The following is a 56,767-nucleotide window of genomic DNA, read 5'->3' on the forward strand; positions in this document are numbered from 1 at the left end:
AGCATCATTTGATTTGTACTACCCACCGGATTATCTTGACAGACAATCTCTATCCACAGTATTCTCCGAACAAGCAAAAGAAATTGGAATTGAAGTAAACCTCCAAGGTGCTGACTGGGATACCATTTACTTGAACATGTATTCCTCTGCTGCAGTAATGCAACAAACTTCACCAGACCCATATAAATCTATCTATCAACAATATCACAGTAAAGAGGTAGATGACTTCTACATGAACCCTAATTTATATAGCAATTCTGCTTCCGATGCTTTAATGGAGCAAGCAATGCATTCCAACAACTTTGATGCTGCTAATGCTTTATGGGCACAATCCGCTCTTGTAAATGGCGGAGGTTGGGGTCCTGCTGGAGACGCTCCATTTGCATGGCTTGTAAACTATGACTACAACTATTTCATTAAAGATGGAATTGACATTGGCGAACAACCTGATGGTTTAGGAAATGATATCTTAATTAATGTCTGTGATTGGACTAGAACTAATGCCACAGCTTAATTTCATTTCCTTTTTTTATTTTTTTTTTAAAAAATTTTAAGGGGGTTTATTTCATTGAATAAACAGAAAGTCATGAAATATTTTGGTTACAAAATTGTACGTTTTATTATTTTAATGATTGCAGTTGCGATATTTAGTTTTGTATTATTGGATTTATCCCCTATTGACCCAGTTAGTGCATATTTAAAGGGTGCTGCAGTATCAGAAGCACAACGCCAAATTTTAGAACAGTATTTTGGAACTAATGTTCCCTTGCCTACGAAAATCTACCATTGGCTTTTAGATTTAATTCAAGGTAATTTGGGAACTTCCCTGATATATCGTGCTCCTGTAATTGATGTCATCATTCAGAAATTTTCCGCATCTTTTGTATTAATGGCAATTTCATGGATATTTAGTGGTATCATAGGTTTTGCATTAGGTGTGGTGGCTGGAAAAAATAAAGGATCCTGGATTGATAAAGCAGTTAAAGTTTATTGTTATGCAATTCAATCTGCCCCATCTTTTTGGGTAGGAATGCTTGTTTTAATGGTATTTTCAGTTTATTTAGGATGGTTCCCAATCGGATTTGGTGTTCCAATTGGTGTTAAAAGTACAGATGCTACATTTATGGAATGGGTAGCACGGCTTGTTCTTCCTACACTGACATTAAGTATTGTTGGTGTAGCACCAATTGCGATGTACACACGTAATGAATTGACTCAGGTTTTATCCACTGATTATGTATTGTTTGCAAAATCTAGAGGTGAAAAAGGTTGGGATTTAGTAAAAAATCATGGAATAAGAAATATCTTGCTGCCTGCAATAACATTACAATTCTTGTCATTCAGTGAATTGTTTGGTGGTGCAGTAATGGTGGAGCAAGTATTTTCATATCCTGGAATCGGTCAAACGGCAGTAGCGGCGGGTCTTCAAAATGATGTGCCGTTATTTTTAGGTATTGTACTTATCAGTGCAATATTTGTATTTGTCGGTAACTTGCTGGCGGATATTTCATATTATTTCATAGACCCAAGAATTAAGGAGAATGAGTTCAATGATTAGGAAAAAGAAAACTGATGATAAAAGACAATGGTTTTTGTACTCTGCAAATCTCAGAACAAAGACTCTTGTAATTATTGCTCTTTCTGCTTTAGTTATTGTAAGCATATTTGTTTGCGGTTATTTCATAAGGGATATTCCATCTAATTTTGCTAGTGCCAATCAGATGCCTTCTCTAGAACATCTCTTCGGAACCGATTGGATGGGAAGGGATATGTTTCAGCGAACAATAGCAGGGCTTGGATTAAGTTTAATGGTAGGTTTTATTGCATCTGTGGTAAGTACAATTATTTCAATACTCTTAGGACTGTTTTCAAGTTTCAACAGACTTGCTGATGAATGTGTTGCGGGAATAATTGATTTATTTGGTTCAATTCCTCACATTCTTTTAATCATTTTGGTTTCAATAATGTTTGGTGGAGGAGTATTTGGAGTTATCATGGGTGTCGGTTTAACTCATTGGACTCCACTTGCAAGGGTTCTCAGATCTGAAGTTAAAGAAATCAAAACCAAAGAATACATTAGTTTGGCGGAAAATCTTGGAAGAAGCAGAGTTTGGATTGCACTTAAACATATTTTCCCTTTAATTATTTCTCAAATAATTGTTGGTGTAATTTTGATGTTCCCTCATGCTATCATGCACGAAGCTGCAATAACCTTTTTAGGATTCGGTTTGCCGCCTCATGATCCTGCAATTGGAGTAATCTTATCAGAATCAATGAACTATCTGTCCTCTGGATATTGGTGGTTAGCATTTTATCCTGGTATGTCTTTATTGATTGTGGTATTATTATTTGACTTCATTGGTGAAAATGTTGAAAAATTATTGAATCCTGAAACTGCACAAAAATAGAGAAATTTTAATAATTTCTCTTTATTTTTCTTTTTTTGATTGTTGTGATAAAATGAATTTTGAAATAAGGCAAATTAATAATGATGTCGATGAAATTAACAATGTAAAAGAGTTTTTGTTTAATCAAATCGAAAAGGAGTATCATATTGGCCCTACACCGAAATTTCACTATGATATTTTTGGATTGGATGAGTATTATATCCTTCCAAAAAAGAATAATCTCTTCGTTGCTTTTGATGGAGGCAAGATTGTTGCAACTGCAGGAATTAGAGCTTACGATAAAGATTATGAACTTTTTAAGGGTGTTTATTCTAAAGAGGATACTGCAAGCATTTGGAGACTGATGGTGGATGAGGATTATCGGCGTAATGGTCTTGCTCGCAAGTTAGTTAATATCCTAGAGGATTTTGCATTTAACGAAGGGTATTCAAGGATATATCTTCATACTCACAGATATCTTGATGCGGCTTTGCCGTTCTGGAAGTCTTTAGGTTATGTGATAACCATTGAGGAAGATGATTACGATGAGACCACTCATATGGTAAAAGACTTATTCTGAGCAATGAGTAGTATTATTTTTTAAAAAAGTATTACTATTTTTTTGTTGAAAATTTTTTCTTTATTTTTTGAGTATATCTTTCTAATTAAATATTTTTATATTTCAACAATTTTTTTAATTGCACTTTATTTTTTAGGGATTATTATATTATTTTTTTTAAATCAATCTTGTTTAAGCAAAATGGGTTATTATTACTCAATTTGCAATCTTCTTTTTAATTTTTTTACTGCTATTTTTGCTTAATAAAAATTGCTGATTTGCCATAATTCTGATTATAATGAGGTTATATGATATTTTGTAATGTTAGAGAAGACTAATACTAGGATAATCTTTATATGGTTATTACTATTAATTATTTATTAGATTGCTCAAACCTCTTGGGTAGTCAAGATAATTAAAATTAAACTCAATATAACTACTCTATCATAATTTTAATTATCTTTTTTTCATATCGGTCTTATAAAGCAATAGTACTGCTATAATTGGGTAAATAGCTATTCTCATAGCTATTTACACTCCTCCTATTTTTTTCCTAAAAATTTATTTTATATCATGTAAATAGTTATTAACAATGAAAAGAACTGCACTAAAAATCGGATATATCGGAACTAATTTCCATGGCTTTCAAAGACAGCCCAATCTCAGAACAGTTGAGGAGGAATTGATCTATCATTTGCGTAAACTGGACTATATTGATGATTTGAAAAAGTCCAGATTCAGAATTGCCGGGCGAACTGATGCGGGAGTCCATAGTTTGGGAAATGTTATCAGTTTTCAGTCTGAAAAGGAAGTCCGAGTGAACGAAATTAACAATTCCCTACCGGATGATATTCAGATTCTTGCAAGCGCTCCTGTAAGATATGCTTTCAAGCCAAGATATGCGCAAATGAGACAATATCGCTACATGCTATTTGATGATTTGGATATTGATAAACTGAAGGAGTGTGCTGAGGTCTTTAAGGGAACACACAATTTCACCAATTTCACAAAAAGATTTCAAAAGACAACTACTAGAACAATTGATGATATTAAGGTCACAAAGGTCGATTTGGATGACTATCACAAAAGGCAATTCCCAAATCTCCATGATACCATAACTCCAATCTTCATTGACATTTATGGGGAATCATTCCTATGGAATATGGTTCGTAAGATGATGAGGGTTTTTGTTGATGTTGCAATCGGAAAAATGACTTTGGATGAGGTTGAAAGGTTATTGGATCCTGAAGAGGATGAGCCAAGGGCATATATAAAAGTAATGGACGCCGAATACTTGATTTTAATGGATATTCAATATGACGGAATCAAATTCAGATATGATGATTATGCCTGTGAGAGGTTTAGAAGGGACCTTGTTGACTCTCTTGCGGATTTGCAGAAAAGATATGCAATTCGCGAGGCTATGGTAAAAAGTTTGTTTGATTTGCACAGTTTCTAGTAAAGGTGATTTTATGAGTGAGGATAAAATAGGATATGATGACGTTAGGGAGTATGAACATCTATTCAAGCTGGCCCCATCATTCCTGTTGGAAAGATTTGCTAAAAAGGAAAAGAATGTAGTTTCAAAATTCAAATCTCAGGTTGAATCTCATTTGAACAATTTGAGTGATGCTCAAAAGGAGAAGTTGAAAATCATTTTAAGCACTGATGTCGGGCAATTGCAGGAAGTTATGGCGGAAGCTTACAGAAAAACTGAAATCAAGCAGTATAAGATTTTGGCTAATCCGAAATATAGAGGTTTTGTTGAACTGAATCTCAAGGAAGTTAAAAAAATTTTCAGAGAGTAGTCTCATTGGACAAATATTTAAATGACTTAAACAAATATTAATTTGAGGGCACATATGGATAAGGTACAAGAAGTAAATGAGAAATTGTTGATAATTTCTATTTTCATCGGTTTCGCTTTCGGAATCTATTTGGGAATAGGGCATGACAATCCCGATTTATGGTGGACAGTTATCAAATGGGTATTGATAGTTTCTCTTATCATGACATTCATTCCAACAGTAGTTGGAGCATATGCAAATCTGAGATTCTATGATGAATTCAGTATATGGTCTCCTATAAGGATATTCATATTGAATGCTGCAGTAATTGGAATCTGCGTTTCATTTGGATTTATATTCTGCTCAATTCTGATTGGAAATTTCATCACGGCCAATTAGGATTATTCTTTCAATGCCTGTGGTGCATAAACTTTTATTTTTTCAATATTTTTTAAAATACATTATTCTTCTATCAAATAACTTTTTTTCAATATTTTCCCATTGTCAAAATAAGAAAAATTTTTTTAACTTAGGGGGCAAATATATAAATTAAGTGATATTATGAAAATAGCGACAATTTTAGGGACAAGGCCGGAAATTATTAAGATGGCTCCAATCATCGATGAAATCTCAAAGAGAGGCATTGACCAGATTGTGCTGCATACCGGTCAGCATTATGATAAGGAAATGTCAGACAACTTCTTTAGGGACTTGGAAATTCCAACACCGGATTATAATATTCATGTGGGATCAGGCACCCATGGAAAACAGACAGGTTTGATGATGAAAGGAATTGAAGAGGTGCTTTTGGAAGAAAAACCTGACATAGTCCTTGTTCAGGGAGATACAAATGCAGTGCTTGCAGGTGCTCTTGTTGCATCCAAGCTGCATATTGCCGTAGGCCATGTAGAGGCGGGTCTGCGTTCATTTGACATGACAATGCCTGAGGAGCTTAACCGTAGGGTGGCTGATGTTGCATCAGCAATGTATTTCATTCCAACAGAACAGTCAGCAATTAATTTGCTTGCAGAGGGATATACTCATGACAATCTGATTATCACAGGAAATACTGTGGTTGACGCATGTTTCAGGCACTTGGAAATAGCTAAAAAGAGAGGTTTTGAAGAGGAATCTTTAGCCAGCCTTGACATCGAGAATATGGATAATATTTTGACTTTAACAATGCACAGGGCAGAGAATGTGGATGTAAAGGAACGTGTCATTAGCATTATAGGTGCTTTAAAGGAATTGAGTGATATGAACATCATTTTCCCGATTCATCCAAGAACCAAACATACATTGGAAAACTTCGGACTGTTTGATGAGTTAAATGATTTGGAACATGTTCACATAGTTAAGCCGATAGGCTATTTGGATTTCCTGCTTTTAACATCAAAGTCCACCTTAATTTTAACGGATTCCGGAGGTCTTCAGGAAGAAGCAATAACCCTTGATGTGCCTGCATTGACATTGAGATACAATACAGAAAGGCCTGAAACAGTAACTGCAGGAGGAAATATTCTTGTAGGTTCAGATAAGGATGTAATTTTGGAAAATGCAAATAAAATACTCAATGATAAGGAATTTGCAGACAAAATGAAAAATGCTCCAAATCCTTATGGTTTGGGAGACGCTGCTGTAAAAACTGTTGATGCTATAGAAGATTATTACAGCAGGGGATTGCTTGATATTCGCTCTCCAGAAGAAATTATGGATTCATTCACTCGCGAAATGGCCTCAATCGATGAGGACATTACTGTCGCTGAATTTGAAAAAGATAATGACTCCATAATTCACATGGCTTTTGATGGAGATGAAATGCGTTTTCCTGCTTACGATTTAAATTTAAAAGGTATGATGATTACATATGATAGGCGAGAATGATTCGATATTGGTATTTGAGTATTTTACAGCTTCAGGAGAAAAGGACAAAAGCATAATTTCGGAAGCTGAAGAATTGGTATTTTCACTTTTAGATGATTTGGCTGAATTTAATGTTGATTTGGTCATTAACAGCTCATATGAAAATATTGCGGGAGAATATGAAAATGTCAATCCGATTTTTATTGATGTAAATATTATAGATTGGCTTAAGGATAATGCAGCAGACTTTAAAAATGCTATTTTCATAGCTGCAGAAAACGACAATAATCTATATGAAATAACTCGGATATTGGAAGAAAATAATGTCGCAACATACACTTCAACTTCAAATGCATGTTTCATATCTTCCGATAAATATGAAACTTATGAGGCGCTTCCGATTGATGTTCCTCAGCCAAGATCATTCAGATTCAAAATCGACCCAAAGGGATACTGGAAACGGGCAATTGACAATCTGCATGAAAAATGGCAGGCTGAAGACCCTTTGACTCCATTGAAATTAATCATCAAACCGTTGGTCGGGGTCGATTGTGAGGACATTGTTATTCTGGAGGATATTGATGATTTGTCCTATGACTTGGAAAAGATTTTTCCACCGGGCTCCAGAATTATTGTTCAGGAATATATCGAAGGGAGTGATATAAGCGTAAGCTTAATATCTGACGGTGATAAGGCCATTCCAATAAGCTTGAACGAACAGTATGTGGAACTTAAGGATAATAAGGGAATATATCTTGGTGGAAAATTGCCATATGAAAGCAAATATAAAGATGAAGCATTTGAAATAGCAACAAAGGCAGTTGAATCAATTGACGGTTTAAGGGGTTTTGTTGGTGTTGACTTAAAAATAAATGCTGATGAAAAGGACGTATACTCAGTTTATTTGCTGGAAATCAATTCAAGGTTTACAACACCTTATGTGGGATTAAGCAAGGTTGCCAATTTCAACATCGCTAAAAGCATTATAGAATTAATTGACGGCAAAATCACCGCTGATGATTTGGATGTTTCTTTAGATGGTGGTGTGGAATTTATAAAATCCGGGGATTCACTTGATATAAGGAGATTTTAACTATGAAGGTTGCAGGATTCGATATTGGAGGTGCAAACACAGACCTTGCAGTTATTGACTTTGAAGATGGCGAAATAAAAAACATTGAGGTTGACTTTGCATATCTTCCGATGTGGAGCAATAATGATGATTTGCAGAAGGTTTTGATTGATTTGATTGAAAATGTCTGTCCGATTGATGAAATTGATGCCGTTGGAATTTCAATGACTGCTGAACTTGTTGATGCATACGATACAAAAAAGGACGGAGTTTTGGATGTTGTTGAAAAGTGTGAGGATACCTTTGACTGCCCGACTGCCTATGTTGGCATTGATGGAATGCTGTCAAAAAGCGAAATTGAAAAGACTCCTCTTAAGGCGGCAGCGGCTAATTGGATAGCAACTGCCCAGATTGCGACATTGATTTCAGATAATTGCATATTCATTGATACCGGAAGTACAACAACTGACATAATACCGATCAAAGAAGGTAAGGAGTGTGCAATTGGAAAATCTGACTTTGACAGGTCTGCAACTGGTGAACTTGTTTATACAGGTACTTTAAGAACCAATCTCGCAAGCTTTCTTGACAAGGTCACCTTAAATGATAAGGAATACCGAGTGGCCAGCGAGTTATTTGCCCAGACCGCTGATGTTTATACAGTTTTGGGTTTGATTTCCCAAGAGGATTACGTTTGCGATACTTTTGATGGCGAAGGCAAATCCAAAATCGAATGCGCTAGAAGAATCGCACGGGTGGTCTGTGCGGATTTGGAAATGATTTCCATGGAAGATGTTGTTGAGTTGTCTAAAGACATTCATCAAAAGCAGGTCGAACAAATTGCAGACGGTTTAAAACAGGTTGTTGAAGCGCAGAACTTGGATTTGATTGTAACAACTGGCCTTGGAAAAGACATCCTGGATAGGCCTGCTGCCGAGTTATTGGGCCTTGAAGTCAAGTCAATGGGAGACATATTGACTGATGAGGAGTGCGTTGTTGCTCCGGCTGTTGGAACAGCTGTGATGATGGAAAAATACTTAATCTAATACCACACATCCTTTAATCCAAGTAAATAGGCTCCTCCATTGGCTATCAAATGAATAATTAATGTCAATGCAATTGCTATTGCGACGAATAGTATGTTAACTTCAACCACCGGTGAGACAAGAATTATAGCAACGATTATGAAATCTAACTGATCAAGAATTGGTGCAGGTTTTCCTCTTCCAATTCCAAGTCTTCTTTTTAAAAAACTGCCTATTGCATCACCTAATAGTGCTCCAAAACCAAGCAGAAATCCAATCAGGATTCCGCTATTTACGTCAGTGATTATTGGGGTTATTAAATAGGGTTTTAAAACAGGCAAAATCATTGGAGCGATATATCCTTGAACCGCTCCGGTTATAATACCTATGATGGTTCCGGCAAAAATGCCTCTCCAGGTAACGCCATCTCCAATCCAGCGGGCTCCGTTTTTATCACTTTTTCCAAAATCAACTGGGGTTCCTCCTCCAAACGCAAGAGCTCCTCCATTTGAGAAATATGCGGGAAGAATGAAATATAGTGTTGTTAGAAATGCTATTGCAATAATGTTAAGATTAATCTCCATTTAAATTTTTCTCCATTTTAAATTATACTGTTAACATATTTAAAATTAATAATATTTAAATATTAAATTGTTTTAAATATATTATATTATGTAATTTTATACTAATATTGCTTTAGTATTTTTTGAAGGTGATTTTTTTGAAAATTAAAGATACAAAAAGTTTGTGCCCGGAGTGTGGAAAACCTTTAGAGGCGGAAGTTTATGATGAAGACGGTAAAATCTTTATCAAAAAGACTTGTGATGAGCATGGGGAGTTTATAAACACTTACTGGAGCGATGAAGAGCTATATAATAGGGTTGAAGAGTTTGTTCCAACCGTTACTGGTGTTGACAATCCTTGCGTTGAAGATACGGCTTCTTGTCCTAGCAACTGCGGTTTATGTTCAAAACATGAGACTTCAACAGTGCTTGGATTGATTGATGTTACAAATAGGTGTAATTTGAAATGTCCTGTATGTTTTGCCAATGCTGCTGCTGCAGGATATGTTTATGAACCTACTCAGGATGAAATTAGGGAAATGCTTAGGAATTTGAGGAATCTGAAACCTCATCCATGTCCAGCTATTCAATATGCTGGTGGGGAGCCAACCGTCAGAAAGGATTTGGTTGATTTAATCAAAATGGCAAAGGAAGAAGGTTTTACTCATGTTCAAATAGCTACTAATGGTATAAGATTGGCCAAAAGGGAAAATCTTGCTCAGGAATTAAAGGATGCTGGATTGAATACAGTTTACCTTGCTTTTGATGGGGTAACTCCGGAACCTTACATCTACAACAGGGCCAGAGATCTGCTTCCAGACAAGATTCAGGCTATTGAAAACTGTAGAAAAGCTGGTTTGGGTGTTGTTCTTGTACCTACATTAGTTAAAGGCGTTAACGACCATCAAGTCGGTGAAATCATTAAATTTGCATTTGACCATAGCGAAAATATTTACGGGGTCAATTTCCAACCGGTTTCATTTGCTGGAAGAACTCCTTCAGACCATGTGGAAGAGCAAAGGATAACCATTCCTGACTTTGTCAAAATCATTGAAAATGAAACTGATGGTCAAGTACCTACTGGCTCCTTTTATCCACCTTCAAGTATAGAGCCAATTGCCGAGTTCATTTCCCTTTTGGATGGTGAAGATTCAGCAAAAGTAACCTTAAACTGTCATGAACATTGTGGTATAGCTACTTATGTATTTAGAGAAAAGACCGAAGGTGATGGCAAGGATAAACTAATTCCAATCACAGACTTTATTGATGTTGAAGATTTATTTGATAAACTGGCAGAATATAATGAAAAGCTTAAAAAGGGTAAATTCGGATCCCGTAAGAGGGTTTTGGCAGGGTTGACCAAAAACCTTCCAAAATTTATTCATCGCAGCAGGACTCCAAAGGATCTGGATATTTCAAAAATTTTATTAAATGTCTTTATCAAACGGGATTATGATGCTTTAGGAGACTTTTCTAAAGATTCAATGCTCATTTCATGCATGCACTTCATGGATCCGTTCAACTTCGACGAAGACAGGGTTAAAAAGTGTGTCATTCATTATGCAGTGCCTGACGGCAGAATTATTCCGTTCTGTACATATAATTCAATGTATCGTCAAGGTGTTGAAAAAGAATTTGCAAAACCTTTAAAACAAAGTAAAAAATAAACTTACAGAAATCACCTTTAATTTTGTATTTGGGATTTTTCCCGAATACTTCATTTTTTTTATGGATTAATTTTATAGTGATATTAATGGATATTATAAAAGGAAAAACATGGACTTTTGGAGAAAATATTGATACGGATGTCATTATCCCCGGAAGATATTTAAGAACATTCAATCCTCAGGATCTGGCTGATCATGTTCTTGAAGGGGAAAGGCCGGAGTTTACAAAAAACGTTAAGTCAGGTGACATCATTGTCGCTAGTGAAAACTTTGGTTGCGGTTCATCAAGAGAACAGGCTCCAGTAGCTATCAAAACAGCAGGCGTAAGCGCCATTGTTGCAAAATCATTTGCAAGGATATTCTATAGAAATGCAATAAATATCGGCTTGCCGGTAATAGTCAGCGACATTGAAGCTGAAGATGGGGACATTATCAGTATTGACCTGTCCAAAGGGACATTGGTTAATGAGACTACTGGGGAGTCAAGAACATTTGAACCCTTTAAGGAGTTCATGTTATCAATTTTGGAAGATGGTGGATTGGTAAACCATTATTTAAATGATTCTGATTAAGGAGGCATAAAAATGGATTGTCCCATTTGTGGTTCTGATGATATTGAGATAATAAATTCGAAACAAAAAACAACCAAAAAGAAATTAACCGAAGAATATTTGCTTAAATGTGAAGATTGTGGTCATGTATACAGAAATGTAATTTCCCTTAAAAAACCAAGACCTTATAGATTAATCATTTCAGAGCAGGACAAGTCTCATAAGACTACTATTGACTTATCTCCAAGTGATGAATTGGAAATTGGGGATGTTCTGCTTTCCGAATTAGGTCAAGTTGAAGTCACTGGCATTGAAATTGGGGATAGGCGAGTAAACAAATCAAAACTTGAGGATGTTGATACCATTTGGGCGTCTTCAGTTGAAATTCCCGCTCGTATAGGATTTTCAGTCGACCTTCATGGGGAAGTGGATTCCTACAAGCTTGATCTTGAAAGGGATTTTGAAATAGCTCCGGGGGATGTTATCAAAATCGATGACCATATCGTTAAAGTTCATGTAATCAAAACCCAGGAAAGGAAACTTACTTCTGGATTTGCAAAGGCAGGAGTTATAAAAAGGGTTTATTCAAAGCCGGTCAAATTCAATAACTATGATTATGACTTGACTAAAAACATTTTTAAAAAGACAAAATAGAGTGATTTGATGAAAGTATTTATTGAATCTTATGGATGTACATTTAATCAGGCTGATGGACAGATTATTGCCGGCAATTTACTTGAAAATGACATTGAATTGGTCGACAGCATTGATGAAGCGGATGTGGTTATTGTAAACACTTGCTATGTTAAATTGCCTACAGAAGATAAAATGACCTATAGGATTCAAAGGCTTCAGAAAGACTATCCCGATAAGAAAATCATTGTCGGAGGGTGCATGGTTGAAATTGACCCTGTCAAATTGGATAAGATTGGACCGAATGTCTCATGGATCGGCCCTCATCAGCTGAATAAATCTGCAGATGTTGTTAGGGCAACCTACTGTGGCGAGGTTTTAAGGCAGACAGGGTTTTCAAAAGAATCCAAAGTGTGTGTTCCCAAAGTTGATAATGATGGTTTAATCCATATTCTTCAAATCTGTGAAGGCTGTCTGGGTGCATGTTCATTTTGTTGCACTAGATTCGCTCGTGGACCATTAAACAGTTATCCGATTGAAGATATTGTTGCTGAAGCCCAAAATGCTATTGAAAACGGTGCATGTGAAATACAGTTGACTGCTCAGGATACCGGCGCATTCGGCCATGACACTGGTGAAAAACTATCTGATTTAATCAAAGAAGTGGCTAATTTAAAAGGAGATTTTCGAGTACGTGTTGGAATGATGCATGCTAAAAACATTTTAAATGAAGTTGATGAAATAATCGATGCGATGAAACATCCGAAGGTATATGATTTCATTCATTTGCCTGTACAAAGTGGAAGTGACAAGGTACTCTCGGATATGAGAAGGGGTCATACCATATCACAGTACAAGGAAATTGTGTCAAAATTTAGAAATGGAATTCCAGGTATAACTTTGGCAGTTGACATCATTGTGGGTTATCCAACTGAAAGTGATGATGACTTTAATCAGACAGTGGAATTGCTTAGGGAAATTAAACCAAGTCTAATTCATTTATCAAAATATCAGCATAGGGTAGGTGCAATCTCATCTTCTTTAAAAGAAATTCCGCCCGAAATAATGAAGAAAAGATCAAAATTTTTATCCAATTTTAAACAAGAAATAACCGAAGAAGAAAACAAGGAATTGGTCAATTCCATTCAAAATGTATTGGTTGTTGAAAAAGGTTCTAAAGGAGGTTATATTGCAAAAACTAATTCTTATATTCCCGTCATTGTTGATAATGTTGAATTAGGAACTTTTGTTGATGTAAAGATTACTGAAGCAACCTCCACTTATCTTAAAAGCGAATTATTGTGAAATAATTTTTTTAATTTTCTTAATATTCTTATTTTGATATGATTGTTAATTTGTATCCTTTAAAGTTAGGTAATGCCGATATTTTTTTTTAATATTGCAAATGTATATGCAGATAGTTATTAGGTAAAATATGAGGGATAAATATTGAGTTTTACCGATACCTTTATATACTATTGTTTACTATCTTTTAATTGGAGGTGTAATTATGAGTGAATTACCAATCGCACCAGTCGGTCGTATCTTAAAAAATGCTGGCGCACAAAGAATTAGTGACGATGCAAAAATTGCATTAGCTGAAGCATTAGAAGAAAAAGGTGACGAAATCGCACAAAAAGCTGTTAATTTCGCACGCCACGCTGGTAGAAAAACTGTAAAAGCTGAAGATATCAAATTAGCAATCAAATAGATTTACTAATTGTTTATTTTCAAAAAAAAGCTTTGTATAATAAAATCTATTGGCCATTTTCTTGGTCAATTTTTTTTATTTTATCTAATTTTATTTTTTTTCACTACTTGTTCTATTCAACTAAGAAAACTTTATATATTAGTTTTATCTAACTATATTATGTTGTATAGGACCGGTGGTCTAGGGGTATGATTCCTCTTTGACGTGGAGGAGATCACGAGTTCGAATCTCGTTCGGTCCATATGCCATGGTAGTTCAGATGGGAGAACGCTAGACTGAAGATCTAGATGTCGCTGGTTCAAGTCCGGCCCATGGCATCATCTTTACTATTTTTGACTAAATTTTCTATTCAATTAATTTTTCACTAGATTTTTTAAAAAATAGATTAAAAGTGATGGTTTTTTTTTTTAATCTAATCTTTTTTGGTTAATGTGATAGGTTTTGGTTTTACTTGAGTGTTTTCCCTTAATTCCTTGTATCTTTTAACAATTTCGTAACCTTGGTCACTTGCGATTTTATCTGCTCCTCCGGTTAAAACCTGATTTGCAAACTTATACTCGTTTATGCCTCCGTACATTTCAATCTTGATTTTTGGAGCATATTTTTGAATGATATTTATGTCATTCACGTTTTCATAGATATGGTTTGGAGCTACAAAACCGGTTGAGTTTTTGACATAATCTGCCCCTCCCTTTTCAGCCACCTTTGCGGCATTTGCTTTTTCATAGTCTTCCAGGGCTTTAGTTTCAATAATTACCTTTAAAACTTTGTCTCCAATGGTTTTTTTGATTTGTCCTATTTCATTTTCAAGTAGGGAATATTTCTCATCTTTAAGATGGCTTAAATTCATCACCACTTCGATTTCATCCGCTCCCTTTTTGATTAATTCTTCGCTTGCTTTAACTTTACTTTCCGTATCTTCAAAACCTAATGGGAATCCAACAACGCTTCCTATTTTAATGTTGGTGTCGGATAAAATTTCCTTGGCTAATGGTACATATGTTGGTGAGATAACAACTGAATTGAAGTTTAATTCCTTTGCTTTTTCGAGAAAATCTTTCATTTCATTTTCTGATATCATATTGTTTAAATTAGTATAATTAATTAGACTTGCTAACTCTTTTGAATTTTTTATATTGTACATGATAACACTCTCTCTTAATTAGTTAGTATATATACGAACATCTTATTTAAATATTTTCATATTAATTTTTTCATCATGTATGGTCCGACTTTTTCATAACCGAATTTGAGATAGTAATTTCTGGACCCTATTCCGCTGATAATTGCCACATCCTCTTTGCCACTGTCGATGGCAATGTTTTCAGCTTCTTTTAAAAGTTTTTCGCCAAATCCGGTATGTTGTCCGATTTTAGGATTTTTACCTCCAATCTTAATCATATTTCCATAAACATGCAGTTCACGAATAAGGGCGGTTTTATCTGTGATTTCTGCGCGGAAATGATTTTTGGAAGGTAGGCGCAGTCTTAAAAATCCTGCAATGCTTTCTTCATTAATGTCTTCAATTGACAGGAAATGTTCTTCCCCGTCACATGCAATATATTTTTCTTTAAACAGCTCAAAGTCATCTAAACTATATTGCATGGATGTTTTCTTATGGCCTATTTCACGGCAGCGAATGCATTGGCAGTTTATATGTTCCTTTTCCAGGTTATTGTAGACAAGTTCACCAAGATTGGATTTTTGAACGCCTGCCTCGATGAGTGTTGAAGGAATGTCCCTTTGTATTCTCATGGTTCTGACCCATTTTGGAAGAATCGCTTTAACTTTGGTTATCAGCTCGACGGCTTCTTCATCATTATATGGTTCATAATCGCCCTTTTTCCATAAATCATATAATTCACTTCCTTTTGTAACAAGACAAGGATAAATCTTCAGCATATCTGGTTTAAAATTATCGTCACTGAATAATCGTTTAAACATTTTTAAATCCTGGTCGGGGTCTGAAAACAACCCTGGCATCATATGCATGGCCACTTTAACTGCAGAATCTCTTAAAAGCTGATTTGCTTCAATAACATCTGCTATGCTGTGTCCACGTTTGATCTTTTCATATAACTCATCGGATAATGTCTGAACACCAAGTTCGACTCTTGTAACTCCAAATTCAAGCATTCGATTGATATGGTCTTTTTTGCAATAATCTGGGCGTGTCTCAAAGGTCATTCCGACACATCTGACTTTGGAGCTTTCATTAACGCTTTGCACATCATCAATTAAAACATAATCATTAGGAGGATATGTTTTCAGGACTCCCTTCTCAAACATCCTTATTTCATCATAATCAAGATTATAGTCATAATTTGTTGGTTTATTTTCCATGATTAATCCGAAATCACACATTGCCTTTAGGCATTGTGAAACAAACCATTCCTGATATGACAGGTCCCTTGAAGGGAATGTCCCTCCCATTATTATCAGTTCGACCTTATCGATGGGATGGCCAATCTTTTTCAGCTGCTTTAGGCGGTTGAAGCATTGGACATAAGGATGGTATTCATACATCCTGCCTCTAAGGGCTGCAGGTTCCTCGCCCGTATAACTTGGAGGTGCGATATCGCTTTCAGGACAATAGAAACATCTTCCATGGGGGCATTTGTGCGGATGGCACATGACTGCCACTATTGCAACGCCGGACATGGTTCTTGTTGGCTTTTTCTTTAGGATTCCGGAAACGATCTCCTTTTCTTCGGGTTTTGCAAATTCTAAGATGTCTGCATTGCTCATGAATTTGGACAGTTTTAAATCACGACATAGTTGTCTTTTTTCAACTTCCAGTTCTTTTCGTGTTGTGATTTTTCCATCAAGGATATCATTGATTATTGTTCGGCATGCCTTTTCCATTTTTTTTCACCATTATTATAATAGTTAATTTTATATATTCGTTTTATTTAAATAGTTAATGAAATAAAAATATACTTATATAAATTTTAGAAGGTGAAATCATGAAAATTAAAGAATTTATCGGATCTACCGTATTAGATAAAAATGCAAATGTAGTGGGTAAAGTTGACAATGTCGATTTCGATACCGAAACTGGTAAAATTGAAACCGTTTTATTAACTTTACAAAAAAACATCTTCTCTAAAGATGAACTTGAAATCGATTTCGAAGACATTGCAACTATCGGTGCATACATTATTTTAAACAAAGAAATTACCCGTGAAGAAGAAGCCGAAACAGTTGAAATCGAAATTGAAGACGAAGAATAGATAGGTATTAAAATGGTTTTTGATGCAAGAGGATTGGAAATTACTCTTGATTCTCACGTCAGATATGTTGATACAGGAACCATAGGTATGGTTCTTGATTTAAAATCAAAAGATGGCGTAGATTGGGTAAAACTCGATAAAACCGAATTATGGTATCGTTCTAATTTAGTTGAACTGCTTGATGAAAAGGACATTAAGAAATCCACATTTTATGATAAAGAGGATGATGGAGAGATTGATGTCGAAGCAATGAAAGAAAAAGCAAGAAAATTAGAAGACATGGAAATGGATTCTAGTGTTGCTGAAGGTGGAGGTTAAATCCGCCTTTTTTTTAATTTTTTGTAAACAATACTATTTTTTCAGCTAATTTCGGACCAATGCCCTCAACTTTTTGCAGTTCATTTTCAGAAACACCACTCAAATCAGTTCCAAATATATTAACCAGGTTTCTGGCTCTTTTTCTTCCCAGTCTTTTGACACTGACAACCAATGGAATGATGTCTTCCTTTACACCGTAATATAATCTGGCGGATAATATGTCAAAGTCTTTCAAATTGGAATAGTTGCCTAACACTTCAGATGTGTCTTTTGCAAATTTAACGAGGCGTGACGCTTCATAAGCGGACCTTCTGGTTGATGCGGAATAAACATTGTATTTATTTTCAATTTCATATTCGTTTCTCTCGTCAACCCATTCCATTAGGGATACTGCAGTTGCTTCAGGGTTTCCTATATCCACTGCAAACAATCCTGCTTCAGACAACTTGTCACGAACAGGGTCTTTTGATTTTCTTCCCTTAAATGAAATCAATGGGACGTCGGGTGTTTCACATAGGGCATATATGAATTCGCCGACATTAATTTCGCTAATGTTTGAAATGTATTCTTTAATTTTAACGGCTGTTTCAACTGAATAATTTGATTTGGCAATTAAATTTCCAAAATCGGTGGTTTTAAGCCCTTCGGGGGTTGCCCGAATAATTCTGTTTTGAAGCAGAAACTCTATTGCATTTTCAAGTTCATACCTGATGCTGTCCTCGGCAAACAGCGCCATTGAAGGGTTGTTGCTCATCTGATACCCGTAAAGAGTCTTTGCGAAAAATTCGGTTAATTCTTCAAGGTTTTTTGAAAGCGACGATGCAATCTGGGCAATAATCTGTTTGAGTATTGCATCCTTATTGTCAACAAGTTTTGAGTTTGTCTGTTCGATTTCACCTTCCACATAATATTCCTGAAGGTTCTGGGCTTCATCCATTGTTTTTGCAATAAGATATGAGTATCCGACATCATCAAATTGCGGTCTTCCCGCCCTTCCTGACATCTGTTCATAGTCAAAAACTGGAATCGGCTGAGGCCCGTTTACGGTCCAGCGGGTGTGGTCTCTGATGACCACGGTTTTTGAAGGCAGGTTAACTCCATACATCAGGCTTGGAGTTGCTGTAATCATTAGAATATTTCCGTTCCGGAATTCATCTTCAATGATTTCTTTCTGTTCATTGAACAGGCCTGCATGGTGGAATGCGATACCGTGTTCAAGGCTTTCGGCCAACTTAAGGCAGGTGCTTGTAGGCAGTGAACCTTTCCTTTTCGGCACCTCGAGGATCTTTTGTGAAACTTCCTTAAACTGTTCCCGCTGTTTTAGATTGATCTTTTTGTTGATTTTTTTGGCCACAAAAGTTGCAAGGCTTTCTGTGAATCTTCTGGTTGAAACGAATGCCAATGCCTGCGAATCATCTTTTATTGATTTTTCAAGGATTTTCACAATCACGTCATTTTTATTTTTTGTATTGAACATTTCAGCATCCAATACTTCCTTGTGAAGTGGCACCGGACGGTAATCATGTTCTACACAGGTTCCTTCAAGCCATCCTTCAATCTCTTCAATGTTCTTCAATGTGGCGGACAGTGCAATTATTCTCATGGATGGATTTATTATTTTCGCCCTTGTTATTGCCGCTTCAAGAGTGGGGCCTCTTGTAAACTCGCCAATCATATGAAATTCATCGATAATTAAGGTATCGACATCTCTTAATGTATTCCAGGAAAATCTTGTAAGTGCGTCAAAGGATTCAAAAACCATAACCGACAAATCAGAGCTTGCGGGATGCTTTCCAACATTTATTCCATAATCTTCAAAGGATTTAAATTCTTTTACCTTTTCATTCTGTATTGAAAGAAGTGGTGCAGCATAAACAGCTTTTCCTCCATCAAGAATAGTTTTCAAAGCAGGCAGCACTCCCAAAACGGTTTTTCCGCTTGCTGTTGGAATGCAGATTATATAATTTGATTTATCTTCCAGATATCCGGATTCAATTACTGCCTTTTGGGCAGGATTAAACTCCTTAATATAAGGATACGCACCATTGATTATTGATTTGATATCGTCTCTTAAATTTTCCATTTTAATCATTAATTTCTATCTTTTTTATGTATATTAAAGATTTCCAGAGAGCATTTGAAAAGTAATGCTAACAATTATATATTAATAAATTATAAATATTTACAAATCAACTTAATTAAGGAGACATAAATTATGGCAATTAAAGTAGAAGTATTTTCAACTAGTACCTGTCCGCACTGCCCTGCAGCTATTGACGCTGCCCAAAAAGCAAAAGATAAATTGGGCGATGCAATTGATGTTGAATCAGTTAAAATCGATGACCCAAACAATCCGGAAAACAGGCAAAGAGCAATAGATTACCAGATTATGGCAGTTCCTACAGTTGTAATTGATGGTGACGTGACCTTTGTGGGAGCACCTACTGAAAATGAATTGATCGCTCATCTTGAATCTTTATTATAGATTCACTCTTTTTTTTATTTTTAAAATGACAAATGATAATTATACTGGCGTAACGACTGGAACAGTGGCTACAGCATGTTCTCTTGCAGCTTTGGATGCAATTTTGGATTCTTCTGATATTGCCTGCGTTAAAGTTGAAACCCCCAAAAAAATATTGGACATCATTATTGATGAATGCAAGAAAGTCGATTCTAATAGGGCTTATGCCATAGCACATAAAAATCCCTATAACGATCCCGACGTTACCGTTGATTTGGCTATTGTTTCAACTGTCGAGCTTTTTGATAAAACCGATGAGGAGGTTAATGTAATTATTACCGGTGGAGAGGGTGTCGGCATAATTACAAAGCCGGGACTTCAAATTCCGGTCGGGGATTATGCAATCAATCCGGGTCCCCGCAGCATGATTATTAACAACTTAAATGATAAAGTGCCGGAAGGCAAAATCGCTAAAGTCACTATTTCCATTCCCGAAGGCGAAAAGATTGCCAAAAAGACAATGAATCCCAAGTTGGGAATTGTCGGAGGAATATCAGTATTGGGAACAACAGGCATTGCAAGATCAATGTCCAGTGACGCCTATAAAAATTCCATTGTCACCCAGCTTGATGTTGCCCTTGCTTTGGAATTGGATAATCTGGTTTTTGTTCCGGGCAATATCGGTGAAAAATTGGCCTTAAAAAATATGGACATTACCAAACAGCAGGTTATCCAAACTGGAAATTATGTCGGTTTCATGTTTGAAGAGGCTGAAAAAAGGGGAATCACAAAATTCACTTTCTTTGGACATATGGGCAAACTGATTAAGGTTGCCGGAGGAATCTTCAATACCAAGCATGCCGTTGCTGACGGCAGGCGTGAGATAATGGTTTCACATGCGGCTTTGTGCGGTGCGCCTCAAAAGGACCTTCAAAGGTTATTCGATTCAAAGACAACTGATGACATGATGGATATATTGAATGAACTCAATATTTCTGTTGAGGTTTCAAACAGTATCGCCAAGGCAATTCATGACAGATGCTATCAGCGTTTTGATTTGGATTTGAATGTGATTTTGGTGGATATGGATGGCAATTATTTAAATGATAATTTCATGATATAAATATATAGTTAAATTTGGAGTTTATTTTTATGAAAATAGCTATGGTTGGTCAATTTCCGCCTCATGTCGGGGGAGTTGGGGTTCATATACATACCCTGTCTAAAAAATTGGTTGAACAGGGCCATGAAGTTTATGTAATCACTTATCCTCACAAGGAAATTAAAGATATTGACGGAATACATGTCATTGGAACAAAAGGATTGAATGTTCCTGGTGTTCGAGGTTTGATGTTTAAAAGGAATGCCAAAAAGGCATTGGAAAAGCTTTTGGAGAAAGTTGGCATTGACATTATCCATGGTCATTATCTCTTCCCTGCGGGAGCGGCTGCAGTTGAGGTTGGAAAAAAACATGGCATCAAGACCTATGTTACAGCACATGGTTCTGATATGTTTGAATTATATAAATCACAGCCATTGATGCGATCTACATTAAAAAACGTATTGAAAGATGCAGATGGAGTTTTTGCAGTAAGCAATGCATTAAAACATGAAATTATAGCAACAGGTGTTGCAGGTATAGCCGATAAAACCAGAATTTCATGGAATTCTGTCGATGTCAATAAATTTTCAACAAATGAAAACGATTCATTTAAAAATGAATACAAGCTCAATGACAAGCCTATCGTTCTTTTTGTAGGGAATCTGATTAAAAGGAAAAATGTCGATTCACTGCTTGAAGCTAAAAAAATTGCAAACAGCGATTATTACTTGGTGGTGGTCGGTGACGGGCCATTATTCAAAAAGCTCACCAAAAAAGTTGAAGAGGAAAACATTCGTGATGTGATATTTACCGGTTCAAGGGATGATGTGGAAAATATCATTCCAAGTTGTGATGTTTTGATACTGCCTTCCTTTTCGGAAAGTTTCGGTTTGGTTTTAATTGAGGCTTTGGCATGCGGAAAACCTGTAATAGGCAGTGATGTTGGAGGAATTTCCGAAATAATCAATGATAATGTGGGAATGCTTGTCAATCCGAATAAAATTTCATCAATAGCTAAAGCCGTAGACACCATTGTAAACGATGAGAATTTAAGAGGAATATTTTCTATGAATGCAAGAAACAGGGCTCTTGATTTTTCCGAAGTTGATATACCATATGATGAGGTTAGACAATGAAAAATACTGTCAGATCACCCGGTTCAGCAACAATAATCAATGCAATCGCAACGGGATTCGGTTCCGCATTCGGAATCGCATTGGATATTGAATGTGAAGCAAAGACAACCTCTTGTGATATTGAATGTTTCAATGATGTTGGAGCGGACACCACTTTAATGGAATTGTGTGTTTCAAGGGTTTTCAATCATTATAATATAGATAAAGATGAATTCGGTGTCAGCCTGAAAACAAAATCCAGTCTGCCTATGGCATCAGGCCTTTCCAGCAGCAGTGCGTCTTCAAATGCAATTGTTAAGGTTACTTCAGAAATTGTTGCAGAAGAATTTAATTTGAAACCATTAACCGATTTGGAAGTGGTCAACATGGCAATTGATGCGTCACTTGAAGCGGGAGTTACAATCACAGGATCATTTGATGATGCAACGGCCTCCTACTTTGGAGGGGTTGTAATCACTGACAACAAAAAGAGAGAATTCATCCTCAGACAAAAAATGAAAGACTATAAGATTCTGATTTACATGCCGAATTTCCATTCGCAGTCCGGCCAGTCTGATGTTGAGCGCATGAAAGTTTTGGCACCATTGGTTGAAACTGCATATGATTTCGCATGCAAAAAGGATTTTTTCAAGGCAATAAACTTGAATGGATTAATCTATTCTTCAACATTGGGTTTTAACTCATCAATAGCTGTCGATGCATTACAGGCAGGAGCTTTGGCATCTGGCTTATCCGGAACAGGGTCTGCATTTTTTGCGATTGTTGATGATAATTCTGTCGATGAGGTCCATGATTGCTGGATGAAATATGATGGACAGGTTATCTCAACACAGGTGGATAATCGTGGATGTCGCCTGTTGTAGAAGAATCTTTAATTTTTATTTTTAATAAGGTTCTTTAAAAAAGAGCCATATACTTTATATACTAGGATATTAATAAATTATATTATTATCAATTTGGTGATTTTTTGAAAAGTACTGATGAAATAAAATCTTTTAAAAGTAAGGAAGAAGCTGAAATACTTCTCAAAGAGTCCAGAAAACGTATTGATGAAATTGATAATGCGTTATTTGATTTAATTTCTCAGAGAACTTCTCTTGCTAATGACATTGTCCTTTCCAAACATTATCTTGGAATGCCAATCTATGATAAATCTCGGGAAGAGGCAGTTCATGAAAAAATCAAGAGAATGGCAGAGGAAAATGATCTTGATGTTGATATTATTGATCAAATCGTGAATATGTTAACAATTTTAAGTAAAAACGAGCAGAATAAAATTTTAAGGAGGAATGTTGATGGGCAATATTAGAACTTCATTTGTTAAACGTTTAGCAAAAGAGTTAATTGAAACTCATAAAGGTGTTTTCACTACTGATTTTGAAGAAAATAAAAAATTAGTACAAGAATATTCTACTGTAAGTACTAAACATTTAAGAAATAAAATTGCAGGATATGTAACAAGGCTTGTAAGGTTAGAACAAACCCAAGAATAAGCTTTTTTTCATATTTTTTACTCTTTTTTTATTAAACTATTTTTTGATTTTGAAATTTTAAAACTATTTTCATTGATATTTTTAATTAAAGTATATTAATATGATTTAATAAAAATATATATGTATATTTTGTTTAGTTAGAAAATTGAACAAAATTTCAATTTGAAATAGGTGAACTTATGGATTTGATAGTAGCAAAATTTGGTGGAACCTCGGTAGGTAACGGTTCCAGAATTAAAAAAGCGGCGCAGTCCGTGGTAAATGAGTATATGAAAGGAAATCAGGTGGTCGTTGTAGTGTCAGCTGTTAACAAGACAACTGATGAACTAATCGGATTATCTGATGAAGCAATTGGCGCTAGTTTAACCGATAAACAGAAGGCAGAAATCATGGCAATGGGTGAATTGACTAGTGTTAGATTATTTGCTGCAACTATTGAATCTTTAGGTGTGAAGTCTGAATATATTGATCCATATAGTGATTTATGGCCAATTATAACAGATTCCAATTCTCTTGAAGCAAAAATTGATTTTAACAATACCAATAAGAAAATGGAAGGCATTAAAAACCTTACCAATCAGGGAATAATACCTGTGATATGTGGATTTTTAGGCCAGGGTCCAAGCGGCGAGATCACCACCCTCGGAAGGGGCGGAAGTGACGTGACCGCATTTCTGCTTGGCCATTGCTTGGATGCAAATGAGGTTGTCATTGTCACCGACGTTGAGGGGGTAATGTCAACAGACCCGAATAAAATTGAGGAGGCACAGTTATTAGAACAGATTTCTGTTGAAGAAATGAGGGATTTGGCTACTCATGGAGCACAGGTTCTCCACCCTCATGCATTAAAATATAAGGATCCATCTATCACTGCAAAAATTATCAATTTCGCTCATGGAGATTTATCTGCAAAAGGAACCCGTATTGTAGGGCCCTATGAGGGGGATATGATGAAATGTGTAACTAAGTACAAGAACCCTATTTCTCTTATTGCTATTGTTGGTGAGGCAATGCTTAAAAGAACTGGTCTTATGGCCAGTATGACTGGAAAACTTGCTGAAGCGGATATCAATATTTTCGGCATTTCAGCTGGTCAAAACTCAATAACCGTATTTGTCGAAAAGACAGATTCAAATAAGGCTTATCATCTATTGCATCAGGTTGTAGTTGAAACCGATGTGTTAAGTTCTTTATCTTTGGGTAGGGATACAGCAATGATTACATTTGTAAGTCCGGATATTATTGACACTCCGGGAATAATTTCAGATATTACAGAACCGCTTAGAAAAAACGAAATCAACATTGTAGAAATTATTTCATCTCAAACAGCAGTTGTCTTATTTGTTAACTGGGATGATGGTGAAAAAGCACGCGAATTAATTAATGAGGTTTTAGAATGAATTTTGAAGGAACATATGTTGCAATGGTAACTCCATTCACACAGGATAGGGAAATTGATGAAGAGGGATTCAGGTCCAATATAAATTATCTCATCGATTTGGGAGTGAATGGTTTAGTTGGTGCAGGTACTACTGGAGAATCTGCAACCGTAACTCATGAGGAACATCAAAAGATAATTGATATTTTGGTGGATGAGGTTGATGGCAGAGTTGAAACCGTAGCCGGAACAGGAAGTAATGCTACTTCCGAAGCATTGTCCTTAACCAAATATGCTTATGATGCCGGAGCAGACTCTGCATTATTGATTACTCCTTATTACAACAAACCTCAACAGCATGCTGTTATTGAACATTACAGGACTATTGCCGAAACAGTCGATATTCCTCTTATAGCCTATAATGTGCCGTCCCGTACCGGACTCAATATGGATGTTGACACTATTGTGGAATTGGCCAAAATCGACGGTATCGATGCTGTAAAAGAGGCTAGTGGAAGTGTGGACAAAGTGTCTGATATTTACAGATCCCTTACTCATGAAGGACTTGAAGATGAATTTAACATATTGTCCGGTGAAGATTCATTGACTTTACCTCTTATGGCTGTTGGTGCAACAGGCGTAATTTCTGCATCCGCTAACATTGATGCAAGAAGAATGGTTTTAATGGTTGACAGTATCTTGAATGATGATTATACAAGGGCTATGGAACTTCACTATGAAATGCTTGAATTGATTAGGGCACTTTTCATTGAAACCAATCCGGTTCCTGTCAAAACTGCAATGAACCTTATGGGATTGCCTTCAGGACCTTTCAGACAGCCATTGGCTGAGATGAAAGAGGAAAACCTTGAAGTTCTTAAAAAAGCTTTAAAAGATTCAGAATTAATTTAAGTGAGGATTGACATGATTAAAGTAGCAGTAACTGGAGCAGCAGGAAGAATGGGCTCCGGTATTATTAGAAAAATTACAGAACAAGATGATATGGAAGTAGTTGCTGCAATTGAGATGCCTAATACTCCTTTAGCAGGAAAAGATGCAGGGCTTCAGGCAGGAATAGATGAACTTGGTGTTGAGATTACCGGTTCTGAAAAATTGGAAGAAACATTAAAGGCTTCAAAACCTGATGTTTTGGTTGATTTTACAATTGCTCATGCTGCAGTTGAAACAATTAAAACTGCAACCTCCTGTGGAGTAGGTGTTGTTGTTGGAACTACCGGATTTAGTGAAGAGCAAATGGAGTCAAACATTCAGAATGTTAAGGATAACAATGTTCCTGCAGTCATTTCTTCAAACATGGCCATTGGAGTCAACGTATTCTTCAACACTTTAAAGAAATTAGCTCCATTATTATATGATTTTGATATTGAAATTATTGAAGCTCACCACAACCAGAAAAAAGACGCTCCATCCGGAACAGCGGTTACAGCATTTGAAGTAATTGCTGAAGAGCTTGGCCGTAACACTGAAGAGGTGGGAGTTTATGGAAGACACGGTCTGGTTGGCAAAAGAACTCCTGAAGAAATTGGTGTTCATGCCATTCGTGGTGGAGACATTGTTGGTGACCATACCGTAATGTTTGTTGGTGATGGTGAAAGAATAGAGCTCAAGCATCAGGCACACACAAGGGAAGTATTTATCGCTGGTGTGATAAGAGCTATTAGATACATTCCAAATGCTGAAACTGGTATTGTCAGCAGTATGAATGATGTTTTAGGATTAGAATAGGTGTTAAATATGGTTAATGTAGGTGTACTTGGTGCAACTGGAATGGTTGGTCAAAGATTTATTCAGTTACTTGAGAATCACCCCGATTTTGAGGTTACAGCTCTAGCGGCTTCTTCCAGATCTGCAGGTAAAAGATATGAAGATGCTACAACCTGGTATATGGATAATGAAATGCCGGAGTCTGTAAAAGACATTGAGGTAATTGAGACTAATCCTGAAGCGATGGATGATGATGTGGACATTGTATTTTCATCCCTTCCGGCAGATTTTGCACTTACTGTTGAAAAGGAATATGCTAAAGATTATGTTGTTGCAAGTAATGCTAGTGCACATAGGATGAAGAAAAATATTCCATTAGTGATTCCTGAAGTCAATCCTGAATGCTTAGACATGATTGATGCTCAACAGAAGGAAAATGATTGGGATGGATTTATTGTAACAAATCCAAACTGTTCAACTATTGCTTTAGCTTTAACTTTGAAGCCAATTGTTGATAATTTTGATGTAAAATCAGTTAGAGTATCAACTATGCAGGCAGTATCTGGTGCAGGTTATAATGGCGTTCCATCAATGGCCATTGTCGATAATCTTGTTCCCTACATTGGTGGGGAAGAGGAAAAAATGGAAAGCGAATCATTATATCTGTTAGGTAAATATGATGGTAGCGATGTAGTTAATGCAGATTTCAAATTAAGTGCATCATGTCATAGGGTACCTGTTATTGATGGTCATACTGAAGCGGTATTTATTGAGTTGGCTGATGACTTTGACATTGCTGATGTGGGTGATAAAATGGCAAACTTCAAAGCTTTGCCACAAGAGTTAAATTTATTCTCAGCTCCTGAAAATCCAGTCATTGTCAAAGAAGAATCCGACAGACCACAACCAAGAATGGACAGAAATGCAAGTAATGGTATGGCTGTAACTGTTGGTAGGCTTAGAAAAGATACAGTATTTGATAATAGTTTTAAATATGTTTTAGTTGGACATAATACAATTCGTGGTGCAGCTGGAGCTTCTATTTTAAATGCTGAATTGATTAATGATAAAATACTCTAATTTTATCAATTTATTTTTTCTATTTTTTTTAATTTTTTCTAATTTTTCCATCTGTTTTCTATATGTTTTTTGTTTTATTTTTTAGTTAGTTTAAGGGTTTAATTTAAATAGTATAAAAGAAATAATTTATATCAAGGAATTATATTGTACAATATATCGGAGTTTTCAAATTCATAAAAAATTATTAATTTGAAATCGATATTGGGATAAAATTTTAACTAAGGGATAGAATGGAATTAGGAATTGATGCTGAAAAAGATACACTACAATCATTAATTCGATCTTGCCTATTAGAGCTCAATACATTGAAATACGAGTTAACAGAGCTTGAAGTGGAAAGGGCAAATGATAACACTCCACAAAGGATTAAAGAACTCGAAAAAGATATTGTAGATAAGGAAAAAGAAGTTTCTGTTATTAAATTCAAAGCAGAAGACGAAATCAATCTTTTGAAAAAACAACTTGAAGAAAAAGATATTCTCATCAAAAATCAAGAGGACAGGATCTATGAACTTGATTATGTAAACAATTCTCTTGATGAAATTAAGGAGTATTTTGCTGAGCAGCTTAGGGATTATAAGAAAAAAGAATTATCTGATGTCAATGAAAGATTAAACGAATCTTATAAAAGTATCGCTGAAAAGGAAGCTCAAATCAATACTCTTTCAAGAACTATTGACGATTACAAAATTAAAGTTATCAAGTTGGAAAATAATGTGGAATCACAGGCTCAGATATTGGAACTTGAAAAGGAAATTGAGCTTAAATCCAACGAAATTCTCATTAAGGAAAGCGAAATAGAAAGAATTCAAAATGAGATGGAAATTTTAAAGCAACAGACTATTCCTAAAGATGAGTACATTTCCCTTCAAACCCAATTCGAATCCGAAATCAATGCAATGAATAATGAAATCACTAATCTCAGACAAGATTCTATCCCTAAAAAAGATTATGATGAGTTACAATTCAGGTTTGATTCAGAAATTAAAACCCTTGACGATCAAATTGTGGGTTTAAAAGAAAATACAGTTCCTAAACAAGATTATATTAACCTTCAAAGCAGATTTGATAATGAAATTGATGCGAGAAACAGTGAAATTCAATATTTAAAAGAAAGGTCCGTGTCTAAAGATGATTACATGGCCCTTCAAAATCAACTGCAGACTGAAATTGTTGCAAAGGATAATGAACTTCGCTATTTGAGGGAAAGAACTGTTTCTCGTGAAGAGTACATTAAGCTTCAAAGTGAATTGCAAAGGAAAGAAGATAAAATTAGAAGATTAGAAGAAATTAATGAATTCTTCAATGATTTGCAAGAGGAACAAGAAGCTTATGAAACTCATGAAAGGACTCCGCCTTTCAGATTAGAAAAAAAACAAGGTAGATAACTCTACCTAACATATTTTTCTTTTTTTAGATAATTTTTATCTCCACATCTATCTTTATTCCAATCACTTTCATGATTTCTTATTGATGATTTATTTTAATTTAATTCCTTTCAATATTTTTAATGGTATGCGTATGTGTCATCATAATTATGGCATGAAAAACCAATATTTCAAGGGTCATTTTTTGTGAGGTTTTTCTCATTATTCTTTTTCTTACTTCAATTTACTTTATACCATAAAGTATTTATATAACCTCAAACTCATGTATTAAGTAGAAAGGTTTAGTCAACACTATAACTTATTTTCTCATGTTGATGATTAAACTGATCTAATTATTTATAAAATTAAAAAAAGGTGATTATTAATGGCACAAGGACAACCAATTTTTATTTTACCTGAAGGTACTAACAGGTCTGTCGGCAGAGATGCACAAAGAAACAACATTTTAGCTGGTAAAGTATTGGCTGAAACTGTAAGAACAACTTTAGGTCCAAAAGGAATGGACAAAATGTTAGTCGACGGACTCGGAGACATTGTTGTTACCAACGACGGTGTAACTATTTTAAAAGAAATGGATATTGAACATCCTGCAGCAAAAATGCTCGTGGAAGTTGCAAAAACCCAAGAAGACGAAGTTGGGGACGGAACCACCACTGCAGTTATCATTGCTGGAGAATTGTTAAAAAAATCCGAAAACTTACTTGATTCTGACATTCACCCAACTATCATAGCTATGGGATACAGAAAAGCAGCAGAAAAAGCACAAGAAATCTTGGATGAAATCGCAATCGACGATGTTGACTCTGAAATTTTACTCAAAGTTGCTATGACTGCTATGACTGGAAAAGGAACTGAAGCAGCACGTGAACCATTAGCAAAATTAATCGTAGACGCTGTTGAAGCAGTTGAAGAAGATGGTGTTGTTGACACCGATAACATCAAAATCGAGAAAAAAGATGGGGCTGTTGTTGAAGAATCCAACTTAGTTGAAGGTGTAATCGTAGACAAAGAAAGAGTACACCCAGGTATGCCATCCGAAATCAAAGATGCAAAAATCGCATTAGTCAACACTCCATTGGAAGTTAAAGAAACCGAAATGGATGCAGAAATCACTATCACTGACCCTGCTCAAATGCAAGCTTTCATCGAACAGGAAGAAAAAATGGTCAAAGATATGGTAGACAAAATCGTTGATGCAGGTGCAAACGTATTGTTCGCACAAAAAGGTATTGATGACTTAGCACAACACTACTTATCCAAAGCAGGCGTTTTAGCAGTAAGAAGAGTTAAAAAATCAGACATCGAAAAATTATCCAGAGCTACTGGTGCAAATGTCATCACAAACTTAGACGACTTAACTGCTGATGATTTAGGAATTGCTGGAACTGTTGAAGAAAGAAAAATCTCCGGCGATGAAATGATCTTTGTAGAAGAATGCTCAGGCGCTAAATCCGTAACCTTATTCGTAAGAGGAAGTACCAAACACATTGTTGACGAAATTGTAAGGGCAATTGAAGATGCAATTGGTGTTGTAGCAGCTACTGTAGAAGACGACAAAGTTGTTGCTGGTGGAGGAGCTCCTGAAATTGCAATGGCTAAAAAACTCAAAGATTACGCAGAATCTATTTCTGGAAGAGAACAATTAGCAGTAAATGCATTTGCAGAAGCCTTAGAAATCGTACCAAAAACCTTAGCAGAAAATGCAGGTTTAGACAGTATCGATTCCTTAGTGGATTTAAGAGCTGCACAAGAAGACTCTGCTTACATGGGATTAGACGTATTCACTGGTGAAGTAGCAGATATGAAAGAAGCTGGTGTAATTGAACCTAAACGTGTCAAAAAACAAGCTATCCAATCTGCATCTGAAGCAGCAGAAATGATTTTAAGAATCGATGATGTAATCGCATCAACCAAAGGCCCTGAAGATATGGGTATGGATCCTTCCGCTATGGGCGGAATGCCTCCAATGATGTAAATTTTTACATCACTTTTTTTCTTTTTTTATGTATTCAAATAGACTTATTTTTAAAACATCATCTGATGATGAAATATTTTACTTGAAAGACACTATTTTAATTAATTTTAATGCCAATCGTAATGGATTATCAACTTCTCAACTTAATGGGGGGACTAATGAGTTATATAAAGCTGTTTTTAACCAGCATTTGTCACAGGATAAAATTGATTATCTGGAAACTCATGACGTCTGCGAATATTTAATAAATGAATGCGGGCTGTTGGATATCGATTCTGAATATTCGACCGGATTGATAACGTTGGCACTGATGAAAAATCTAAGCATTGTTACAAAATCTTTTAGAAATACTGAAGTAACTGCCATTACAACTGCAGGCGTTAGAACAAATGCTTCTGCGGCAGGAGACCCTGCATCATACTGGCAGGAAAATGGCAGGTATCATTTCGGAACGATAAATATCATGTTGCTGACTAATGTCCGCTTAGAAAAATCCACGTTGGCGGAAGCTTTCATGACCATTTGTGAAGCAAAGACAGTTGCACTAAATAATCTAAGAATCCCATCACAATATTCGAACAGGTATGCAACAGGAACCGGAACTGATGGTGTTGCAGTATTTTCAAACTTGGATTCAAACAATACATTGACAAATGCAGGCAAACATTCAAAACTTGGTGAACTGATTGCAAATGCCGTTATTGAATCAGTAACAAAGGCTATTGGAAAACAGGTTTGGATTACAAATAAATCCCAATCAAATGCTCTGGTCAGATTAAACAGGTATACGTTGGACATTAATGAATTCTATGAGGGTCTGGATTGTGACAAATTGGAATTCATAAGACAGTTAAGAGTTGACGCTAAAATCCAAAGAAACGTTGCCATCACGACTTCCATCCTGAACCTGATTGATGAAGTGGATAATCATTTGATTAAAAAAGAGGATGCCTATAATCTGGCATGTGAAATAAAAGAAAAATGTAATAGTTACCCAATAAGAACTTTATTGGAGTATTGGATTAACTATTTCATTCGTTAGAGTTGAATTCAATTAATTCTCCATTGTCTTGGACAATTTTAGCAATTGATTGTTCGGCAACTTCTAATTTTTTATTACAAACCTTAACCAATTCCATGGCATTTTTAAATTCTTCAATTGCATCATCCAATGGCACATCTCCATTTTCTAATTTATTAACGATTTCTTCTAGTTTCTCTAAACTTTCTTCAAAACTCAATTCCTGTTCCATCATATCACCTTTGTATTTACAATTCCGTCATCAAATTCAATGTCAACTTCATCTCCAGTTTTAACATCTTTGGCTGAAGATATTACTTTATCGCCACTTTTGGCTATTGAATACCCTCTTTTCAATGTTAAAAGAGGATTTAAAACTTCCAGTTTGTTTATATTTTTTAAACATGCATCTCTTTTTTTCTCAGTTATCTGCTTTGGATTTCTTAAGATATGCGAGTTTTCCAGTTTGAATAATTTAGTTTTATTTTCCCGGATTATGTTTTGAGATGAAAAAGTTAGCCTATTGACTAAGTTGTCCAGGCTCATTCCTTTAATTTCATAAATGCTTTCCGGATTTTTAAAAATATTCTTTTGAGAAATGCTGTCCAATTTGGTTCTGTTTGCCGTAAGGGCATCTTTCATGTTTTTGGTCAGTCTTCTGTTTAGCTGATTAACATCATGTTTTAGCTTACTCAATTCCGGTACGGCAATGCCTGCGGCAGCAGTTGGTGTTGCCGCTCGTTTGTCTGCAACAAAGTCACTTATTGTAAAGTCAGTTTCATGGCCAACAGCACTGATGACAGGAATTTCACATTCATAGATTGCACGTGCAACTTCCTCTTCATTGAATGACCATAAATCTTCGATACTTCCTCCGCCACGACCTACGATTAAGCTGTCCAAATCAAAGTTTTGTGCATATCTGATTTGCCTAACAATTTGGGGAGGGGCCTGGTCGCCTTGAACCAATGTTGGAAATACTAGAATTTCGCAAATCGGATATCTTTTTTTAATTGTCGTGATGATATCTCTTATTGCCGCTCCGGTTCTTGCCGTAACGACTCCAATCCTTTTAGGATATTTAGGTATTTCTTTTTTATGAGCATCGTCGAATAATCCCTCTTTGGCAAGCTTTTTCTTCAACTGTTCAAAAGCAATGTGCAGATTGCCAATTCCATCTTCAGTAATTTTGGTGGCATATAGTTGATATCTGCCGGTTTTGTGATAGACTTCAATTTTACCTTTAATGATTACTTTCATGCCATCTTCTGGCTTGAATTTGAGGAATTTATCTTTCATGCCCTTGAACATTACTCCGTCAATTTGCGAATCCTCATCTTTTAGGGTAAAATAACTATGTCCGCTGTATGAATCCTTATAATTGGAAAGTTCTCCTTTTATAAGTATATTTTTCAAATTAGGATCCATGTTTAGCTTTTTTTTGATATAGGTATTAATCTCAGATACTGTGAATGTCTTCTCTTCCATATATTCACCTTGAAATCAATATTGTTATTATGTTGTTTGCATTTAATACACTTTGTGATTTTTGAGGTTGAATAATGTAAATCTATTTTAAAAGGAAGATACAATATTAAATTAGGTGTTTTAATATGAGAATTAAAGACGAACTATTCGGCAAAGAGGTTATTGATGCTGACATTCAAATTGTTGGAAGGGTGTCTGATGTTATTTTAGATAAGGATACCTATGAAATTACTGATTTGGTCCTTAAAAAAACAGGATTTTCAGAACAAATCAAATCCAGTGAAAATATGGTGCCAATGGAGCTTGTAAAAGTTATTGGCGATAAAATTTTACTTAAAGGCGAAGATGATTTATAATGGCTTCTAAAGAATATTTAATTGATTTATTAAAGGAAAACGAAGTATTTCTTGAAGGTGATTTTACTTTATCTTCCGGAAAGAAAAGTAATTATTATATCAACATGAAAAAGGCCATTACAGAGCCAAAAATCTTATCAACAATTTCAAAATTAATCACTGAAAAAATTGCCGATGAAGATATTGATAAAGTTGCGGGTCCTGCATTGGGTGCCGTTCCAATCGCTACGGCGGTTTCTCTTGAATCTGGCTTGCCATTGTTAATGATTCGTAAAGAAAAGAAGGGTTATGGTACTTCTAAACTTATTGAAGGCGAACTTAATCCCGAGGATAATGTGATTGTAGTTGAAGATGTTTCCACTACTGGAGGTTCACTTCTAAAAGCAATCAAGGCGATTCAGGACAATGGCGGAAATGTTGTCAGGGCATTTGTTGTCGTTGACAGGCAGGAAGGCGCCATTGAAGAGTTTGCAAAGCAAAATATAAAACTTGAACCTTTGATAATAGTCGATGAATTTTTCGATTAAAAAAATAATAATGATGAAAAATTAATTTCATCATTTTTTCACATGATGAACAAAATGTGGAAGTTCATCAATAATTAAATTTAATGCGGTTTTAACGGCATTCGGAGAACCGGGCATTGAGAAAATGATTGTTTTTTTATAAACCCCTGCGGTAGCCCTTGAAAGAAGGGCGGCTGAACCAATTTCCTCATATGATTTGGCCCTGAAAAGCTCTCCAAATCCTTCAATACGTTTTTCAAAAAGTGATTCTACGGTTTCAACAGTGATGTCCCGAGTATCTAGGCCGGTTCCACCAGTTGTTAAAATGACATCAATGTCATCCAGAACCATTTTGTCGATTTCATCAACAAGATCCTGTTTTTCATCTGGAATCAGACTCTTGGATTTTAAGGTGTATCTGGATTCGATTTCTTCTGCAATATACTTGCCGGACAAATCTAGTTTTTCAGATTTTCTGCTATCGCTAAGAGTAATTATTCCGCAGGAAATATCCTCAGATGATTTTTTTTGATGTTCTTTTGCAGTTTCACTTGTCATTTTATCACTCATCTAAATTATTGTTTAGTATAAATTCTCTAATAATATTATATTCCTCTATACTTTTAAATAATTTTTCGCTTGGCAGATAATAAAAAACGTTGTCTAATTTTTCTTCTGTAATATAGCGGTGGTTATGCATTATTTTAATGTGGTGTGTTATGGTGTTATAATCCACATTTAATATTTTTGCTAATTGATTTTTGTTATGAGGTTTCATAAGCAGTTTATCAATAATTTTAATGGTGGTTTTCCCACCTTTTCGTCCGACTATCAATGTTAACAATTCTTTATCCTCTAGATGTAATAAAGACCAATGCCTTAAAGTTTTTTGTACTGATGCCAAGTCATCACCTCTTTTTATACTCTCTTTCTAAACATTCTGCCCACCTTATTGCATTTTTGTCTTTTCCAATCAGTATCTGGGAATCATCATAATGGCCATCCTTAAAGAATAATGTCAGGGACATAAAATCCGGGCCATATGTTAAAAAGACTTTTACTTTCCTTTCAATACATCTGATTTTTACTTTTTCATTGTCGAGTAATTCTTTTTTAAACAATTCATTCTCTTCAATTGTTTTAAAGACCTCTTTGCTAATGATTAATTCTAATTTTTTTAGTTTATCATCTTTTAAAAGTTTAATCAAATGTTTAAAATGATTTTCAGAGTATATCGGAAGAATTATATTTAATTTTTTTGATTTTGATATTAATTTAATGTAGCTGTTAAATGCGTTTGATAAATCACTTGTTGTTGAAGTAATGTATCTGGCGCCCTTTAAAAGATGAATTTCTTTCAGCATGTCATCTGGTATGCCATCCAAATCATGGCTATTCCAGAATATTTTGTTTTTGTTGATTGCAAACCAATTTTCAATAAGTTTGATCATGTTTGCAGTTAATAGAAATCCATTTGATGTGAGTTCATATGATTTCTGAACTTTTCTAATTAAATTAATGTTCTCTAATTCTTTAAGACCATGCAATATTGTTGCTGAAGGTTTTTTTAAATCATTTCTAAGTTCATCTAAGTTTTTAGATTTATCATACATTGCAAGAAGCAATTTTGATCTCATTCCAGATGTTAAGATATACTTGATCCCACTAAACTCTTCGCTCAATTCCTTTTTTGTGTCAATATTAGTCATTGTCTACCTCTTTTTTCACATGTTCGAATAATTCACTTGCCCAATTGCGGGATTTTTTACTGTTTGAAATTAAAATTCTGTTCTGGTCAAAGCTTCCGTCATTTTTAAACAGACCTAAACTCATACTTCCGTCACATATTGTTAAGTATAGGTTTAGTTCTTTTTTAAAGATGTAAACCTTTAGGTTACCTTTCGCTGCAGCATCTTTTCTCAAATTTTCGTTTACGCGAAACATGAGTTCTTTAAAAATGCCTTGTGGAATAATCAATTCGACAGATCCATTTTTTTTCAAGAGTTTCTCTATCAAATCAGGGTAATCCGGATGCAGGTAGGGGAATATCGCCTTGACATTATTCGAATTTATGATTTGCTTTTTGATTGTGTTGTGTGTTTTATAAATGTCTATTGGTGTTGTTTCGATCAATTCTGAGTTTTTTAAATCGGTAATCCTTTTAACTGAGTTGATGCTCAACTGATTTAAGTCATGTTTGTTCCATAGGGAATCAAAGTCATTTACTAAATCGAGACTTCTTTTAAAATCCATCAGGGTTTTAAAATACACTTCAGTCATAGGATTGATATGGTACTTGCTTTCAATTTTTGTAATGTAGTTGTTTTTCTCTAATTTGCTTATGTTGCTTGATATAGAGCTATATGTAATTTCTGTTTTCTTTACGAGGCCTCTAACATTGTCAGGTTCTTTATTTAATTCACTTAGAATTTTTAATCTAATTTCAGATTTTGTCAGGAATTTTATATCGTTATTGATATTGTTATCCAGTTTCATTTTCAAATCCTCCAAGATTTTTATTAATATTTTTCCTAAATCTTTACGAATTTTCGGATAATGTTATTTAAATGTTCTAAATTTAAATAACTTTTTCAATAACTTATCAAAATTCCTTTAATAACCATTCAAAGAATTTTCAGAAGTTTTTCAAAATTTATTTGGTGGTTGTTCAATACTTATTCAGAATCTCTTCGGTACTTCTTCAGTACCTATTCGGTATCCATTCAATAATTGCCAAGTTTTATTAATTTATAAATTAAATATACAAACATGGAAATTTGTTATGTGCTGGATGCATCGGCTTTTATTAATGGGTTTAAAATTATTTCTAAAAATAATTTCACCGTTTCTGAAATAACAACTGAAATTAAAGATTTTAAATCTAAATTGGCTTTGGATATGGCACTTGAGGAGGGTACGGTAGTAATCAAAGATGTGCCTACGGAGTATACATCAAGTGTCAATGAGATTATATCTAAATCCGGTGATATTTTAAGGTTGTCATTGCCGGATAAAAAATTGATTTCACTTGCCTATATGCTACATCAACAGGGTGAAGAGGTAGTTGTAATTAGTGATGATTATACGATTCAGAATGCTTTGAAAATCATGGACATTAAGTATTCTGGAGTAATTACTGATGGGATTAAAGGAATTTATAATTGGAAAAAGGTTTGTGAAGGTTGTAAAAAAGAATATGGTGAGGATTATCCTTTTGATGATTGTGAGATTTGCGGATCAAAAATATATAAAAAAAGAATCAAGGTGGATAAATGAGAATAGGTATTGTTGTGCACGGTCCGAATATTATTGATTCGGGTTATGCTTTAAAATTAATCAATTTGCTTAAGGGTTATGGTGATGTTAAAGCAAGGCTTGGAGGAACAATGGGCAGGACTGCCGTGATTGATGCAAGTCTGGAGGATGTTATAGACATTTCACGCAAATTGGTTCCAAGCGATTCTCTGAAAATATTTCATGATGATGGGGTTGATGTTATTTTTTTACTAAATTATGGAAAATCCGATGTTACGGGGCAGGTTTTCGGATATAAGGTTTACAATCATTATGTTGATAAAATTTCTAAGGATGACATTCCTGTAATTCAGATTGAACGGCCAGGAGAGGCTGATGGAAGCGTAATACCATGGAATAATGATTTACAGATTGCCCATGACCTCTCATCTAAATTAAATTTGTCCATAACGACTCCCGAAGAGGTTTATGAAAAGCATATCAAACAGGATGATGCAGGTTTAAATCAAAGGATTGTCCATGGTGTAAGTCCCGGTGAAAATATCATGGTCAATAGTGTCGTTATCGGAAAGACCAACTCCGACAAACTAACTTTAATAGCTAAGGATAATCATATTGTCGATATTGTTGGAGGTGAACTCAAAATCCATGGTCTTGAAAAGCTCGGTGAAGTTGATCTGTCATCTGCCATTATCAAAACAGGTCTTTTAAGGCATGCCAAGGTTACTCCAAGGGTCATTCATTCTGACAGGTCTGGTGATTTTAAGGTGTCATTTCTTGACCATGCGGGAGAGGATGTTTATAAATTCAGGGATTCGGATTTAGTTATAACAGTTGGCGATGATACCACATTGATATCTTCAGATATTCTGTACAGATTTGATATACCTGTAATCGGAATAACTGACGGTGATTTGGATAAGGTTGTGGAGGATGGATTCAAGGTTAAAAATTCCATAATCTTTGAAGTTGAAAGCGGATTTGATGATGTCTGCGGCCGCAATATTAAAAGGCAGATATTTGGCGGTGCAGAGGTCTGCCATGATTTTGAAAATATGGAAGAGGTTAAAGTCAGAATTGAAGAAATAATAAAAGATATTAATTGCAAATATAAAATTAATTATATAGATTAAACTGGAAGTGTTACTTTGGATTTTAAAAATCTTGTTAGGGAAATTCAGGAGTTTAAGGGTGTATCACGAAAAAGCTCAATTGATAATGTAATATCACTTTTAAAGGAATCATATAACGTTTCAGGAGATGTAGTAATAGATATTGGAGATGATGCTTCAGCCATTGACATCGGGAATAACCAGGTAATGCTAATTGCTGCAGATGGAATCTGGGGGGACATTATGAATGTGAATCCTTATTGGGCAGGATATTGCTCCGTGCTTGTGAATGTAAATGATATTGCTGCAATGGGAGGAAAACCTCTTGCAATGGTTAATATTATGTCAATAAGCAATGATGAAATTTATGAAGATTTATTAAGTGGAATCAAGGACGGATGTTTAAAATTTGGCGTTCCAATGGTCGGTGGACATCTGCATCCTGATGGTGAAGTTGACTCACTTGGTGTTGCAATTGTCGGAATTGCCCAAAAGGATAAAATTATAACCAGTTTTGGCGCTGAAGTGGGCGATAAGGTTCTCGTTGCGATTGACCTTGACGGCAAGCCTCATGAGATGTTCACTCTAAACTGGGATACAACATACGATAAGGATGCACAGATTGTTCAGGACCAGATAACTGCAGTTCAGTATCTTGCTGAACATGATTACATAAAATCCGGAAAGGACATTTCAAATCCGGGAATTCTGGGAACTTTGGAAATGCTTCTGGAAACTTCAAGAAAAGGGGCAGTTGTCAATTTGGAGGACATTCCTAGAAACGAAAGTGTTGAATGGGTTGACTGGCTTAGGTCTTATCCGGGTTCAGGCTTTGTTTTTACGGCCTGTGAGGATAAATGTGATTACATCATCAAATATTTGTCTGATTACTCAATTGAAACTGCAGTAGTTGGAGAAGTTACCGATTCAAATTCATTATACTTGAATTATCAATCTGAACAGGCAGAAGTATTTAATCAAGATAAAAATCCAGTATTCATATTTAGATGAGGTTGTGTTATGGATGTAACAAAGCTGGTTTTGAATTCCTTCAAATATCCATTTAGGAATATTAAGAAACTTCCCATTATCTGCATTCTATTCATTTTAATTTGCATTGTTCCATTTGGCATGCTGTTTGATAACAGATATGTCGTAATTATTGGAGTTATAGCATTTTTTGCATTTATTCTAATTGTACCGGGGTATCTATTGTCAATTGTTAAAATCGGGTCGATAGGATCATCAGCAATGCCCTCTTTAAGTTTAGTGAACAACATCTATGATTCTATTAAGGTATTGTTTTTGAGATTTGTGTATATGATTGTTCCGGTTGGTGTATTTTTCATTTCTTTAACCATGGTGGGTCCAGCAAGCATTAATCTGCTTTTTGATTTAAAAATCCTGGAGTTTCTAGCTGCAACCGGATTGATGTTCATCGTGGTTTTGGTTACATTCATAGTGTTTGAATTCCTGCTGTTTTTTGCAAAGGCCAGAATGGCATATTTCAATAGCCTGTCTGAAGCTTTGAAAATAAATAAAGTAATCGGAGATATTAGGTTTATCGGCTTATTTACTATAATAAAATGGATAATAATCATGGCAATACTGATAAACGTCATATCCTTTGTAACTTCATTTGTAATGTCAATTCCATATGTTGGATTCCTAATCTATGGGTGTATCGTTATTCCAATAATTGAAAGCATAAGCAATTACTCTTTAGGGTTGTTATATTCAAATATCGCTAAGAATAATGCGGATTATACTTATAGGAGAATATCCGGCCTTAATTAAAAATTAAAAGTTAAGGATTACAGACCTTGCAGGGTTGATATCCTTGACTGATTGCATCATTTCTGCTATTAAACGTTACTTTGTTGTGTTCTGAGATTTTCTGACCCCATCTGCAGCTTAATTCATGGAATTTGCCAGTATTTGAATTGCCGATATAGCTTCCAGAGTCAGAAACGCCATTTGAAGTGACGCTATTTGCATAACTTGAATGTGAATTGGGTACATGTGTGGAACTATTTGCCCAATCATATGGATAAAATTCGCTTGGAGGCAGGTACATTACTTCTGCAAGACCTTCTTTTAAAAGCATTTCATTGATATTTTTGCCATCGACAATAACAACTCCCAAGGTCCTGCCGTATCTGTCGGAGTGTTTGGCATCATCAATGTCTATTCCCACTTCTTTGTTTAAACATAATTTCTGAACAAAGTTTTTGGATGCAATATATCCTTCAACACCTCTTTCTGGAGTGTTTACTCCAACAAAACGGATTTTATCTCCATTTTCCAGGTAAATGGTATCTCCATCAACAACTTTTGTACAAACTGATTTTTCTTCAACCTTACAATCGGTATCCGGGTATCTGCTTAAAATATCTGATGCAGACAGATCTGAATATTTGGTGCTTGGTATTTTATGTGAAAATCCCGTGCCGGTATATGCACTGGCAATGGAGATTGCTCCGACTGCAAGGATTAAAATAATCAGTAAAGAAAAGACATGCTTTTTTGTAAGTTTCATAAATTTCCCTCCTTGTATATTATTGTTATAACTTTGTGTTAATATAACTTTTGAAAATCAAATAAATAATTATTTTATATAATAACTTCAAATATATATAATATTAAAAATTCTTATTGGAGATTGTATGTTAATTAAAATTAATGGAGAAGAGGTTGATGTGGCAGATGCTTCAACAATACAGGATGTTATTGATGAAACAAATGCTCCTTATACTCCAGGAAGTATTATTTGCTTAATAAAAGGTAAAAAAGAACTGGAAAAGAATATTAGCAAGTATAAAATTAAAACAAACAAGGGTTCAATAATTATTCAATTAGACGAATCGGATGAGGCGAAACCGCTCGTTGATGTGTGGAAAAATCAATATGAGGAATTTGTTGATTTAAATATCCGCTGGTCTACTTCAACTGAAGTGTCCATTGGTCCAATTGTAACTGATTTGGAACCTACATCTGAAGAATATAAATATTTTGAAGGAGATGTTGTTTTAAGTTTATCTAGTTTTAGTAATGAGTCTACTCATTTAATAATGCTTAAAGAGAATACTACGAATGTCTATAGTGTACCTCCTTACAATAAGGGTATTTTCGCTCGCATCATTGGTGGTAAAAAAACATTGGAAAACCTAACCGATGATGATTTTGTAACCGGCATTGAGCCGATCATTGAGAGAAGTACCACAACTGACAGTGCTTCGGTATCTGATTTGAGCACTGTTTTAGAGGAAGGAAATGAGTTGTACACCTATATATCATTTGAAATTAATGAAAATTCGCCCGTTTGTGTGGAACATTTGTTTTCAATTATAAAAGATGGCAGAATCAAAGTTTCATATGATAGCGAGTCTTTCATAGGTTTTTATGATCTTGCAGGCATTATCAAACCTAAGGAAGACACCACTTTGAGAAATCGTGGAACAATAACCGTTAGAAATAATGGGGTCGGTGTTGGAAAGTTATTCATTTATCGTGAAAATAGGGTATTGACTCCAAATCATACTACTGTCGGTCGAATAGTGGCCGGTATGGAAATCATTGACATTGCAAAAGAAAATGATTTTATCACAGTTAAATCAGAGCAACAAAGATTAATGCTATTAAATAAAACTCAAAAAGAGGCCAGTGAAATATTATCGCAGGCAGGTGTTGAGCATATGATTGATGGGCTTGTCGATGATGATGCAATTGTCGTTGAACAAACTCCAAAACATACAATTGATATTTTGAAAGAAGGAACAGTAATAACTAAAGCAATAAATAAAGAAGATTTATGTACTATCAAATTTACTGAAAAAGCTCCAAGATCTGTGCGATACTTCAAATTCATATCAGGTCTTTTGGAAAACCCTGTTGGTAAAATCAAGGTTCACTTTTCAGTACCCGGTATGCATATAGTTATTTTTGAAGGAGATAAAAAAGTTGCTAAGGGTTTAATTCCTGAAAACAATCCTGTTGATAAAGTAATACGGGGACAAATTGGTATTACAAACATGGCTTCAAAAAGTGCAGGTTTGATTGGTATCCGATTTGAGGACAATTCAGAATTCGGTCCAACTGCAGACACTTTTGAGGCAACAAATATAATTGGAGATATCACTTCTGATTATGAATATCTTGAAAAATTAAAAGAGGGAGTTGTAGTTTATGTCACAGAATCTAACCATGAGTCCTGATTTAGGTACGGAAGATTGGGATCCTGATGTAATTACTCGTATGATTTTTATTGGGCCTGGAGCTCATGTAAGTGAACAGGAGATTGTAACTGCATTTCACATGCTTGATTTGCCACTTACAGTAAAAAATACTTGTTACGGGTCCATGATCAGTGGAAAAAGTGAAGATGTCTATGAAGCAATAAAAGAAATTAGAAAACTCGACCCAAACCATATTTTCACAAAGGAAAGAGGTTTCGCTCCAGGCGATCCTAGACGATGCAGAGGCCATAGGTTTGGTCCTAGGGAAGGGTTCCATCAGATGGAAAAAGAGTACAGAATTCTCGGTTTTGTTGCTAATGCTCTTGAAGAGCGAAAGGATGTTGAATTAGAAGACAAAAAACCAGTCAGTGTCGATGAATTTAAAAAAGTCATGAATGAATGTTTAGATAAGGAAGAGTAGGTGAAATTATGGTTAAAATCGCAGTTTATCCTCCAAATTCATTAATTTTAGCAGATTTACTTGAAAGGAGAGGTCACACTCCTTTAGTTTTACAAAAACAGATTAGGCAAAAAATTAAAGATCCGGAGATTGATTCTCCACCAATGAATATTACAGAAGATGATCCGATTCAAGGACTTAAATACGCAGCTATTGAAGTTCCTTCAGGGGTTCGTGGAAGAATGGCAATTATAGGACCACTTATTGATGAAGCAGAAGCGGCAATTGTTGTTGATAATGCTCCATATGGTTTCGGTTGTATTGGTTGTGCAAGAACTAATGAATTGTCAATATTTTTACTTAGAAATAAAGGAATTCCTGTTTTGGAATTGACTTATCCTACAAATCAGGATGAAACCTATGTCATGGTAAATAAAATCAATGATTTTGTAGATTCACTTGAGCAAAATACTGAGGAGGAAGAATAAAATGGTTAAAATTGCATTAGTTTCATGCGGAACAGAGTATAGTGGTATTCAAAAGGAAATTGAAAAGGCGGCAAATAAATTTGGTGCTGAAATTATTCTTCCTGAAATTGATTTGGATTACATTGATGAATCTTATGAAAAATTTGGATTTTCAGCTCAAAGTTCAAGTTTAAAGTTAATGATTGCAAGAGCAATGGCCATTGTTGAAGGCAGGTCAAGACCTGATGCAGTATTTATTGCAACTTGTTTTAGATGTGCTGAAGCGGCATTGGTTAGAAATGAAGTAAGAAGATTTATACAAAATAATACACGTATTCCTGTGGTCACATATTCATTCACCGAAAGAACAAAGGCAGACGAATTGTTTATTCGTATGGAAGCGTTAGCTACTACTGTAACTCGTAGAAGTATCCTCGCTCGTGAAAAACAAGAAGGCCTTACTTTAGGTTTGGATTCAGGTTCAACAACCACAAAAGCAGTTCTCATGGAGAACAATGAGGTTATTGGTACTGGTTGGACATCCACTAAGGACATCATTGAGTCAGCTAAAACTGCAGCGGCAGAAGCATTCTCACAAACAGATTATGACTGGGATGATTTGGATGGTATTGGAACTACCGGTTACGGTAGGTTTACAATGGGTCAGGAATTTAAGGCTGAACTTATTCAGGAAGAATTGTCTGTTAATGCAAAAGGTGCAGTATATCTTGCAGATTGCCAAAAAGGAGAAGCAACTGTATTGGATATCGGAGGTATGGATAACAAGGTAATTACCGTTAACAACGGTATTCCGGATAACTTTACTATGGGAGGTATCTGTGCAGGTGCATCAGGCAGATTTTTGGACATGACTTCCCGTAGGTTGGATGTAGATATTACAGAACTTGGGCCACTCGCCGTTCAGGGTGACTGGAGAAAAGCAATGCTGAACTCCTATTGTATCGTATTCGGTATTCAGGACCTTGTTACTACACTTGCTGCAGGAGGATCTAAGGCGGATGTTGCAGCTGCGGCATGTCATTCAGTATCTGAGCAAGTTTATGAACAGCAACTTCAGGAAATTGACATTCGTGAACCATTAATCCAAGTTGGGGGAACAAGTTTGATTTCAGGTCTTGTTGAAGCTGTAAGTGAAACATTAGGTGGAATTGAGGTTATTGTTCCTGAATACTCTCAACATATTGGTGCTGTTGGAGCCGCTCTTCTGGTATCCGGAATGGGACACAGACAAGATAACAAATAATTTAAAGGGTTGATTAGATGTTAGTTGAATGTTATGATGAGCGTGGAGCTGAAGTTTATGAAATCATCATAAAACAAATCTTTCAGGATTTGGTGTTGGGCGCTTCCGTAGATGATTTGAGAGCTTATGTAAATCCTGATGACCCTGTTTTTGTCTTGGCTATTAAAATGAGAAAAACTTCAAGGATAATCAAATTTGATGATGTTGCTAAATTCACTTATGACAAGCAACGTGATGTCACATCAATTCTTGTAGAGGATGAAAACTACCTTCCGAATATTCTCAAAAGGTTATGGATGAAATTTTCAAGGGATGAAATATATCAGCCAAACAGGTTCACTCTTGAGTTGGACGGCAATCACTTAAATTTAGAGTCATTGGTCATTGATGATCCTCATTCTAATTTGCAAAGACGTATTTATGATGCAATCTTTAGAATATTGCCTGAAGGATTTAAAAACATTAAGGATTTATCTACACAGGATATTGTAGCTGTCGTAGCTACTGATGAGTTAATTAAAGATGCATGGATTGAAAAATGTCAAGAGTATATTGACGAGTTAAACAAAAACATGTAGAAAACTTTATATATTTGTTCGTATTAATACAAATTAACAGTTGTTATATTAAGGAGGAGTAGTTATGAATGAGCATAAGGGTTCAAGATTTGCACATATAACAAAAGCACATCCATGTTTTAATGAAAAAATGCATGATAAAGTCGGAAGAGCGCATGTACCTGTTGCACCAAAATGCAATATATTCTGCAACTTCTGTACAAGGGATATTAATAATGAAGAAGACAGGCCGGGTGTAACAAGCTGTATAATGAAACCTGATGATGCAATAGCTCATGTTAACGATGTCACAGCAGAGGGACCAATTTCTGTTGTTGGGGTTGCAGGACCTGGGGATTCACTTGCTAATGAAGAAACATTTGAGTTTTTTGAAAAATTAGCGACTGAACAACCTGATTTAATCAAATGCATGAGTACTAATGGACTTTTGCTTCCAAAATATGCAGACAAGCTTGCAGAACTTGGAGTAAACTCTGTAACTGTTACTATTAATGCAATCGATCCAGATATTGCAGTAGACATTTATTCTTTCATTAAATATGAGGGAAAAGTATATAAGGGTTATGACGCAGTCAATATTCTAATCAAAAATCAATTGGAAGGCGTTGAAAAGGCAGCTGCCAATGGGCTTGTTGTTAAAGTGAATTCTGTTTTAATTCCAGGATTAAATGATGAACATATTGTTGAGATAGCAAAAGAAGTTAAAAAACGTGGTGCCGCTTTAATGAATGTTTTGCCTTTAATCCCATTGGGAAAAATGAAGCATTATTCTCGTCCTGATTGTTCAATGATGGAATCTGTCAGAGAACAGGTTGAAGAAATTATTCCCGTATTCAGGGCATGCACTCAATGCAGGGCAGATGCTTACGGAATACCTGGTAAGAAAAGTGAAGATCATCATTTAGGAATGACTCCGCAAAGTCATTACTAAATACTTTTTTTTAATTTTTCATCTGTAGCAAATTTAAATATGGATGAACAAGATATTTATTATTGAAATAGAATTAATTTTTAAGGAAAGATATTATGGTAGAAACTTATGTTTTTGGACATAAAAGTCCTGATAGCGATTCAATCACATCAAGTATTGTTATGGCTAACTTAGAAAATGAATTAGGAAACAGCGAAGCTAAAGCTTACAGATTAGGAAACATTAATAAAGAAACTGAATTTATTTTAAATTATTTGAATATGGATGCGCCTGAACTTTTGGAAAATGTTGAAGATGGTGCTGACGTAATCTTAGTTGACCACAACTCCCCTTCCGAATCTATTGATAACTTGGAAAATGTGAATATTTTAAAAGTAGTTGACCATCATAAATTGGCATTGGAAACTTCATATCCATTATTTTTAAGATTTGAAGCGGTTGGATGTACTGAAACAGTTTTATCCAAATTATATGAAGAGAACAATGTTGAAATCACAAAGGAAATAGCAACATTGATGTTGTCTGCAATTATTTCAGACACTTTACTTTTAAAGTCTCCGACAACAACTGAAGACGACAGGCTTGCAGTGGAAAAACTTTCAAAAATCGCTGAAGTTGATGCTGAGGAATATGGTTTGGAAATGCTTAAGGCAGGTACTGATTTAAGCAGTTTTACAATAGATGAAATTTTGGCACTTGATGCAAAACAAATCGACTTTAAAGATGTGAAATCCATTATCAACCAGGTGAACACTGCAGACATTTCAGATGTAATGGCAATGAAGGATGAATTGGAAGAGGGTATCAATAAGGTTATTGAAGAAGAAAACCTTGATTTGTTCATGCTTTTAATAACTGATATTGTTAACAGCAATTCTCAAGTAATTGCTTTAGGTAAAGATGCAGATTTGGTTGAAAAGGCATATGGCGTGAAACTTGAAGATAATACTGCATTACTTGAGGGTGTTGTGTCACGTAAAAAACAAGTAGTGCCCATTATGACTGAAAATGCATAATTATTTTTAGTAATGCCTAAAATAGATATTTTTTTGAATTTTTCATAAATATTTATAAAGGATTATTGAAAAAGTATTATGTAGATGTATTAAATTACATCTCTAATCAATCCATTTCGGATAATTAATTAGACGGGAAGCATAATTATAAATACTCTATGCATTTTTGCATAACAAAAATTAGAAACTAACACTTAATTATGCTTTCAATTTTTTTAAACTCTTTTTTTTAAAAATCAGGTGTTAAAATGAAAACACTAGAATGGGAAGATAACAAATTAAAACTTATTGACCAAAGAAAACTTCCTGATGAGTTAACTTATGTTTATTGTGATGATTATCGGGACGTTATAACAGCGATTAAGAACATGACCGTGCGTGGAGCTCCGGCAATTGGTGTGTCAGCTGCTTTTGGAATGGCACTTGCAGATATTGAAGGAGTTGATCTGACTAAAGCGGCCGGTGAAATTAAAGCGGCCAGACCAACTGCAGTAAACTTGTTCTGGGCAGTGGATAGGGTTTTAAAAAGTGAAGATGCACTATCTGAGGCCTTGAAAATGTTTGATGAGGACATGGCTACCAATAGAGCAATCGGCAGATTCGGTGCGGAAGTAATCGATGATGGAGATACTGTACTGACTCACTGTAATGCGGGGGCACTTGCCTGTGTTGACTATGGTACGGCTTTAGGTGTATTTAGGGCTGCCAGAGATGCCGGAAAAAATATCAATGTCATCTGCGATGAAACTCGCCCAAGGGGGCAGGGAGCAAGTTTAAGCGTTTGGGAAATGCAACAGGAAAATATTCCGGTAAAATTAATTCCAGATGTGGCTTCAGGATACCTTATGTCTCAGGGCATGATTGATAAAGTTGTAATTGGTGCTGATCGAATAGCTAAGGGCGGTGTTGTAAATAAGGTAGGTTCATTTATGGTGGCACTTGCTGCAAAGCATCATGATGTTCCATTTTATGTGGCCGCTCCGTATTCCACTTTTGATAATGAGATTTCTATTTATGACACGGTTATTGAAGAGAGGGATGGGGATGAAGTTAGATATTATGGCGGTGCAAGGATTTGTCCTGAGGGAACAGAGGTTATAAATCCTGCTTTTGACATAACTCCCAAAGAATTGATCACAGGCATCATTACCGAAAAAGGAATTATTGACCCTATTTAGACAATAATTCTTAATATTTTTTTTTGATTTTCAGTTAAATTACTTATTAAACTATTTAAGCAATAAGACTTAAACTATTACATATATGAATTTCTATTATCTCAATCAAAATAATATATTTTGATTAATATTTGCAGAATTTTGCAATACTTGGAAATTTAATTTGTGAAATGATTTGAGGGATATTATGGAGATAAAAAGCAGTAAAGAGGGAAATTATCCTCCGTTAATTAAAGATTTGGTCACTGAATTATTAAAAGATGATTTTGTGCATTTTAAAATATTATGTGCAAATGAAGTTCATCATTTCAATAAAGATGATGATTCTATAATCAGCTTTAAGGAAACCTATATGAAGGAAACTAGTGCTAATGGGGATATGTTATACATTGCATACCCGGATATATTCAGGGCTAAATTATATAGGGATATTGAACAATACATTGAAGATGAAAAGAAATATAATGCATTTAATGATGATGACAACTGGACTGGTAATAGAATCCAGTTCTAATCTTTTTTTTTAAAATTTCGATTAGCAATGTTTCAAAAGTTTAAAAAGATTGTAGGATCCAGTATAAAAAAACCTAATTTGCTAATTGTGGGTGTTGATTTAAAGTTTATTGCTCCGGCGATTCCATATCTTGAAAAGTATTATGAAGTAAAAGTTGATGAGCTGGATTGGAAAAAGAGCAAAGTCGGTTCTAAAAAATCAGTTAATCTTTTAAGGTGGGCAGATATTATTTTATGTGAATGGATGGAATATTATGCTCCATGGTATTCACAGAATGTTTCGGATAATCAAAAATTGTTTATCAGAGCCCATAGATATGAAATTGCTCTGGAGTATGGTCATCTAATTAATTTTGAAAATGTTTGTGGAGTCATAACAATAAACTACTTTTTACTTGAACTGTTCTCTAATGTCTTTAGGATACCTCGTGAGAAGATGTCTGTTCTCAATAACATTGTCGAGACTTCAATTTATGGCAATGTTAAAACAGAGGATTATAAAAAAAATATTGCCCTTGTAGGTTATGCACCAAGCTATAAGGGATATATGAGGGCATTATCCATATTAAATAGATTAAAAGAGTATGATAACTTTAAATTATACTTATATGGAAATGATTTTACAAAAATGCATTGGAAGGACAATCCTGAACAAATAGAATATTTCAAAAGTTGTGACGAGTTCATTGAATTGAATGAGTTGTCCGATTCAATCATTAATGGGGGTTGGGTAGAAAGAAAGGATATGTTCTGTGACATTGGATATGTTCTGTCTTTAAGCGATCTGGAGGGGTCACACCTGTCTCCAACCGAAGCCTTTGCGGATTCAACCATTAGTCTTTTAATCGATTGGCCGGGTGTGGAATATGTCTATCCCAAGGAAATTATTTTTAATGATTTGGAAGACATCGTAAAGTTCATATTGGGTTCGTATTCGGATGAAGATAAATATTCAAACATTTCATCTAAACTTAAAAAATACTGTATGGATGAATTCTCGGAAGAGTATTTTGTCAACGGGATAAAAAGAATATTTGACAAAAACAATCAAAACAAGAACAAAAAGGTATTGAGTTTTAAAGATATTGATTTTAAGGATTCAATTTTGGTCTGCAATGAAAAGGAAATTCAAAAAGCCATTGATGAAAACGGGAATGTGTCTTTAATTGTTTCAAAAGATTTTGACAATCATAAAATAAAAAACATCTATCAGAAATACGCATCCTCTGATGTCGAGATTTATTCTCAGCACTTCTTTGAAAATTTGGATGATGCATACAGATTCATTGATCTTTGCAATGAAATCCACAGGTGTGAAATATATTTGCGTTAACGTTACTCGCTTGTCACTTTCCCGTCAATTGCCACATGCCATTCTCCCGGAGAGGTGGACTTAACTTTGCGGCAGTTAATGATTTCCACATTTTTTCCGGCATTTTCACATGCATCGGTTAATCGTTTTGTTCCCTGTTCATATGTGTCTGAGAACTCATAATAATTAATTATTCCGCCATCTTCAATTAAATCAACTGCAACGTCAAGGAAAGTATATGCAAGGCCGGGCAGGTTCATTATTATTCTATCAAATTTAAATTTAAATGCTTCACTAACTTCCCTGACATCTCCACAGTAAGTTTTGATGGAACCTTTCAGTTTATTTAATTCAATATTTTCATCCAAATACCTGATTGCTTCGGGATTGATGTCTACTGCAGCAATGTCTACATTTCTGTTTCTTGCAATGACAATAGGGAATGGCCCTATTCCACAAAACATATCAAGGATTTTTTCTCCATCTTTCACGCTTTCCATCACTCTTTTTCGTTCTGTTGCAAGCCTTGGTGAGAAATAAACCTGGCGAACATCAAGTTTCAGTCTTGCCCCATGTTCCTTGTGAATGGTGACGGAGTCATCCACTCCGGATAAGAATTCCAAATCTCTTATGCGTGTTGTTCCTTTAATGGCACTTTTTTTCATATATATTGATTTTCTTTTCGTGAATTTGAGTGCAGCATCTCCGATGAGCTGTTTTTTATCAAGCAAATTGTCGGGAATTTCCAAAATCACAATGTCTCCAATAGTATCAAATGATGTCCGCAAATTCTCAATTTCCTCATCGGTCAGTTCACCTTCAAGCAATTCAGAAAAATTGTGTGGAACCTTTTTCATTGGAATTAAATCGATATCGACAATCTCATAATCATCAATATCTTCATCTACTGGAATATAACCAAATTCATCTTCAGCCTTTATTCTATATTCCATATTCATTAATCCATCTTCCATTAATTTTAAACGAGTGTCATTAAGTTGTTTTAATGGAACTTTTACACATTTCATAACATTTATTATGTTTAAATTATTATATAATTTATATGTTTTATTTAGTGGGTTTAGGATTATTTGATGAGAAGGATATTTCCCTTAAAGGATTGGAATGTTTGAAAAATGTTGACAAAATCTATGCTGAATTTTTCACATCACGTTTGTTCGGTTCAAGTTTTGAAGCTATTGAAGAGTTAATTGGCCAAAAAATAGAAGTTTTGGTTAGAGGAGAAGTTGAGGAGGAACACAAATTTATTGAAGAGGCAAAGGATAAGGATGTTGCCTTGATTACTGGGGGAGACCCTTTAATTGCAACCACTCACAGTGACTTTTTGGTGCAGTGCTCCAAAAGGGGGATTGAATATGAAGTGATTCACGGTTCATCAATTTTATCTTCAGCACCGGCCATTTCGGGGCTTCAGGGATATAAGTTTGGTAAGGTAACAACAATACCTTTTCCGGATTATAATTTCTATCCAAAATCTCCTTATGAAGCAATTGAAGAAAATCTAAAAATGGATTTGCATACTCTTGTCTTGCTTGATATTCAGGCTCACAAAAACCGTTACATGACCGTTAATGAGGGTCTGGAATATTTGATGAGCATTTATGATGATTTGGATAGGGAAGGTTTGATTACTCCCGATACCTTGGCCATGGGAATTGCCCGTGTCGGATCTAAGGATGTCGTTGTAAAGGCGGGAAAGATTTCGGATTTAATCGATTTTGATTTTGGAGGGCCACTTCACTGCGTTGTCATTCCATCAAAATTGCACATTGTTGAAGCTGAATATCTTGTGGAAATAGCTGGAGCAGACCCAAAAATACTTGATGATGTTTAGTTTTAAAAGTTAAAGGGGGGAGTGGAAGTAGTGGTGTATATCTACTTCCTTGAACATATTCTAATCATTTTGGAGATTATAAAATTTCGACCGATGTTCATCATAAGACATGAAAATTAATTCACATCGTTTATTAGTTATATTTTAAACATATATAAATGTTTTTATTTGAATTTTCAATATTATTTGTTAATTTTTGTTAGTTTGTCCGGTCATAATTTTCAAAAAGGCATAAAAATAGTAAAAAATATAAAATTTTGACTTTAAACTTAAATTTTTTCATGTAAATTATTAAACATTTTATTAAATTATCTTTTGGCAATCGTTTGGAATGGGGTTGGTTGTCGTGAAAAATTAATAAAAAAGGGGGAGTGGGAAGTATTGTGGTAGTACTTCCGCAAATGAGATTAAATCAAAACATTTTGGAGATTATAAAATGATTGATATTAAATAGAAGACATGAATTATAATTCACATCGTTTATTATTATGTTTTGAGAGTATATAAATCTTTTCATTTGATTGTCAGATTATAATGATAACTATTTTAATTCCAGTTTTAGGTTTAATTTGGTAATAATATCTGATATTATAAATACTTCTTTTTACAAAAGTAAATATGATGATTAATGAATTATTGATGGATTTGGAAAAGAGAAATAATTATTTGAAATCCAAATTGCTTCACGAACAATTAAAATGGGGCAATTATCCCTTTAAAAATTATAAAAAATATTTCTCATTAGTTTTAGATGATTATCTAAAATCAGGATCTCTTTTCAAAGCAGCTCAAAACACTGGAATAGATTATGCTGTTGTGTTGAGCTGGTTTTTCCAGGGACAATGTGGAGATCCCAATTTTGAAAGCTTTTACTTGGTTATTAAAAAAATCAATGGCAGTCTAGAAGTTGAAAATATTCCAAAAAATCCTGAAAAGCAGTCAGATAACTGTGAAGGGGTTCCTGAAGAGGATTATATAATTTCACAATATGGTGATGGATTCAGCTACAAAACATATATTGATGGTGAAAAAATATTTTTGATTGCCGATGACTTGGAAAGCCTAAAAATGAAAGTAAAATGTAGGCATCTTCCTTTGAATTGATTTATCTTTTTTTAGCTCTTAGGTTGATTTTCCATAAATCTTGAATTTATCGATATATGTTAATATTTAGCTGTTCGTCGTAAAATGACTTATAATGGTACTAAAACATTTATTAACCAGTATGTACAATCTATTTGTATGACTAGAAACAGGCGCGTTACAATTAGCATCAATAATGACATTGACTTGAATTTTCGCAAAATAGCCTCCAGTAAGATGTTATTCAAAACAGGATGGTACTCAAAAGCAATTGAAGAGGCGATGTTGTTATGGATAGAAAAAGAAGGTATGTAAAATTTTTTTTCTTCTTTTTTTCTTTTTTTTACATTAACTATTTAAATTAAACTAATCTACTTATTATTATAGAGTGGTGTCAATAATGGAAAGTGATGAATTTAGAACTGTTCGAGTGTATACTAAAAAGTATACAAGTAAAGATAAGGATGGGAATTCTGTTGAAAAAGAATCTAAACAAAAGCAGGTTAGTCTTAAAAAAGAAGATCCTTTTGAAGACGATGACTTAGTAAAAGTATTGGCTAAAGAGGATTATCAAAAATTAATGGACAATCAGTTTTCCGATGAACGGCTTGATGAGTTTTATCATATAATCGAGGGAAAAGATGCCGAGATTGAAGAGTTGCAAAATCAAATTCAAACCCTTAAGGGGTCATTTTTTGACGATGTTGATTCTTTAAAAGAAGAAATAAATTATAAGGATGAGCTTTTAAAGGCTAAGGATGAAATTCATGAGTTGAACAAAGAAAACAAAATGATTAATGATGAAAGGGTTGCTATTTTCAAAGAGCTTGACTATAAAAACAAGATGATTCTTGCATACAATGTGGAATTAAATAAATCTATTTTAAATGCAATCAATGTTGTCATTGATGAGGCAAGAGATAATATTAACAGAAGAAATGCCTTGCTTGTTAAGGATTTGGAAAAATCAATTGAAAAATCAAAACATGAAGTCAATGAGAAGAATAAAGCCATAGCTTATGATATAAAAAGCACCGTTGAGGACATGAATGAACAGATAAGAAATACTAGCACCCTCAAAATGATACTAAATAAAAATAAGATTAATTTAAGAGTCCCTACTGACGATTTGCTCAAACCTTTCGACTTTGACTTTGATGTTGAACATCTCCTTTCAGGTCAGGCGCTTGAACTTGACGCCGCTGAAATCCTAAAAGAAGTAATGCCTAAACTTCCAGAACCTTTTTCCAAATATATTGACACTATCGATGAGGCGCCTGAAACAATCGATGTTTCATCAAAAGATGAGGCCGACTCATGAAAACATTCAATACCGGCAAGGTAACATTTGAATATCCTCCAGCATGGGAAGTTGAAAAGGCGGATATCCTTTCAAATCCTGACTGCATAGCCACTCTATCCAAAGGTCAGGACAATTTGATAAATGCAGTAATGTTTCCGACTGCTACCAATCTTGAGGATTATAAGGTTTTAATGGAAGATATGATTTCAGATGATGGAGGAGTAATTCTGGCTTCAGATTTTACAGAAATTGCCGGTAAAAGTGCAATTAAACTCCATGCCAATATGGATACTCCAGAGATTAACTTTGATATGCATACATATGTCTTCATTGAATATAAAACAATCTATATTTTTGAGTTGAGAACATTGGATATCTCAGGGGAGTCTGAAAGGGAATTTAAAAATATCATATCCACTTTTGAAATCTTAAAATAATTGGGTATGTTCAAGCAGATAATCCATATGATTTCTATCCAGAATCTTTAAAGTGGAGATATTCTGTGGAGTGGTTCCGGAACGCTCTTCTACAAGATTTCTCAGGGACTTGTTTTTCATGTGGGCGTGAATTTCCTTAACGACAAATTCCATATTTTCCATATTTTTGTTCTCCAAATCTTTTTGAGAAATGTTTTCATAGATTGGATAAGTGTTTAGGTCATAAGATTTAGTTGGAGTTTGCAGAACATTTAGATGACTGTAATAGTTTGCACTATCAGTTAAAAATCCATCTATTCCCATATAAGTTAGTATCGGCATGAATGATATTTCAGTAAATGGGAAAATAAAATAGCTGCTTTTCTTCGCTTCTTTTTTTAGGCTGACAATAACTTCAACAAGCTCTTTGGCATTGGTTAATAATGCATCCCCATTTGCAATTATGAATCCGTTATATCCTATTTCTTCCAAATCCTTCAGGCATTTGACTTGCAAGTCAATGTATTTTGATCCCTGTATGACTGCAATGTCACATTCATCAACATTTTCACTAGCAAGCCGCAATGTTTCTCTTACGTTAAATTCAGCGATTTCACGGTCTACATTATGTGCCGAACCTTGATTTGGAGCAATTTTTAATTCATTTTTGGAAAATAATTTTGGGGTAAGTTCGCCATCAATTTTTCCAATTCTGCCAGGTCCGTCATGGGATTTAATTTCAAATTTTTTTATCATTTGCTTCTTTCCTTATCGTTCTTAGTTTAACTTTGTATTTTTAGGCATATAAAAATTTTTCATTTTGTGTAACCTTTTTGATTACACTAGCTAAAATTTTAGTAAGCTTTATATATGGTCTTTTAAAGAATATTATTATGGATTTGAGGAGATTATCCGATGATTATCCGAGGTGTGTTTTCAATGTCTATAATAAATCGATTAAAATCCTTATTTAAAGGAGACAATGAAGAAACTGACATCAATACTGATGTTTCAAGCACATCTGATGATGTCCAAGTTACATCTTCAAAAACAGAAACTGAAACTATCGTATCTGAGCCAGATTCAGTTGTTTTTACTAAAGAAGTAAAAATTGAAGAAACTGTTGATAAATCAGAAGATAGTTCTGAAGATTTAGCTTCCGATGACATCGAAATTTCAGAAGAAAAAGTTGAGGGAACTTCTGAAGAAATTGTGGAAGAAGTTGAAACCGCTGAAGAAGCAATTCCTGAAGAACCGGAAACTGTTGAGGTTGTTGAGGAAGAAGCTCCTGAAGAGGTTGAAGCTGAAGAAGATGTTGAAGAAGTTGAAGAAGATTCAAAAAATAAAGATGAAGAGAGAGATAAAATG

The 56,767-nt window shown here is 34.9% G+C and carries 64 protein-coding genes, 2 tRNA genes and 1 pseudogene (1 of these 67 cut by a window edge); 54 read left to right on the top strand and 13 right to left on the bottom strand.

All coding sequences use genetic code 11. From position 1 onward, the window contains the following. From ACJMLO_RS03055 to ACJMLO_RS03100, 10 genes and pseudogenes are all read left to right on the top strand, one after another. Positions 1 to 514, top strand: a pseudogene (locus tag ACJMLO_RS03055) (ABC transporter substrate-binding protein); the annotation flags it as partial. A 72-nt stretch (positions 515 to 586) separates the two neighbouring features. After that, positions 587 to 1,558 (top strand): ABC transporter permease, encoded by a 972-nt coding sequence (locus tag ACJMLO_RS03060; protein WP_405293922.1) that lies wholly within the window; start codon positions 587 to 589, stop codon positions 1,556 to 1,558. Beyond that, positions 1,551 to 2,408 carry an ABC transporter permease gene (locus ACJMLO_RS03065; protein ID WP_405293803.1) on the top strand — a complete coding sequence of 286 codons (858 nt, stop codon included), beginning with the start codon at positions 1,551 to 1,553 and terminating at the stop codon, positions 2,406 to 2,408. The genes ACJMLO_RS03060 and ACJMLO_RS03065 overlap by 8 nt, the downstream gene beginning before the upstream one ends. A 52-nt stretch (positions 2,409 to 2,460) precedes the next feature. Next, positions 2,461 to 2,967, top strand: coding sequence for a GNAT family N-acetyltransferase (locus ACJMLO_RS03070; protein WP_405293805.1), 507 nt, complete (start codon positions 2,461 to 2,463; stop codon positions 2,965 to 2,967). A 571-nt stretch (positions 2,968 to 3,538) separates the two neighbouring features. Beyond that, entirely contained in the window at positions 3,539 to 4,405 is an 867-nt protein-coding gene (truA, locus tag ACJMLO_RS03075) for a tRNA pseudouridine(38-40) synthase TruA (protein WP_405293807.1), read from the top strand. A gap of 13 nt (positions 4,406 to 4,418) precedes the next feature. After that, on the top strand, positions 4,419 to 4,754 hold the full coding sequence (locus ACJMLO_RS03080) for a hypothetical protein (RefSeq protein WP_405293809.1): 336 nt from the start codon (positions 4,419 to 4,421) through the stop codon (positions 4,752 to 4,754). A gap of 54 nt (positions 4,755 to 4,808) precedes the next feature. Beyond that, the gene (locus ACJMLO_RS03085) at positions 4,809 to 5,132 is read left to right on the top strand and encodes a hypothetical protein (RefSeq protein WP_405293811.1); all 324 of its coding nucleotides are present in this window, start codon (positions 4,809 to 4,811) and stop codon (positions 5,130 to 5,132) included. 162 nt (positions 5,133 to 5,294) lie between these two features. Further along, positions 5,295 to 6,617: a non-hydrolyzing UDP-N-acetylglucosamine 2-epimerase gene (gene wecB, locus ACJMLO_RS03090; protein ID WP_405293813.1), complete on the top strand. Its 1,323-nt coding sequence runs from the start codon at positions 5,295 to 5,297 to the stop codon at positions 6,615 to 6,617. Beyond that, positions 6,601 to 7,689, top strand: coding sequence for an ATP-grasp domain-containing protein (locus ACJMLO_RS03095; RefSeq protein WP_405293815.1), 1,089 nt, complete (start codon positions 6,601 to 6,603; stop codon positions 7,687 to 7,689). Before wecB ends, ACJMLO_RS03095 begins: the two co-directional genes overlap by 17 nt. A gap of 2 nt (positions 7,690 to 7,691) precedes the next feature. Beyond that, positions 7,692 to 8,714: a hydantoinase/oxoprolinase family protein gene (locus tag ACJMLO_RS03100; RefSeq protein WP_405293817.1), complete on the top strand. Its 1,023-nt coding sequence runs from the start codon at positions 7,692 to 7,694 to the stop codon at positions 8,712 to 8,714. Here the strand turns inward: ACJMLO_RS03100 and ACJMLO_RS03105 are convergent. Next, the gene (locus ACJMLO_RS03105; protein ID WP_405293819.1) at positions 8,711 to 9,277 is read right to left on the bottom strand and encodes a CDP-2,3-bis-(O-geranylgeranyl)-sn-glycerol synthase; all 567 of its coding nucleotides are present in this window, start codon (positions 9,275 to 9,277) and stop codon (positions 8,711 to 8,713) included. The genes ACJMLO_RS03100 and ACJMLO_RS03105 overlap by 4 nt on opposite strands. Before the next feature lie 137 nt (positions 9,278 to 9,414). Here ACJMLO_RS03105 and tes point away from each other — a divergent pair, with 137 nt between their 5' ends. From tes to ACJMLO_RS03140, 7 genes are all read left to right on the top strand, one after another. Continuing rightward, positions 9,415 to 10,923: a tetraether lipid synthase Tes gene (gene tes, locus ACJMLO_RS03110; protein WP_405293821.1), complete on the top strand. Its 1,509-nt coding sequence runs from the start codon at positions 9,415 to 9,417 to the stop codon at positions 10,921 to 10,923. 86 nt (positions 10,924 to 11,009) lie between these two features. Next, complete coding sequence (gene hacB, locus ACJMLO_RS03115) at positions 11,010 to 11,495, top strand: homoaconitase small subunit (protein ID WP_405293823.1); 486 nt, start codon at positions 11,010 to 11,012, stop codon at positions 11,493 to 11,495. Positions 11,496 to 11,507: 12 nt separating this feature from the next. Continuing rightward, complete coding sequence (locus tag ACJMLO_RS03120) at positions 11,508 to 12,128, top strand: HVO_0476 family zinc finger protein (RefSeq protein WP_405293825.1); 621 nt, start codon at positions 11,508 to 11,510, stop codon at positions 12,126 to 12,128. Between the two features lie 9 nt (positions 12,129 to 12,137). Next, positions 12,138 to 13,412 (top strand): tRNA (N(6)-L-threonylcarbamoyladenosine(37)-C(2))-methylthiotransferase, encoded by a 1,275-nt coding sequence (locus tag ACJMLO_RS03125; protein WP_405293827.1) that lies wholly within the window; start codon positions 12,138 to 12,140, stop codon positions 13,410 to 13,412. Positions 13,413 to 13,617: 205 nt separating this feature from the next. After that, complete coding sequence (locus tag ACJMLO_RS03130) at positions 13,618 to 13,818, top strand: histone family protein (RefSeq protein WP_042691314.1); 201 nt, start codon at positions 13,618 to 13,620, stop codon at positions 13,816 to 13,818. Positions 13,819 to 13,987: 169 nt separating this feature from the next. Next, a tRNA-Val gene (locus tag ACJMLO_RS03135) sits at positions 13,988 to 14,059 on the top strand. Positions 14,060 to 14,062: 3 nt separating this feature from the next. Continuing rightward, positions 14,063 to 14,135 (top strand) — tRNA-Phe (locus tag ACJMLO_RS03140). A 95-nt stretch (positions 14,136 to 14,230) separates the two neighbouring features. Here the strand turns inward: ACJMLO_RS03140 and deoC are convergent. Then, on the bottom strand, positions 14,231 to 14,962 hold the full coding sequence (gene deoC / locus ACJMLO_RS03145) for a deoxyribose-phosphate aldolase (RefSeq protein WP_405293829.1): 732 nt from the start codon (positions 14,960 to 14,962) through the stop codon (positions 14,231 to 14,233). 56 nt (positions 14,963 to 15,018) lie between these two features. Further along, complete coding sequence (locus ACJMLO_RS03150; RefSeq protein WP_405293831.1) at positions 15,019 to 16,683, bottom strand: tRNA uridine(34) 5-carboxymethylaminomethyl modification radical SAM/GNAT enzyme Elp3; 1,665 nt, start codon at positions 16,681 to 16,683, stop codon at positions 15,019 to 15,021. Between the two features lie 101 nt (positions 16,684 to 16,784). Here ACJMLO_RS03150 and ACJMLO_RS03155 point away from each other — a divergent pair, with 101 nt between their 5' ends. Further along, positions 16,785 to 17,051 (top strand): PRC-barrel domain-containing protein, encoded by a 267-nt coding sequence (locus ACJMLO_RS03155; RefSeq protein WP_405280536.1) that lies wholly within the window; start codon positions 16,785 to 16,787, stop codon positions 17,049 to 17,051. Between the two features lie 12 nt (positions 17,052 to 17,063). Beyond that, positions 17,064 to 17,369, top strand: coding sequence for a DUF2098 domain-containing protein (locus ACJMLO_RS03160; protein WP_405280534.1), 306 nt, complete (start codon positions 17,064 to 17,066; stop codon positions 17,367 to 17,369). 13 nt (positions 17,370 to 17,382) lie between these two features. Here the strand turns inward: ACJMLO_RS03160 and ACJMLO_RS03165 are convergent, their stop codons facing one another. Continuing rightward, a complete protein-coding gene (locus ACJMLO_RS03165) occupies positions 17,383 to 19,461 on the bottom strand; it encodes a DEAD/DEAH box helicase (protein WP_405293833.1) in 2,079 nt (692 codons plus the stop codon). A gap of 123 nt (positions 19,462 to 19,584) precedes the next feature. On the opposite strand from ACJMLO_RS03165, the gene ACJMLO_RS03170 reads away from it, so the two are divergent. From ACJMLO_RS03170 to ACJMLO_RS03230, 13 genes are all read left to right on the top strand, one after another. Next, the gene (locus tag ACJMLO_RS03170; protein ID WP_405293835.1) at positions 19,585 to 19,854 is read left to right on the top strand and encodes a thioredoxin family protein; all 270 of its coding nucleotides are present in this window, start codon (positions 19,585 to 19,587) and stop codon (positions 19,852 to 19,854) included. Positions 19,855 to 19,879: 25 nt separating this feature from the next. After that, positions 19,880 to 20,956, top strand: coding sequence for a cobalt-precorrin-5B (C(1))-methyltransferase CbiD (gene cbiD, locus ACJMLO_RS03175; RefSeq protein WP_405293837.1), 1,077 nt, complete (start codon positions 19,880 to 19,882; stop codon positions 20,954 to 20,956). A gap of 29 nt (positions 20,957 to 20,985) precedes the next feature. After that, positions 20,986 to 22,071, top strand: coding sequence for a glycosyltransferase family 4 protein (locus ACJMLO_RS03180; protein ID WP_405293839.1), 1,086 nt, complete (start codon positions 20,986 to 20,988; stop codon positions 22,069 to 22,071). Continuing rightward, positions 22,068 to 22,934: a shikimate kinase gene (locus tag ACJMLO_RS03185; protein ID WP_405293841.1), complete on the top strand. Its 867-nt coding sequence runs from the start codon at positions 22,068 to 22,070 to the stop codon at positions 22,932 to 22,934. The genes ACJMLO_RS03180 and ACJMLO_RS03185 overlap by 4 nt, the downstream gene beginning before the upstream one ends. A 104-nt stretch (positions 22,935 to 23,038) precedes the next feature. Next, entirely contained in the window at positions 23,039 to 23,380 is a 342-nt protein-coding gene (locus tag ACJMLO_RS03190; RefSeq protein WP_405293843.1) for a chorismate mutase, read from the top strand. Then, on the top strand, positions 23,367 to 23,564 hold the full coding sequence (locus ACJMLO_RS03195; protein WP_067043908.1) for a 30S ribosomal protein S17e: 198 nt from the start codon (positions 23,367 to 23,369) through the stop codon (positions 23,562 to 23,564). Before ACJMLO_RS03190 ends, ACJMLO_RS03195 begins: the two co-directional genes overlap by 14 nt. Positions 23,565 to 23,743: 179 nt before the next feature. Further along, positions 23,744 to 24,964, top strand: coding sequence for an aspartate kinase (locus ACJMLO_RS03200; RefSeq protein WP_405293845.1), 1,221 nt, complete (start codon positions 23,744 to 23,746; stop codon positions 24,962 to 24,964). Then, positions 24,961 to 25,854, top strand: a complete 894-nt coding sequence (gene dapA, locus ACJMLO_RS03205) for a 4-hydroxy-tetrahydrodipicolinate synthase (protein ID WP_405293847.1) — start codon at positions 24,961 to 24,963, stop codon at positions 25,852 to 25,854. The genes ACJMLO_RS03200 and dapA overlap by 4 nt, the downstream gene beginning before the upstream one ends. 12 nt (positions 25,855 to 25,866) lie before the next feature. Continuing rightward, complete coding sequence (gene dapB, locus ACJMLO_RS03210; protein WP_405293849.1) at positions 25,867 to 26,688, top strand: 4-hydroxy-tetrahydrodipicolinate reductase; 822 nt, start codon at positions 25,867 to 25,869, stop codon at positions 26,686 to 26,688. 9 nt (positions 26,689 to 26,697) lie between these two features. Further along, positions 26,698 to 27,747, top strand: a complete 1,050-nt coding sequence (asd, locus tag ACJMLO_RS03215) for an aspartate-semialdehyde dehydrogenase (protein WP_405293851.1) — start codon at positions 26,698 to 26,700, stop codon at positions 27,745 to 27,747. Between the two features lie 230 nt (positions 27,748 to 27,977). Next, entirely contained in the window at positions 27,978 to 29,135 is a 1,158-nt protein-coding gene (locus ACJMLO_RS03220) for a glycosyl transferase (protein ID WP_405293853.1), read from the top strand. Positions 29,136 to 29,499: 364 nt separating this feature from the next. Then, positions 29,500 to 31,110, top strand: a complete 1,611-nt coding sequence (gene thsA / locus ACJMLO_RS03225) for a thermosome subunit alpha (protein ID WP_405293855.1) — start codon at positions 29,500 to 29,502, stop codon at positions 31,108 to 31,110. Positions 31,111 to 31,138: 28 nt separating this feature from the next. Further along, positions 31,139 to 32,152, top strand: coding sequence for an adenosylcobinamide amidohydrolase (locus ACJMLO_RS03230; RefSeq protein WP_405293857.1), 1,014 nt, complete (start codon positions 31,139 to 31,141; stop codon positions 32,150 to 32,152). Here the strand turns inward: ACJMLO_RS03230 and xseB are convergent. Further along, positions 32,142 to 32,363: an exodeoxyribonuclease VII small subunit gene (xseB, locus tag ACJMLO_RS03235; protein WP_405293859.1), complete on the bottom strand. Its 222-nt coding sequence runs from the start codon at positions 32,361 to 32,363 to the stop codon at positions 32,142 to 32,144. The two genes, ACJMLO_RS03230 and xseB, sit on opposite strands and share 11 nt — an antisense overlap. Further along, the gene (gene xseA, locus ACJMLO_RS03240) at positions 32,363 to 33,619 is read right to left on the bottom strand and encodes an exodeoxyribonuclease VII large subunit (RefSeq protein ID WP_405293861.1); all 1,257 of its coding nucleotides are present in this window, start codon (positions 33,617 to 33,619) and stop codon (positions 32,363 to 32,365) included. The genes xseB and xseA overlap by 1 nt, the downstream gene beginning before the upstream one ends. 125 nt (positions 33,620 to 33,744) lie before the next feature. Here xseA and ACJMLO_RS03245 point away from each other — a divergent pair, with 125 nt between their 5' ends. Next, complete coding sequence (locus tag ACJMLO_RS03245) at positions 33,745 to 33,975, top strand: PRC-barrel domain-containing protein (RefSeq protein WP_405293863.1); 231 nt, start codon at positions 33,745 to 33,747, stop codon at positions 33,973 to 33,975. After that, the gene (pyrE, locus tag ACJMLO_RS03250; protein WP_405293864.1) at positions 33,975 to 34,502 is read left to right on the top strand and encodes an orotate phosphoribosyltransferase; all 528 of its coding nucleotides are present in this window, start codon (positions 33,975 to 33,977) and stop codon (positions 34,500 to 34,502) included. Before ACJMLO_RS03245 ends, pyrE begins: the two co-directional genes overlap by 1 nt. Positions 34,503 to 34,532: 30 nt before the next feature. Here pyrE and ACJMLO_RS03255 read toward each other — a convergent pair whose 3' ends face one another. From ACJMLO_RS03255 to ACJMLO_RS03270, 4 genes are read right to left on the bottom strand one after another with little or no spacing between them, the layout of a single operon-like run. Beyond that, entirely contained in the window at positions 34,533 to 35,039 is a 507-nt protein-coding gene (locus ACJMLO_RS03255) for a molybdenum cofactor biosynthesis protein B (protein ID WP_405293866.1), read from the bottom strand. Positions 35,040 to 35,043: 4 nt separating this feature from the next. Next, complete coding sequence (locus tag ACJMLO_RS03260; RefSeq protein ID WP_405293868.1) at positions 35,044 to 35,385, bottom strand: winged helix-turn-helix domain-containing protein; 342 nt, start codon at positions 35,383 to 35,385, stop codon at positions 35,044 to 35,046. Positions 35,386 to 35,389: 4 nt separating this feature from the next. After that, positions 35,390 to 36,190, bottom strand: coding sequence for a helix-turn-helix transcriptional regulator (locus tag ACJMLO_RS03265; protein WP_405293870.1), 801 nt, complete (start codon positions 36,188 to 36,190; stop codon positions 35,390 to 35,392). Continuing rightward, positions 36,183 to 36,977: a helix-turn-helix transcriptional regulator gene (locus tag ACJMLO_RS03270; protein WP_405293872.1), complete on the bottom strand. Its 795-nt coding sequence runs from the start codon at positions 36,975 to 36,977 to the stop codon at positions 36,183 to 36,185. Before ACJMLO_RS03270 ends, ACJMLO_RS03265 begins: the two co-directional genes overlap by 8 nt. Before the next feature lie 273 nt (positions 36,978 to 37,250). On the opposite strand from ACJMLO_RS03270, the gene ACJMLO_RS03275 reads away from it, so the two are divergent. Genes ACJMLO_RS03275 through ACJMLO_RS03290 form a run of 4 tightly spaced genes read left to right on the top strand, consistent with a single transcriptional unit; the run spans position 37,251 to position 40,645 of the window. Beyond that, on the top strand, positions 37,251 to 37,757 hold the full coding sequence (locus tag ACJMLO_RS03275) for a ribonuclease VapC (protein ID WP_405293874.1): 507 nt from the start codon (positions 37,251 to 37,253) through the stop codon (positions 37,755 to 37,757). After that, positions 37,754 to 38,869 (top strand): DUF2117 domain-containing protein, encoded by a 1,116-nt coding sequence (locus ACJMLO_RS03280; protein WP_405293876.1) that lies wholly within the window; start codon positions 37,754 to 37,756, stop codon positions 38,867 to 38,869. The genes ACJMLO_RS03275 and ACJMLO_RS03280 overlap by 4 nt, the downstream gene beginning before the upstream one ends. Positions 38,870 to 38,884: 15 nt before the next feature. Beyond that, complete coding sequence (locus ACJMLO_RS03285; protein WP_405293878.1) at positions 38,885 to 39,859, top strand: methanogenesis marker 2 protein; 975 nt, start codon at positions 38,885 to 38,887, stop codon at positions 39,857 to 39,859. A gap of 9 nt (positions 39,860 to 39,868) precedes the next feature. Next, the gene (locus ACJMLO_RS03290; RefSeq protein WP_405293880.1) at positions 39,869 to 40,645 is read left to right on the top strand and encodes a DUF4013 domain-containing protein; all 777 of its coding nucleotides are present in this window, start codon (positions 39,869 to 39,871) and stop codon (positions 40,643 to 40,645) included. A gap of 10 nt (positions 40,646 to 40,655) precedes the next feature. On the opposite strand, the gene ACJMLO_RS03295 is transcribed toward ACJMLO_RS03290, so the two are convergent. Further along, positions 40,656 to 41,387, bottom strand: coding sequence for a thermonuclease family protein (locus ACJMLO_RS03295; protein WP_405293882.1), 732 nt, complete (start codon positions 41,385 to 41,387; stop codon positions 40,656 to 40,658). 127 nt (positions 41,388 to 41,514) lie between these two features. Here ACJMLO_RS03295 and ACJMLO_RS03300 point away from each other — a divergent pair, with 127 nt between their 5' ends. From ACJMLO_RS03300 to ACJMLO_RS03345, 10 genes are all read left to right on the top strand, one after another. Then, positions 41,515 to 43,062 (top strand): methanogenesis marker 3 protein, encoded by a 1,548-nt coding sequence (locus tag ACJMLO_RS03300; RefSeq protein ID WP_405293884.1) that lies wholly within the window; start codon positions 41,515 to 41,517, stop codon positions 43,060 to 43,062. After that, on the top strand, positions 43,034 to 43,504 hold the full coding sequence (locus tag ACJMLO_RS03305; protein ID WP_405293886.1) for a methanogenesis marker 6 protein: 471 nt from the start codon (positions 43,034 to 43,036) through the stop codon (positions 43,502 to 43,504). The genes ACJMLO_RS03300 and ACJMLO_RS03305 overlap by 29 nt, the downstream gene beginning before the upstream one ends. An 8-nt stretch (positions 43,505 to 43,512) precedes the next feature. Beyond that, a complete protein-coding gene (locus ACJMLO_RS03310) occupies positions 43,513 to 43,971 on the top strand; it encodes a methanogenesis marker 5 protein (RefSeq protein WP_405293888.1) in 459 nt (152 codons plus the stop codon). Position 43,972: 1 nt separating this feature from the next. Beyond that, entirely contained in the window at positions 43,973 to 45,214 is a 1,242-nt protein-coding gene (locus tag ACJMLO_RS03315) for a methanogenesis marker 15 protein (RefSeq protein WP_405293890.1), read from the top strand. Between the two features lie 17 nt (positions 45,215 to 45,231). Then, complete coding sequence (locus ACJMLO_RS03320) at positions 45,232 to 45,792, top strand: methanogenesis marker 17 protein (RefSeq protein ID WP_405293892.1); 561 nt, start codon at positions 45,232 to 45,234, stop codon at positions 45,790 to 45,792. Positions 45,793 to 45,856: 64 nt separating this feature from the next. Then, positions 45,857 to 46,723 carry a radical SAM protein gene (locus ACJMLO_RS03325; RefSeq protein WP_405293894.1) on the top strand — a complete coding sequence of 289 codons (867 nt, stop codon included), beginning with the start codon at positions 45,857 to 45,859 and terminating at the stop codon, positions 46,721 to 46,723. 95 nt (positions 46,724 to 46,818) lie between these two features. After that, positions 46,819 to 47,739 (top strand): manganese-dependent inorganic pyrophosphatase, encoded by a 921-nt coding sequence (locus tag ACJMLO_RS03330; protein WP_405293896.1) that lies wholly within the window; start codon positions 46,819 to 46,821, stop codon positions 47,737 to 47,739. A 248-nt stretch (positions 47,740 to 47,987) separates the two neighbouring features. Beyond that, positions 47,988 to 48,917, top strand: a complete 930-nt coding sequence (mtnA, locus tag ACJMLO_RS03335) for an S-methyl-5-thioribose-1-phosphate isomerase (protein WP_405293898.1) — start codon at positions 47,988 to 47,990, stop codon at positions 48,915 to 48,917. A 187-nt stretch (positions 48,918 to 49,104) separates the two neighbouring features. After that, the gene (locus ACJMLO_RS03340; RefSeq protein WP_405293900.1) at positions 49,105 to 49,431 is read left to right on the top strand and encodes a hypothetical protein; all 327 of its coding nucleotides are present in this window, start codon (positions 49,105 to 49,107) and stop codon (positions 49,429 to 49,431) included. A 27-nt stretch (positions 49,432 to 49,458) separates the two neighbouring features. Then, the gene (locus ACJMLO_RS03345; protein WP_405293902.1) at positions 49,459 to 50,763 is read left to right on the top strand and encodes a hypothetical protein; all 1,305 of its coding nucleotides are present in this window, start codon (positions 49,459 to 49,461) and stop codon (positions 50,761 to 50,763) included. Positions 50,764 to 50,765: 2 nt separating this feature from the next. Here ACJMLO_RS03345 and ACJMLO_RS03350 read toward each other — a convergent pair whose 3' ends face one another. Next, positions 50,766 to 51,770, bottom strand: a complete 1,005-nt coding sequence (locus ACJMLO_RS03350) for a class I SAM-dependent methyltransferase (RefSeq protein WP_405293904.1) — start codon at positions 51,768 to 51,770, stop codon at positions 50,766 to 50,768. Positions 51,771 to 51,805: 35 nt separating this feature from the next. Here ACJMLO_RS03350 and dph5 point away from each other — a divergent pair, with 35 nt between their 5' ends. From dph5 to ACJMLO_RS03375, 5 genes are all read left to right on the top strand, one after another. Beyond that, the gene (dph5, locus tag ACJMLO_RS03355; RefSeq protein WP_405293906.1) at positions 51,806 to 52,597 is read left to right on the top strand and encodes a diphthine synthase; all 792 of its coding nucleotides are present in this window, start codon (positions 51,806 to 51,808) and stop codon (positions 52,595 to 52,597) included. A 618-nt stretch (positions 52,598 to 53,215) separates the two neighbouring features. Next, positions 53,216 to 53,701 carry a hypothetical protein gene (locus tag ACJMLO_RS03360; protein WP_405293908.1) on the top strand — a complete coding sequence of 162 codons (486 nt, stop codon included), beginning with the start codon at positions 53,216 to 53,218 and terminating at the stop codon, positions 53,699 to 53,701. A gap of 138 nt (positions 53,702 to 53,839) precedes the next feature. Beyond that, positions 53,840 to 53,995 (top strand): hypothetical protein, encoded by a 156-nt coding sequence (locus tag ACJMLO_RS03365; RefSeq protein ID WP_405293910.1) that lies wholly within the window; start codon positions 53,840 to 53,842, stop codon positions 53,993 to 53,995. A gap of 85 nt (positions 53,996 to 54,080) precedes the next feature. Further along, positions 54,081 to 55,001, top strand: a complete 921-nt coding sequence (locus ACJMLO_RS03370; RefSeq protein WP_405293912.1) for a hypothetical protein — start codon at positions 54,081 to 54,083, stop codon at positions 54,999 to 55,001. Next, entirely contained in the window at positions 54,998 to 55,420 is a 423-nt protein-coding gene (locus ACJMLO_RS03375) for a hypothetical protein (RefSeq protein WP_405293914.1), read from the top strand. The genes ACJMLO_RS03370 and ACJMLO_RS03375 overlap by 4 nt, the downstream gene beginning before the upstream one ends. Here the strand turns inward: ACJMLO_RS03375 and ACJMLO_RS03380 are convergent. After that, entirely contained in the window at positions 55,412 to 56,155 is a 744-nt protein-coding gene (locus tag ACJMLO_RS03380) for an archaeosine tRNA-ribosyltransferase (RefSeq protein ID WP_405293916.1), read from the bottom strand. The genes ACJMLO_RS03375 and ACJMLO_RS03380 overlap by 9 nt on opposite strands. 159 nt (positions 56,156 to 56,314) lie before the next feature. On the opposite strand from ACJMLO_RS03380, the gene hdrC reads away from it, so the two are divergent. Then, positions 56,315 to 56,767, top strand: partial view of a CoB--CoM heterodisulfide reductase subunit C gene (hdrC, locus tag ACJMLO_RS03385; protein WP_405293918.1) — the 5' portion only. Its footprint extends 555 nt past the window's final position; the window shows 453 of its 1,008 coding nt (coding positions 1–453); it begins with the start codon at positions 56,315 to 56,317; its stop codon lies off the right edge, out of view.

Origin of the sequence: Methanobrevibacter sp., assembly GCF_045120835.1 — an archaeon.
In the GTDB taxonomy this organism is placed as follows: Archaea; Methanobacteriota; Methanobacteria; order Methanobacteriales; family Methanobacteriaceae; genus Methanocatella.

Coding starts and splice junctions, on each gene's coding strand:
- ACJMLO_RS03060 (WP_405293922.1), top strand. CDS start 587: ATGAAATATTTTGGTTACAAAATTGTACGTTTTATTATTTTAATGATT.
- ACJMLO_RS03065 (WP_405293803.1), top strand. CDS start 1,551: ATGATTAGGAAAAAGAAAACTGATGATAAAAGACAATGGTTTTTGTAC.
- ACJMLO_RS03070 (WP_405293805.1), top strand. CDS start 2,461: ATGAATTTTGAAATAAGGCAAATTAATAATGATGTCGATGAAATTAAC.
- truA (WP_405293807.1), top strand. CDS start 3,539: ATGAAAAGAACTGCACTAAAAATCGGATATATCGGAACTAATTTCCAT.
- ACJMLO_RS03080 (WP_405293809.1), top strand. CDS start 4,419: ATGAGTGAGGATAAAATAGGATATGATGACGTTAGGGAGTATGAACAT.
- ACJMLO_RS03085 (WP_405293811.1), top strand. CDS start 4,809: ATGGATAAGGTACAAGAAGTAAATGAGAAATTGTTGATAATTTCTATT.
- wecB (WP_405293813.1), top strand. CDS start 5,295: ATGAAAATAGCGACAATTTTAGGGACAAGGCCGGAAATTATTAAGATG.
- ACJMLO_RS03095 (WP_405293815.1), top strand. CDS start 6,601: ATGATAGGCGAGAATGATTCGATATTGGTATTTGAGTATTTTACAGCT.
- ACJMLO_RS03100 (WP_405293817.1), top strand. CDS start 7,692: ATGAAGGTTGCAGGATTCGATATTGGAGGTGCAAACACAGACCTTGCA.
- ACJMLO_RS03105 (WP_405293819.1), bottom strand. CDS start 9,277: ATGGAGATTAATCTTAACATTATTGCAATAGCATTTCTAACAACACTA.
- hacB (WP_405293823.1), top strand. CDS start 11,010: ATGGATATTATAAAAGGAAAAACATGGACTTTTGGAGAAAATATTGAT.
- ACJMLO_RS03120 (WP_405293825.1), top strand. CDS start 11,508: ATGGATTGTCCCATTTGTGGTTCTGATGATATTGAGATAATAAATTCG.
- ACJMLO_RS03125 (WP_405293827.1), top strand. CDS start 12,138: ATGAAAGTATTTATTGAATCTTATGGATGTACATTTAATCAGGCTGAT.
- ACJMLO_RS03130 (WP_042691314.1), top strand. CDS start 13,618: ATGAGTGAATTACCAATCGCACCAGTCGGTCGTATCTTAAAAAATGCT.
- deoC (WP_405293829.1), bottom strand. CDS start 14,962: ATGTACAATATAAAAAATTCAAAAGAGTTAGCAAGTCTAATTAATTAT.
- ACJMLO_RS03150 (WP_405293831.1), bottom strand. CDS start 16,683: ATGGAAAAGGCATGCCGAACAATAATCAATGATATCCTTGATGGAAAA.
- ACJMLO_RS03155 (WP_405280536.1), top strand. CDS start 16,785: ATGAAAATTAAAGAATTTATCGGATCTACCGTATTAGATAAAAATGCA.
- ACJMLO_RS03160 (WP_405280534.1), top strand. CDS start 17,064: ATGGTTTTTGATGCAAGAGGATTGGAAATTACTCTTGATTCTCACGTC.
- ACJMLO_RS03165 (WP_405293833.1), bottom strand. CDS start 19,461: ATGATTAAAATGGAAAATTTAAGAGACGATATCAAATCAATAATCAAT.
- ACJMLO_RS03170 (WP_405293835.1), top strand. CDS start 19,585: ATGGCAATTAAAGTAGAAGTATTTTCAACTAGTACCTGTCCGCACTGC.
- cbiD (WP_405293837.1), top strand. CDS start 19,880: ATGACAAATGATAATTATACTGGCGTAACGACTGGAACAGTGGCTACA.
- ACJMLO_RS03180 (WP_405293839.1), top strand. CDS start 20,986: ATGAAAATAGCTATGGTTGGTCAATTTCCGCCTCATGTCGGGGGAGTT.
- ACJMLO_RS03185 (WP_405293841.1), top strand. CDS start 22,068: ATGAAAAATACTGTCAGATCACCCGGTTCAGCAACAATAATCAATGCA.
- ACJMLO_RS03195 (WP_067043908.1), top strand. CDS start 23,367: ATGGGCAATATTAGAACTTCATTTGTTAAACGTTTAGCAAAAGAGTTA.
- ACJMLO_RS03200 (WP_405293845.1), top strand. CDS start 23,744: ATGGATTTGATAGTAGCAAAATTTGGTGGAACCTCGGTAGGTAACGGT.
- dapA (WP_405293847.1), top strand. CDS start 24,961: ATGAATTTTGAAGGAACATATGTTGCAATGGTAACTCCATTCACACAG.
- dapB (WP_405293849.1), top strand. CDS start 25,867: ATGATTAAAGTAGCAGTAACTGGAGCAGCAGGAAGAATGGGCTCCGGT.
- asd (WP_405293851.1), top strand. CDS start 26,698: ATGGTTAATGTAGGTGTACTTGGTGCAACTGGAATGGTTGGTCAAAGA.
- ACJMLO_RS03220 (WP_405293853.1), top strand. CDS start 27,978: ATGGAATTAGGAATTGATGCTGAAAAAGATACACTACAATCATTAATT.
- thsA (WP_405293855.1), top strand. CDS start 29,500: ATGGCACAAGGACAACCAATTTTTATTTTACCTGAAGGTACTAACAGG.
- ACJMLO_RS03230 (WP_405293857.1), top strand. CDS start 31,139: ATGTATTCAAATAGACTTATTTTTAAAACATCATCTGATGATGAAATA.
- xseB (WP_405293859.1), bottom strand. CDS start 32,363: ATGGAACAGGAATTGAGTTTTGAAGAAAGTTTAGAGAAACTAGAAGAA.
- xseA (WP_405293861.1), bottom strand. CDS start 33,619: ATGGAAGAGAAGACATTCACAGTATCTGAGATTAATACCTATATCAAA.
- ACJMLO_RS03245 (WP_405293863.1), top strand. CDS start 33,745: ATGAGAATTAAAGACGAACTATTCGGCAAAGAGGTTATTGATGCTGAC.
- pyrE (WP_405293864.1), top strand. CDS start 33,975: ATGGCTTCTAAAGAATATTTAATTGATTTATTAAAGGAAAACGAAGTA.
- ACJMLO_RS03255 (WP_405293866.1), bottom strand. CDS start 35,039: ATGACAAGTGAAACTGCAAAAGAACATCAAAAAAAATCATCTGAGGAT.
- ACJMLO_RS03265 (WP_405293870.1), bottom strand. CDS start 36,190: ATGACTAATATTGACACAAAAAAGGAATTGAGCGAAGAGTTTAGTGGG.
- ACJMLO_RS03270 (WP_405293872.1), bottom strand. CDS start 36,977: ATGAAACTGGATAACAATATCAATAACGATATAAAATTCCTGACAAAA.
- ACJMLO_RS03275 (WP_405293874.1), top strand. CDS start 37,251: ATGGAAATTTGTTATGTGCTGGATGCATCGGCTTTTATTAATGGGTTT.
- ACJMLO_RS03280 (WP_405293876.1), top strand. CDS start 37,754: ATGAGAATAGGTATTGTTGTGCACGGTCCGAATATTATTGATTCGGGT.
- ACJMLO_RS03290 (WP_405293880.1), top strand. CDS start 39,869: ATGGATGTAACAAAGCTGGTTTTGAATTCCTTCAAATATCCATTTAGG.
- ACJMLO_RS03295 (WP_405293882.1), bottom strand. CDS start 41,387: ATGAAACTTACAAAAAAGCATGTCTTTTCTTTACTGATTATTTTAATC.
- ACJMLO_RS03300 (WP_405293884.1), top strand. CDS start 41,515: ATGTTAATTAAAATTAATGGAGAAGAGGTTGATGTGGCAGATGCTTCA.
- ACJMLO_RS03305 (WP_405293886.1), top strand. CDS start 43,034: ATGTCACAGAATCTAACCATGAGTCCTGATTTAGGTACGGAAGATTGG.
- ACJMLO_RS03310 (WP_405293888.1), top strand. CDS start 43,513: ATGGTTAAAATCGCAGTTTATCCTCCAAATTCATTAATTTTAGCAGAT.
- ACJMLO_RS03315 (WP_405293890.1), top strand. CDS start 43,973: ATGGTTAAAATTGCATTAGTTTCATGCGGAACAGAGTATAGTGGTATT.
- ACJMLO_RS03320 (WP_405293892.1), top strand. CDS start 45,232: ATGTTAGTTGAATGTTATGATGAGCGTGGAGCTGAAGTTTATGAAATC.
- ACJMLO_RS03325 (WP_405293894.1), top strand. CDS start 45,857: ATGAATGAGCATAAGGGTTCAAGATTTGCACATATAACAAAAGCACAT.
- ACJMLO_RS03330 (WP_405293896.1), top strand. CDS start 46,819: ATGGTAGAAACTTATGTTTTTGGACATAAAAGTCCTGATAGCGATTCA.
- mtnA (WP_405293898.1), top strand. CDS start 47,988: ATGAAAACACTAGAATGGGAAGATAACAAATTAAAACTTATTGACCAA.
- ACJMLO_RS03340 (WP_405293900.1), top strand. CDS start 49,105: ATGGAGATAAAAAGCAGTAAAGAGGGAAATTATCCTCCGTTAATTAAA.
- ACJMLO_RS03345 (WP_405293902.1), top strand. CDS start 49,459: ATGTTTCAAAAGTTTAAAAAGATTGTAGGATCCAGTATAAAAAAACCT.
- ACJMLO_RS03350 (WP_405293904.1), bottom strand. CDS start 51,770: ATGAAATGTGTAAAAGTTCCATTAAAACAACTTAATGACACTCGTTTA.
- dph5 (WP_405293906.1), top strand. CDS start 51,806: ATGTTTTATTTAGTGGGTTTAGGATTATTTGATGAGAAGGATATTTCC.
- ACJMLO_RS03360 (WP_405293908.1), top strand. CDS start 53,216: ATGATGATTAATGAATTATTGATGGATTTGGAAAAGAGAAATAATTAT.
- ACJMLO_RS03365 (WP_405293910.1), top strand. CDS start 53,840: ATGACTAGAAACAGGCGCGTTACAATTAGCATCAATAATGACATTGAC.
- ACJMLO_RS03370 (WP_405293912.1), top strand. CDS start 54,081: ATGGAAAGTGATGAATTTAGAACTGTTCGAGTGTATACTAAAAAGTAT.
- ACJMLO_RS03375 (WP_405293914.1), top strand. CDS start 54,998: ATGAAAACATTCAATACCGGCAAGGTAACATTTGAATATCCTCCAGCA.
- ACJMLO_RS03380 (WP_405293916.1), bottom strand. CDS start 56,155: ATGATAAAAAAATTTGAAATTAAATCCCATGACGGACCTGGCAGAATT.